This is a genomic window from Listeria cornellensis FSL F6-0969 (assembly GCF_000525855.1).
GTDB classification, from domain to species: Bacteria; Bacillota; Bacilli; order Lactobacillales; family Listeriaceae; genus Listeria_A; species Listeria_A cornellensis.
The window spans coordinates 1-57,671 of record NZ_AODE01000028.1; the positions used below are offsets into that span (position 1 = coordinate 1).

Sequence of the window (57,671 nt, forward strand, 5' to 3'; positions counted from 1 at the left end):
CACGTGTTACTCACCCGTCCGCCACTAACGTCAGAAAGAGCAAGCTCTTTCGTCGGTTCGTTCGACTTGCATGTATTAGGCACGCCGCCAGCGTTCGTCCTGAGCCAGGATCAAACTCTCTTTAAAATAAAGATGAATCTGAATACTTATTCAACACCGTGAATAAGATCCTTGCGTCAAAATGACTTCGCTAGCAAATCACTTTACTAGTATTACTTTTGGAAATAGCTTTCTATTTCCGCCCTGCGATTCTTACCTAGAAACATCACTGTCTCTATTGGTTTTATCTTTGTTTCTGTTCAGTTTTCAAAGGTCATTTTCGCGTTGCTATCACTTATGTTGTTTTGTTTTTTGCGACTTTTAAATCATACCATTCAAGCACTTATCTGTCAACAACTTTGTATAAATTATTTTGCGTTATTTTTCTTTGTTAAAGCGTTGGTTAGTAGCGCCGAGAACTAATATATCAATTAATCAGGATAATGTCAACCAAGTTATGCATAATAATTTGATTTTTTTTTCATACTGTATTCTAATTCCACAAAAATGTATGCGCTAAACATTGCTATGTAGCCATTTGTTAATTCAGATTTTTTTTGCATAAATATAATAGTTTTTATGCAAAAAAGAAAAAAGAAAACCATCAAATCGGGTGAAGTGATGGCTTTCTGGATGTATTATATATTTTTGGCTTGACATTCTGGGCATGTTCCGTAGACTTCTAATCGATGTTTGTTCACTTCATACCCTGTGACACTGGCTGCAAAATGTTCTACTTCGTCTAAACCAGGATAATGAAAATCTACTATCTTACCGCATTCATTGCAGATTGCGTGATAATGTTCGGATGTAGAAAAATCAAAACGGCTGGATGAATCGCCATATGGTAATTCTTTAATTAGTCCTGCTTCTCGGAATACGCGTAGATTATTGTAAACTGTAGCTACACTCATATTGGGGAAGTTCCCTTCAAGCGCTCTGTAAATCTCGTCAGCGGTAGGATGGGTATCGGCATTAATTAAGAATTCAAGTATAGCATGACGTTGAGGAGTTATTCTGACTCCAGTTTTTTTTCAAGACATCTATTGCTTCTCGTATATGAGAATGAGAATTAGACACCGTCATGCACTCCTTCCTTGCTTAATTTAATAGATTGTACATATACTCTATTCTACCTAACTTCGGCTGGTTCTGTCAACATTGGGATTCGTGATTGTTTCTTTAGTACCCTCTATTCAAATTAATAGTGTTTAATAATGGTTCTTCTTTTTGAAATCTTGCAACATTTTCGAGCCAGATATCGAAGCTTCTATATAGATACTTTGGTGAGTGAGCGGATACGTGTGGTGTGATGGTGACGTTTGGAAATTTCCAGAGCGCGTGATTTTTTGGTAATGGCTCGATTGGGCTAACATCTAAGTAGAGATGTTCGATTGTTTGATTTGTTGCTACGTCTAGTAGTGTTTCTTCTGATACTGCAGAACCACGACCTATATTGATAAATACGGCGCTGTTTTTCATGGCTTCAAAGTGAGCTTTTTTGTAGAGTGATTTGGTTGCGCTCGTTTCTGGCAGAATAGATACGATGAAGTCACCTTCTGGGAGGATCGTTTGTATTTCTTCTATAGAGACTGTTTTATCGAATGGTGAAACAGTTTTTCCAGATGTGTTAACACCGATTGTCTTCATTTGGAAGGCTTTGGCGAATTGGGCGATTTGAGTTCCAATGGCTCCTGTTCCAGCGATGATGATAGTTTTTTCTGCTAGCTCGTCGATTTTTGGGTCGCGTTCCCAGCTGTTTTTCGTTTGTTTCATTGCAAAATTGGCTAGTCGTTTCACATGGGATAACATATACGCCATCGTGAATTCTGCCATCGGAATTGCATGGATTCCTCGGACATTAGTGACTAAGATGGATTTTTCTTGGAGTTTGGTGTGAGGAAGTTCTTCCATTCCTGCGGAGAAAATCATGAGCCAGCGTAGCGCTTTTGCATCTTCAATGATAGGTTCTGTGATATCTGATCCATAGGACACGATGCAGTCTACCGTATCTATTGCTTGGTAAGATGCCAAATTTTCTATGTATTCATATGTGTGGTCTAGAAATTGTTCTTGTTGCTTTGCTTTTAGGTCATCTGGAATTGGCATGGTAAACAGTATTTTCAACGGAATCACTTCACTTTCTGCGTGTTATATACTTTTATTCTAGACTCTTTTTGTCTCGGTTACAATGAACTTGCCTCTATTCATTGCAGTCTGGCGCTATTTCAACTAAAATGGGAAGGGAAGAAACATTAATGAAGGAGATGTATCAAAAATGAACCATTCTGAGTCGGAAAAGTTACATACGGAGGCACTCAAGCATATTGTTGGTGGGGTTAATAGTCCATCGCGTTCCTATAAAGGTGTTGGTGGCGGGACTCCCGTGACGATGGAACGTGCGAATGGCGCTTATTTCTGGGATGTCGATGGTAATAAGTATATCGATTATTTGGCGGCTTATGGACCGATTATTACTGGACATGCGCACCCTCATATTACAAAAGCGATTACACATGCGGCTGAAACTGGTGTTTTATATGGAACTGCGACGCGACATGAGGTTACTTTCGCAAAAATGTTGAAGGAAGCTATCCCCTCTTTGGAAAAAGTACGGTTTACGAATTCTGGGACGGAAGCGGTTATGACAACGATTCGTGTGGCACGTGCGTATACTGGTCGTGATAAGATTATCAAATTTGCTGGCTCCTATCATGGACATTTTGATTTGGTACTTGTGGAAGCCGGTTCTGGCCCTTCTACGCTTGGCACACCGGATTCTGCTGGTGTAACGAAGTCCACAGCAGAAGAAGTGATTACGGTTCCTTTCAACGATATTGCTAGTTTCAAAGAGGCGATTCGTATTTGGGGTGATCAAGTTGCTGCGGTTTTAGTGGAACCGATTATTGGAAACTTCGGGATTGTGGGGCCTGTAGATGGCTTTTTGGAGACGGTGAATGAGCTGGCGCATGATGCCGGGGCGCTCGTTATTTACGATGAGGTTATTACCGCATTCCGATTTATGTATGGTGGCGCGCAAAATCTATTAGGTGTGACGCCAGATTTGACAGCGCTCGGAAAAATTATCGGTGGTGGTTTGCCAATTGGTGCGTACGGTGGACGTGTTGATATCATGGAAAAAGTCGCTCCGCTAGGCCCGGCATATCAAGCTGGTACGATGGCTGGAAATCCTGCTTCGATTCAGTCTGGGATTGCTTGTCTGGAAGTTTTGCAGGAAGCTGGGATTTATAATCGGTTTGAAAAATTTGGTGTTCGCCTGAAAAACGGGATTTTAAATGCTGCAGCTAGACACGGGATTACGGTCACGATTAATCAGATTAAAGGGGCTTTGACGGTTTACTTTACGGATCAGGAAATCGTGACTTATGAAGATGCGCAGGGGACGAATGGTGAACAGTTTGGCCAATTTTTCAAGTTGATGGTTGAGGAAGGCATTATGTTGGCTCCTTCTAAATATGAGGCTTGGTTCATTACAACGGCACATACGCAAGCTGATATTGAAGATACGCTTGCAGCTGTGGATCGTGTTTTTGCAAAAATGGCGCTTTGATTGGTTTGTAAAGCAAGATTAACGGTTATAATAGGAGAAATAGAGTACAGAAAGGAATAACCAGCGATGAAATTCGGAGCTAGGATTATAAAAACAGGAATTGCAATCAGTTTGGCGCTTTTTATTGCCGAGCTTTGTCACTCCCCTACTCCTTCTTTAGCAGGGATTTCGGCAATTTTTGCAGTGCAACCATCAATTTATCGGTCTTATTTAGAAATTCTACAACGGGCGCAAGGGAATGTGATTGGTGCGGCCATCGCGATTGGCTTTGGGCTTTATATCGGGAATGATTTCATATTGATTGGGATTGCGTCGATTCTTTGTGTGGCGCTGTTGATTCAATTCAAACTTGAAAAAACAATCGGTCTGGCGCTTGTGACGCTCGTCATTGTGATGGATTCGCCTACTAGTGACTTTTTAATGATTGCACTTACGCGATTTGGTACGATTATGCTTGGCCTTGTCGCAGCGTTTATCGTAAACTTGATTTTCTTGCCGCCAAAATATGAGGTGACTTTATTCCAGTTTATTTATAGTACGAACGATGAGATTATGCGCTGGATTAAGTTGAATTTACGTCATGCAGCAGATTTTCCGCTCCTCAAAAAAGACATGAAGTGGATGCAAAAACAGATTACGCAAATGAGTAGTTATTATGAATTGTATCGCGAAGAACGAACCTTTTTGCGGCGAACGAATATTTCTAAGTCGCGAAAAATTGCGGTGTACAGGCAAATGATTCTTTGTTCACAAAAGGGGTACGAGTTGCTGCGAATTTTGCATCGGTATGAAAATGACTTTTTGCAGTTACCTCCCGATAAGCAGGAATTGATTCGGATGCAAATTGATTATTTGACGGATACGCATGAGCAGTTGTTACTCACGTATATCGACAAGGTTTCGGTGGATTTGAACTATGCAGAAAAGCATTTTTCGCAGGATCCGGCAGACTTAATGCGGCTATTTTTGAATGAAATGAAGGAGATTGATAAGGAGGACGACGATGAGGGTATCGATCAATATCACTTGATGCGGATTATCGCTTGCGTCTTTGCTTATCAGGAAACGGTTGATTATTTGGAGAAATTGATTCATAGTTTCAAACTGCGGCACGACGCGGAAAATAAGATTGATATTGATGTGCATGAATAGCAGGAAAAACCGAGTTGGCGTTTATAGCTGGCTCGGTTCTTTTGTATGCTTGGTTATTGTGCGGTTATTGATGATTGTATTCTTGTTTATGTCCCCCCAATCGCACATAGCTCGGACTAGCGGGATGAGCGATTCTCCCAAATCGGTTAAGCTATACTCTACTTTTGGCGGGATTTGATGGTATATTTCGCGGTGAACGATGCCGTCTTCTTCTAATTCGCGCAGTTGCAATGTCAGCATTCGTTGGGTTATTTCTGGTATAAGACGGCGGAATTCATTGAAGCGAATCGTTTTATCCATTAAGCGGAATAGGATTTGTAATTTCCATTTGCCGCCGATAACGGAAGATGTGACATCCGCGCCACATGAGAAATCAATTTTACGTTTTTGCATCGTTCCCCTCCTCATGATAGTATACAAAATGTACCTACCTAACAAAAATGTGCATACTATCTTTTTTTATTGTACTTGATATACTGGGAAAGTCAAACAAATTAGGAGGAATTTTTCATATGTCAAAAAAAACAAGAAATTTTAAATGCTTTCCATTATCGCTTTGCTTGTAAGGAATTTGATACGACGAAAAAAATGAGTGATGAGGATTTTCAATTTATTTTAGAAACGGCGCGGTTATCGCCTTCATCTTTTGGTTTCGAGCCTTGGAAATTGCTTATTATTGAGAATGCGGAGTTACGTAAAGCATTGATGCCGCTTTCTTGGGGTGCGCAAACCCAGTTACCAACCGCAGATAAATTTATTATTGTGTTGGCGCGTACGAAGGAGGCTTTAACGCCGGAATCTGATTATATTCAGAACCATTTGCGGAATGTTGCTCAAATGCCGGATGAGGTAGTTGCTGTTTACACGAATCATTTTAGAAATTTCTTGGCGCATGATTTTGACTTGCTTGCGGATGATCGTCTTGTTTTTGAATGGGCTAGCCGGCAAGCGTATTTGGCGATGGCAAACATGATGACAAGTGCCGCTGCGATTGGTATTGATTCTTGTCCGATTGAAGGTTTTGATAGAAGTGCGGTGGAAAAACTATTGATTGAGAAGCGTTTGGTGGACCCTAATGAGTTTGGCGTTTCTGCGATGCTTGCATTTGGGTATCGTGCGGCTACGCCGAGCCGTGAAAAAACGCGTCAATCACTAGACGCACATGTTGAAATGGTATATTAAACGACAAAAAACGCAAGACAAGCTTCCGATGATGGGAGCTTGTTTTGCGTTTTTTTTACTCTAAATTTAGCGATATTCTTTGTACTTTTCATACCAAATGTCGATGTAATCTTTTGAAAACGGACCTTTTTTGTCCAGAATCCAGTGCGAAAGGACATCTACATTGTGCCTTAGTATACGGTCGATAGAGTCAGGATATTTCATTTGTCGTCTATGTTGCTCGTATTCGCCTTCATCTAGCAAGTGGAAGCGACCATCTGGAAATACCTTGATATCCAAATCGTAATCGATATACTTAACCGCTTCCTCGTCTGATGCAAAAGGCGTACCTAGGTTACAATAATGATAAATCCCGTCTTCTCGAATCATTGAAATCACATTAAACCAGTATTCACTGTGAAAATAGCAAATGGCAGGCTCGCGAGTTACCCACTTTCGGCCATCTGATTCTACCACTAAGGTATGATCATTCCCACCGATAATAACGTTTTCCGTTGATTTCAAAACAACCGTTTTTTTCCAAGTACGATGAAGTGAGCCGTCGTGTTTGTAGCTTTTGATTTGAATTATTTCTTTCTCTTTAGGTAAGTACATCCAATATCCTACTTTCTCCATGTACTATCGATCCAACATCCTTTTCCATTATACCACGCAATCCGTTGCAAAAAAACTGAAAAGACACGAAAAGCGGAAAGAGCCCGTTTAGCCTCGACAGAAATTGTTAGGGGGCGTAGTGAAAATCCTCTTTTGATTTTTACGGAGGCCACGAAATTTCCGAGAGGCTGGCTCTTGAAGCTGGATCGCGAAATGATGATACGTCAACACCAAAAGCACCCACGCTCCTATGATTGCCGGACTCGAATAACCACATAACTCAATAGAATTGCCAAACAACTACATTTGATTTCCCTTCCTTAAGCATACAAGCCAAAACATCGCACACCTCTGATTTATGAATTCCCTGATATTCTCGTTAAACCAACAACGTCCTTCCCCCATCAACAATAATCGTCTGTCCACGAATCATATCTGCTTGATCACTAACTAAAAACGAAACTACTTTCACCAAGTCATCCGCCTCTACCATACGCCCTGCTGGAGTTTTGGCAATGGCGTCCGCTAGCAATTCTTCTCTATTTGGAAAATGATCTAGCGCTTCTGTTTCGATTAACCCACCGGACACAGCATTAACCGAAATTCCAAGTGGCGCTAATTCCACAGCCAAATAGCGTGTCAGTGATTCAACAGCCGCTTTCGAGACACCAACCGTTGTATAATTTTCTAAATAGCGAATCGCGCCCACTGAGCTCAGACTCACAATTTTTCCACCACCTGTTTTTTGCATGCGTTTCGCGGCTTCTTGACTCGCAAAAAGGAGCGCCTTCGCGTTGATATCCATCGTCCAATCCCAATGTGACTCGTTCAACTCCATAATTGGTCGTAAAACGCCGCTCGCTGCATTGTTTACGAGTACATCTAGTCGCCCAAATGCGTCATCTATTTCTTCAAACATACCTTTTAGTTTCGCGATATCTCCAACGTTAGCGCGTACAAGAATCGCTTTTTGGCCTAGTGCCTCGACTTCTTTTGCTACTTCTTCGGCCTTACTACGACTTCTGGCAAAATTAATCGCGATATCATATCCTTGTTTTGCAAGCTCAAGCGCGATTTCCCTCCCGATTCCACGACTGCTTCCTGTTACTAGTGCTACTTTATTCATTGTACTGTTTCCCCCTTTAGAAATGCTTGCCACATTTTTTGATATGGAACTGGAAAAGCTAGATGCTCCATTTCGGCTTTTGTGACCGTTTTTAATTTTAAATCTGAGGTTTGTGTGGTGATCGCTTGCGCTACGAACACATTCACTTCCCAGACTAGATGTGAGAATATATGTTTTACATGTGTGATTGGCTCAGCCTCGACTTCAAGCTCGATGCCATATTGTTGCAAAAAGGCTAGTTTCATTGTTTCGTGGTTTTCCGTCAATTCCACGGTTGGAAATTGCCACAAGTTAGCGAGCAAGCCTGTTTCTGGGCGCTGTTCAATGATGAATTGGTCTTCTCCTACCTGAACGATGACGCTTGATAGGAATACCTTCTTCACTTTCGTTTTCTTAATTTTGACTGGATAGGCTTCTTCTTTCCCAACCTTATGCGCTTCACAAAACTCTTGCAATGGACAAATGAGGCACATCGGTTTTTTTTGGTGTACAAACAAGCGCGCCAATTTCCATTAGAGCTTGGTTAAACTCGCCTGGTTTTTCTGGATCAATGAGCGGATAAAGTGCGGCTTCGAATTTCTTCCGTGTTTTTTGCTTCATAATGTCATCATCAATTTCCAAAATGCGCGATATGACTCGCATAACATTACCATCAACGGCTGGTTCTGGTTTTTCGTAAGCAATGCTGAGCACGGCGCCGGCTGTATATGGACCGACACCTTTTAGCGCGAGAATTCCGTCTAAATCACTTGGCACAACGCCATCCATCTCGGTCACTACTGTCTTCATCGCAGCCTGTAGATTACGGACGCGCGAATAATAACCAAGACCTTCCCATGCTTTCAAAATACGTTCCTCAGGTGCATCCGCAAAATCTTTCATCGTTGGGAACCAGGTCATGAATCGCTCAAAATATGGCATAACTGTGTCTACTTTTGTCTGCTGCAACATAATTTCAGAGACCCAAATCCGGTAAGGATCTGTATTTTCACGCCACGGCAAAACCCTCTTGTTCGCTTCATACCAGTCAATTAAGGCCGACCTGAAAGCAATTACCTTTTCTTTTTTTCCATTCCATCTTGTATTTACTCCTCATTTTTTGTGTATATTCTCATGGTTTTCTAATGCGTGTTTTCGGGTATTCTGTAGTATAATATAAGTATGAAAAAACTTCTGATACTTGATTTTAAGCAACGTTATCATTATACAGAATCAAGATGCGATTGGACAGCCAATTGCCTTCACGGAAGTTTTAATAAGATGCAAGCATTGATTTTAGGATTGCTCTTAGAAGAGGAGGAAGTCTCTTGGACACTGGCACACATGTTGTTATGGGAATTGCACTCGGCGCTGTAGCTACGGCGATCGACCCTGCTATTGTAGGGAGTTCCGCTGCCATTGGTATCATGACAGCCACTATTATTGGATCACAAATACCGGACATTGATACTGTTCTTAAACTAAAAAATAATGCGGATTATATTCGTAACCATCGTGGAATCACGCATTCGCTTCCAGGTCTCGCAATCTGGCCGCTCTTGCTTTCTGCTATTCTTGCTTTTATTTTTCCGGCTGCACCGTTCTGGCATCTCTTGCTATGGACCTTCGTCGCGGTAGGGCTGCATATATTTGTCGACATTTTCAACGCGTATGGAACACAGGCATTGAGGCCATTTAAAGATACCTGGGTCGCCTTCGGGTTTATCAATACCTTTGATATCTTTATTTTCAGCTCTCACGTTGTAGCTATCGTTCTTTGGCTACTTGGAGCTCCTGCTTTACCAACGTTCTTTACGTTATACGCGATTTTGGCGCTTTATTATGTAGCAAGGTTCGTCACGCAGAAAGTCATTACCCACGCGGTCAAAAATATGATTCCAGACTCAGAGGAAATTATTGTTGCTTCTACGATTCGTTTCTTCCAGTGGCGTGTTGCGGTAACAACGAAAGATCACTACTATGTCGGACGAGCTTTTAAGCGTACCATTTCGATTTATGAGAAATTTGATCGCTTACCAGTTCCCGATAACGATATTATCCACGCAGCGATGAAAGATAAGAACTTGACGGCATTTGTATCCTTCTCTAAAGTTTATAATTGGCGTATCGAAGAAAAAATGGATGGCACATATGTTACTTATACGGATTTAAGATATCGTAGTAACGGACACTATCCATTCGTTGCGGTAGTCAAACTTGATGATGATTTACAAATTATATCGTCTTACACTGGCTGGATTTTCAGCGACGAAAAACTTCACAAGAAACTACATCCTGCAACAGACTAAGTTTTGAAAAAAGGCCTTCTCGCATGGAAATCGAGAAGGCCTTTTACTTACCGTTCTTTGCGTTCTACCAAATGTAGTGATGCGCCATGTTGTTTTATTTGTTTGGATACGTAATCATACGTGTATTCATTGCCGCGGTATGGATAGCCTGCCTTCGCATAGCTTGCTTCAAAATCGGTCCATAGCATCTCCACCCACCACAAAGCTTCGTCTTCGGTAAAGTTTGGATTTATTGCTAGTAGTTCTTGCTTTAGTTTCTCAAAATATGTTTGCATTAATCTTGCTCCTCTTCAAAATCTAATTCGTGTTCACGCATATAATCCTGAATGGTATCATAGGAAAACCCCTTTTGTAATAGGGATGTGATTGTTTTTTTGTCGGCATTTGGCTGGGCCTAAGCGCCGATTTCGTTGTAGTAGCTTGTTTAATTGCTCGCCTAATACGTCTTGTTCTTGCTCTTCTGAAAAGTCTTCGAGTGCAATAGCGCTTGCTTCTTTGGCCAAATCGGTTGTGTAGCCTTTCTGGATGAGCTCGGTGATTAATTTTTGTTGTAATTGGCGTTTTGCTGATTTACGGCTACGATTGACGATTTTGGCTGCTAGTTTGACGGCGTTTTCTAATTGAGTGTCGTCTTTAAAATCAACTAGTGCTTCTTCAATGTACTCACGGGTAACGCCTTTAGTCACAAGTTCGCGCTCGATTTGACGAGGTCCTTTTGAGGTTGTGTTTACTTGGGTGCGAACATACAGGTGCGCGAACTCCAAGTCATTGATGTATTTCATTTCTGCGAGACGTTTGATAACAAGACTGATTTCATCGGGTTCCATCTCGGCTTTTGTTAAGTGTGTACGGATTTCCTTTTCGGAGCGCACACGATGGGCTAAATATTGGATTGCTTTGTTCAAGCCGCGGCGAATTGCATCCTCTTCTTGAATTTCAGATAGTTCTTCGTCCGTTAGCTCTCGGTCCTTAAAAAGTTGGTACTTTGTAAGCACGACCTCATCGACACTGAATAAATATTTTCCGGCAACAAAGATGTTATACCGCTCTTTATTTTTTTTGTTGTTGCGAAATAGATGTAATTTTCATCGTTATCGCCTCCTCTTCTCTACTCTATCATACGCAAAAAATCGTTTTAAAGCTATCTTAAAGGGAAAAGTAATAGAAAAGCAGTGTATTGACAAACGCTGACACGTTAGGAGTGATTGACATATGAATATTTTAATGACTGGCGGTACTGGTTTTATTGGGCATCATCTCGTTCCTGCGCTTGTGAATAAGGGACATGTTGTTTATATTTTGACACGCCGGAATAACGAGGTAGATTCAGAAAATGTACATTATATAAAGTGGTTGGATGGCGCTCTGCCGGATTTGGCAGGTGTATCTATTGATATATGTATTAATCTGGCTGGCGCGGGTATTGCGGATAAGCGTTGGACGCCGGATCGGAAACAGTTGGTTTTAGACAGTCGTGTGGATGCGACGACGGAACTTGTGCGGATTATCCATGATTTGCAGCCAAAGCCTCGCTTGTTGATGAATGCGAGTGCGATTGGTGTATATCCTACATCACAAACGACTTTCTTTCTGGATACGGAGGAACATGTGGCCGCTGATAATTTTCTTGCGGAGACGGTTATTTCTTGGGAAAAAGCTGCTCGGGCATCAGGAATTCCGACGGTGTTTACGAGGTTTGGTTTGATTCTGGGTAAGGATGGCGGATCATTGCCGCTACTTACGAAACAGTTCGCTTTTTTAATCGGTGGACCGCTTGGTGAAGGAAATCAGTGGTATTCGTGGATTCATATTGATGATGTGGTCGCGGCGATTTTGTTTATTATGGATTCTGAGAAATTCGAAGGTGCGGTGAATGTGACGGCACCGCATCCCGTTCAGCAGAAAAAATTTGCAGAATTGCTCGGTCAAACGATGAAACGACCAGCAAAAGTTGCAACGCCTGCCTCAATGATTCGCTTTGCAATGGGTGAACGGGCGCTGCTTATTTTGGAAGGACAACGTGTGTATCCACAAAAACTTCTCAATCAAAATTTCACGTTTCGATTCCCTCAGATTGAGGAGGCATTGGCGGATTTAGTGCAAGAATAGAAAAACAGGCGTTAAGAGATTTTTTGCTGTCTCCTAACGCCTGTTTTTATTTGGATTCTTCTATGATTACTGTCGGTTCTATCTCTTCTGGGATGTCTTCTACGATTTGCGCTTTAGATAGGGGTCTCTTTTTGCTTACGAGCACCATTAGCTGCAACATCGTGAAAGCGATTGAGCTTCGTTTTCGGAACGCAACAAATTTTTGAACCCAAGTCGTTACGTATTTTGATTTGTAATTGCGTAATCCTTGGAAGCCGTAAAAGCCTTGACTATAGCGGTAAACGAGACCTGCCAATCGTTCTCCTAAAAAGGCGAACTGCGAGGAACCTACGTTGGAAAGTGGCGCCATTCCTGCATTGAAAATTTGATAGCCTTCTTCTTGCCCTTTTAGGAATAGATTGATGAATAGGAAATCCATGATACCGCTCGGGGCCTCTTGACCGTAGCGCATTAAATCGATGGACGTCATTTCGTCGTTATAGCATGGCATGATGGAAGCAAAGGCAATGATTTCACCATCGGCATCTCGCGCGATTGCGATTGGCGCTTGTTCCAAATAATACACATCAAAGTAGCCGAGTGAGAATCCTTTTTCGGATCTGTCTCCTAGCCAATCATCCGAAATTTCGCGGAGTCGCTGAATTGTTTTTTCATCAAAACTTGGCTCAATAATTTCAAAGGTATAACCTTCCCGCTCAAATTTGTTCATCAAGGCACGCTCGCCTTTGCGTTTCTTACCAGTTAGCGTGAATTCGGGTAAGGATACGAAACCTTCTTCACCGATTTTCATGAAATCAAAGCCATGATCGTGAAGGAATGCCAACATGTCGACATCAACTTCATAGAAAACTGGGCGGTAACCAAAGCGGTCGGCATATAGCATCAGTTCTTCCAGTGCTTCTTCAAGATTATCTCTATCCCCGACTGGCTCTCCCATGATGACCATTTTATCGGCTCTGAGTTGGAATGGAAACACGACTTTATCATCTTTGGACCAGAAAAGCAATTTGTCGCGCATGAACATAGTGTGTGTTACTTCGTTGCCTTTGTATTTGGCCAAATGAGCTCGCAAACGTCTCGCATCGAATGGTTCTCCAATGGTAACACTCGTTGTCGAGAAGTAGTAGAAAATAACAATAAGGCTGATAATAGCGATGCCCACACCAATGAATCCTGTAATCCAAACATGTTCGGATGGAATCAGTAGATAATCGGGGATTTTGCGGTGATGTGGTACTTTTGGTGAGTTGTAAACACCGATTAGGACGTAGCCGATTAAACAGACTAAAAATAAGGAACTATCGAAAATGATTTTACTCCATGTATAGACAAGTTTTTCTCGGTAAAATTCATGACGTGCCAAGTAGACGCAAACCAATACAATTCCAAGAAAAATTGCTGCTTTGATGGAAAATCCTTGAGCTAATGTATTGAAAATCGCGCAACCTAGCACAACGATAGTCGTTACGTAGGCTTTGGTGACTTTACTTTCAATACCTCGAGCCAATCCTAATAACAGGAACCCAAAAGCTATGATCGTGATTTGGGATACGAAGAAAAGGCTGAATGGTGCTAGTTTGTAAAGCAACGGTAAATGGTAGATAGCGTTTGGGATAGCCGCAGAAATGATCAACATGAGTCCAGCGAAATACACGAATAAAACGAGGAAGCGGTACGCTAGTTTTTGTAGGAATAGGGTTGGTAGACCTTCTAAATAGTCGTTGAACTTCTTCCCGGCTTTTTGGACGAAGAATAGGAGTCCCGCTGCGAAAGGAATAATATAGTAGAAAATACGATAAAACAGCAACCATGCAACACTGAGGTCCGTCGGTACGCCAAGCTTTTCAAGTCCGAGAATCATCACGACGTCAAACGTACCAACGCCTCCGGGTACCATCGATGCAATCCCGATAACAGATGCAATAACGAAAAGCGGGAATACTTTAGCAACGTCGACCGGTTCGTTCATGAGTACGCCGATAATGATGAAGCAACCGAATGCAAACGCCCACTCTAATAGTGACGCCAAAATAAGTAGCAATTCACGTTTTAGCGGTAAATCTTCAAATAATGTTTTGCTTTTCCATTTTGTGAAGAAGAATAGGATTGGGAAATATAATCCGCCGCCGACAAGCCAAGGCCAGTAGCTACGGAAATGATCGGCGAATCCTGGAATAAATAGCATTACTAGGCCAATGAGGCAATATAAAGACAAGCCGGATACGAGAAATAAGGCAATTTTTGAAATAGCTAAAAGGATTTGCTTGTGATCGGCATTTTTGCCGTAAAAATTGGCGCGTAGAGAGGCTCCTAGCACGCCACCGAATCCTCCAATATTCGTAAATGTGTTCGTAATCCAGCCAGATGTAATAATGTGACTCGTCGGAAACTTGCCTGGCAGGAGTTTCACGATGACAAAATCATAGATGAGCATTGGTGTTACAGCAATAAGTCCCACTGCAATCATAATCAAGATATTTTCTGGGCTCTGTGATGTTAAGTTATCTTTTAAAGCGCCAAAATCGGTGGTTGTTCCAATACTAATCACTTCGTATACGACAAACGCGAGTACAAAGACGATAAATATAATCTTAGCCTTCAGACTGTTTTCCTGGAACCATGCTATAAGTTTTGCTAACCTTTCCTTCATCATACCAATTCCCTTCACTTTTCCCATTTCAATGTTATTTTTTTTCGCTTTCTCACGCTTGGTATACATAGCGCCGCAAGAACCCCTAGCAAGCCGCTCAGTGTATTTAGAATAATGTCGTCTATATCTGTCGAACGATTTTCTGGCAATGTTATGCCACTAAAACCTGTGATGATCGTGGTTTGAAGGAATTGAACGAGCTCGATTCCTGTAGAAATAAACAAGGCGAGTAAGAGTGTCATCCCGATTCTTTTGGTAATTTGAAAATAGAGTAGAAAAAATGTCAATGGTGCAAGTAACAAGACATTTCCGAGTAGCTGAATGATCGTTGGCATCGTTGGCATCGTCGGTAACGTTTGGTGTACTGTATTTTCAATCGTCGTAAATGGCACAAGGTTTACCAATTCATGTTGGATATGAAATCCTCCTGTGTACGTGCTTTTTAGAATATCTCCTGCCGAAATATATGTAACGAGATGATGCAAAATAAACAGATAGAGAATGAACGTTGCTAGCCAAATCACATCCACTGTATTTCTTAATTTCGCCTTCCAAATAATGAAAATCGAGCAAGCCCCAAGGATTGTACCGTTGACAATGACATTAATCATCTCTGCTTTGCTACCGAAATCGATTGCTAAAAATATACCGTAAGCCATATATAAAATCGGAATCATCAGAACGAGAAACCGAATTTTGTCATTTTTCATAGATCTGCCACGCTTTCTTATGGTCTAATTGTCTTCCTTAGTTTAACAAATAACGCTAATAATGAAAAGACTTGTCACCCTTACATTATTGCAAGGTGATTCAAAAATGGAGAACGAGGATTGATGTACGTCTCCCCATTCTCTATTCTTGTTCCTTATATTCTCAGTTCGTAAACAAATTGCTCGCCGCGCGGTCCTAAGACAACGCGTTGTGTTTCGGTAAAACCGCTTTTTAAATATAATTTTTGTGCTGGGATATTTCGTTTGTTAACCGCTAAAACAACACTGGCAATTCCTTTAAAATTAGCGCGTACATAGTCTTTTAATATAGCTAAGGACTTTGTTCCATACCCTCGGCCTTGGAATGTCGAATCAATCGAATAGCCACGCAAAAGTAGTGCATTCGGTTCTGCGGTGTACGTCGTTAGGTCGTTGCCACTGTCTAGAACGAAAAAGCCCGCAATGATTCCATTATCGGAAATCAGGGTGCAGTGATAACTACTCGTCTTGGCAGCTTGCTCCAAAATCTCAAGTGGATGCGCCGAGAATTCATCATTCGTGAGTGTATAATTCTTGAGGGCTTCTATTTGCGTTGTTTCATTTTGGAATAGTTGTAGTTGGATTGTCAAAGGAAGCCCTCCTCGCTTAATTTTTTAAGGTTAAAACAGTGATACTTTCCACATGCGCGGTGTGTGGGAACATGTCTAGCGGTTGGATGTATTTCACATTGTATTTTTTAGATAGAACCTGAATATCGCGTGCAAGTGTAGATGGATTACATGATACGTAGACAATTTGTTTCGCATTTGTCCGCAGAATGGATTGAAGTAACAGATCTTCGCAGCCAACACGTGGCGGATCGACCACAATGGCATCTGGTTTGAAGCCTGCTTTGATCCATTTCGGGAATACTTCTTCTGCTTTTCCGGTTTCAAAGCTGACATTTGTTATTCCTGCGCGCGCGGCATTTGCTTTCGCATCCTCGATGGATTCTGCAATAGTATCCATACCCCGTACTTCTGCTGCCCGTTTCGCCAAGGAAAGTCCAATGGTTCCAACACCACAGTAGGCATCGACAATTTTTTTCGTTACCTGTCAGGCGAATGGCACGCGCTACTTCGCGGTAAAGCTTCTCGGTTTGCGATGGGTTCAACTGGAAAAAGGCACGCGCAGAAAGATCGAATTCGATTTCGCCTAGCTTCTCGGTGATTTTTTCTTTCCCTGCAAGGAAGAGCGTTTCTTCGCCGAAAATCAAGGACGTTTTTGCCTGATTGACGTTTTGCATAATGGAAACGACTTCTGGGAACGCTGCTTGGGTGCGCTCAATTAACTCGCGTTTTCGTGGTAATTTCTTACTGTTCGTGACAAGGACAAGTTGAATCTCACCGGTTTTAATCCCTGTGCGAACGACAATTGTTCGAACGATGCCGCTATTTCGTTGTTCTTCATAGATTGGAATCTCGAGCTCTTCCAGTAAATCGCGTACAAAATTAGTGACTTTCACAGTGTCTGGGTGCTGCACGATGCAGTTTTCGATTGGCACTAACTCGTGGCTTTCGGCACCAAATAGGCCGGCTTCAACCACATCATCGATTTCCCGCACTTGGAATTGGCTTTTATTGCGGTAGCCCCAAGGATTTCCCATACCAATCGTGTCGCGAATCTTGATTTGTTCTAAGTGGAAACGTGTATGTTTTTCGATGGATTGTACAATAAGGTCTTTTTTCATTTGCAGTTGTTCTGGGTATGACAAATGTTGTAATTGACAGCCGCCGCATGCATCGTAGACTGGGCATGGTGGTGTCACGCGGTGTGGTGATTTTTTACGAATTTTGCGGATTTTTGCTTCCGTGTAGCGTGGATTGACTTTGGTAGCCTCGACCACGACTTCTTCTCCTGTTAGGGCGCCGGTCACGAACACGACAGATCTTTTGAAATAGCCGATGCCTTCGCCGTTAATACCAATCCGTTTAATCGTTAGTGGGAATTGTTGACCTTCTGTTACTGGATTTTCGCTCAAAATAATTCTCTCCTTATGGCCCGGTTAATTAATCTCCCCGACCAGCTTTTTCTGCTTTACTATGCTAAGTGTGGCATTGATTTCGCCACCAATCATCAAAATAGTTCCTGTTAAATAAAACCATAACATCAAAATTATAATCACGCCGATACTGCCATAAGTCGCAGAATAATTGGCGAAGTTGTTCACGTAATAGGCGAAACCAATCGAAGCTGCTGCCCAACCAACCGTGGAAAAAACGGCGCCTGGCAAAATACTAAATAGGCTACTTCTCCGGTTCGGTGCGATCCAAAAAATAAAGGAAAACACGATAAAAATAACAGCTAGCGTCACGAGCCAGCGAAAATTATTCCAAATATCGAGCGTATCTTGGGACACATTCAGATGATTAAAAATAAATAACCCAATTTGCTGTCCGAAAACGACGAGAAGTAGCGTCACGACCACAACCGCCAGCATGCCCATTGTAAAAACCATCGACAACAAGCGCTTAATAAAATAATTGCGGCGATCCTGCACGCCATACGCTTTATTCAATGCTTTCGTCGTCGCATTCATGCCATTAGAAGCCGACCATAACGTCCCGATAATCCCGACAGAAAGCGCACCTCCCGAATTATTGTTCAGAAGCTGATCCAGATTATTATTAATAAAATCATAAATTTCTTCTGGAACAAACTGCTTAATCGTTGTGAATAACTGGTCTTGATCAATGTTGAAATACGGAAGCAACGAGGCGACAATTAGTAAAATCGGAAAAATAGAAAAGAGCATATAATACGCTAATTGCGAGGCGCTTCCGGATACATCATTTTTAGTAAATCTAGTCCCAACGGCCATGCCAAAACGAACAAGGCGGATATCTTGTATTTTTTTTTAACATCGGTATCCCCTTTCTTCTTAAAATAGACGCTAATGGTGGCATCACTCCAAACTATATGCTACAATTTTTGAAAGTTGAAAAGGAGTGTCTCACATGAACTTAGAAAACCCATCGCAAGAAAACGTTACGTATATGTTAAATGAAATTACTGTAAAACTAAAGATGGTCAATGCTTCCGTCTTCGAAAACCTGACATTGGAAGCCATCCATTACGATACCCTGCTTGATATTTATACGCTTATCCATCGCAAAAATAATATCAGTATGCGTGAAATGCAACTTTTTGCAGAGGAACTAAGTACTATTCGGAAATAATTTCGCTAACGTAATCCACTAAGTCGCGCATATCAAATATTTTGGAAGGTGCACCAGCAAGCGTCGTCGGCTGGTGTGCTGTTTTTTGTTCGTAATCGCGCCCAATCGCAATAAATTCCTCGCTATTGGACGTTATTTCATCATAGCTTTGCCAAACTTTCTCGCCGCCCACCATAATCGGTGACTTTTCTTGCTGAATTCGAAAAGCTTTTGCGCGGTGCTCGGCAAGGTGTAGTGACGTATTTTTATTGTGATCGACGCCGAACAGGACAATTTTTGCGTGCAATTCGTATAGTCGTGCTAGTGGTGACTGTTCGCCGAAGCCGAAATTTAGCGCATGCTTCTCTGTAATGAAGGCAGCGTCACTTCCCCATGCACAAAAAGAATATTTCGGATGGGAACTTCGCTTCACGTCAGCCATTTTGCGGAATGTTTCTGGAATCACGCCCATGAAAAAAGTAGGTGTTTCTTCTGGATTATACGCAGGCATCTCCTCATAAATCGTCGGCCACCATTCTTTCGGTACCGCTGGGTTACGCCATTTGGATGGGTCTGATATATTCGTACTTTGCGATGCCATCACTAGATTTCCAGATTCTGTTACCGCCTTTTGAAAAGCTTTAATAATCGCAACGCCACCCCCGCATACCCAGCCAGCTTGACCGAGCGCGGAGTGTAGAATTACTGTATCTCCTTTTGCAATACCTAGATTATGTAGTTCCTCGCAAATTGATGCAACCGTATGTGGCGTCCTCGTTTTACGAATCGCTTTTTTCTCTCCCATACCCATTCTCCCTTTGTTCTCGAAAAAATTTAGGTGTGTCGCGTTCTTGGCAACACACCTACGTATTATTTAGTCGTTTTCCCCTTGATACGTCAAAATTTCTGGACCATCTTTTGTAATCGCAATCGTGTGCTCGTACTGCGCAGAAAGTGAACCGTCAGCTGTGCGCGCCGTCCAACCGTTGTCATCCATCTTCGCTTTCCAACCGCCTGTGTTGACCATTGGTTCGATCGTGATAACCATGCCTTCTTTCAAACGTGGGCCTTTGCCTGCTGCGCCGAAATGTGGCACTTCTGGTTTTTCGTGTAATGTTGGGCCAACGCCGTGACCGATAAATTCGCGCACAACAGCTAGTTTTTCTGCTTCTACGTATGTTTGAATCGCGTGGCCGATATCGCCAATACGGTTGCCAACTTGTGCTTGTTCGATACCAAGGTACATCGATTTACGTGTCACTTCCATCAAACGCTCAGCTTCCGGTGATACTTGTCCAACGCCATATGTCCAAGCAGAATCAGCAAGCGCACCGTGGAAATTAACAACCATGTCCACCGTGATAATATCGCCTTCGTTTAGAATTTTCTTCCGCGGAAAACCGTGACAAATTTCGTCATTGATACTTGCGCACGTTGCAAATTCATAACCTTCAAAGCCTTTTTGCTCTGGTGTCGCACCTTGTTTGCGCAGGAATTCTTCTGTGAATACTTCGATATCCCAGCTCGTAATTCCAGGCTTTATTAGTTTCTTAATTTCTTTATGTGTCGCGACAAGGATTTCCCCCGCACGTTTCATTTCGTCAATTTCGCGTCTTGATTTTAATGTAATCATTTTTTCCATCCCTTCTCTTTCCGACCATCGAAACGTTGATTTTGTCCCAGCCAGAAATTCTCACTTCTACCATTATAGCTTTATTCGCCTCATTTTGAAAGTATGAATATGACGTTTTTGCTAAATTTAACGGAATTTCTTGCAGTTTTTCTGAAATTCTTTATAATGGAAGTATTGGTGATTGATGAAACAAGCATATTCGGCGTTTGCAAGTGTGCTTTTTTTAGCGTATTAACTTAGAACTCATAGAAAGAAATGGTGATGTAAATAATGGCAAAAGTTATGATTGTATATGCCAGCATGACTGGTAATACAGAAGAAATTGCAGATATCCTTGGCGAAGAACTAGAGAAATACGATATTGAGGTCGAGATTGAGGAATGTATCTCTGTCGAACCTGAGAAACTATTAGAATATGATGGCGCGCTAATCGGTGGCTATACATATGATGATGGCGAACTTCCAGACGAATTCGTGGATTTCTACGAAGATATGTCTGACGTGGACTTTTCTGGTAAAGTTTGTGCTTCTTTCGGATCTGGTGACACATTCTACGATGAGTTTTGTTTGACGGTTGATCTTGTTGAGAAACGGTTGAAACAACAAGGCGCGACAGTCCCTGTAGAAGGATTGAAAGTAGATTTAGATCCTGACGAAGATGATGTTGTGCGTGCAGAAGCTTATGCGAAAACATTTGCTGATGCCTTACTTGGGAATTAATTTTTGAAATTGAATAAATGGAATCACCCAAAATGTCTAGCTATCGCATTGATAGTTAGGCATTTTTTTAATAGCTAAAATAATTTAAAAAACGATTTTTCGATTTCAGTAATAGATGTCGCCTTCCATTCTCTCGCAATCATTACAAGCTTTTTATTATCCTATTTAAAAAATGATTTTTACTCTGTTTTCATCTTTGAAAATGAAACAGTTACTCGTATAAACGTATTTTAACCTACCGATGTAGAGTAGACGCTCTGATAAGTATATGTTACTGTTAATTGACCTACAATTTTAAGGAGTGTTACGATGACTTTCAATGAATTTTCTGTATATATGTCTGAAAACTTGACGACAAAAAATAGCTTTTATCAAAAAGCACTCGAATTCCAAAATGAGAAAAATAAGAAGCGCCCGCCAGCAAAGCGTTGGAAAGACACGAAACTCGATCGCGCAGTGAATGCGATGTGGCAAGATATTATGAAAACAATGTATGACAAAATCAAACCGTCGATTAAACGCGATGCCCCTGATTTACGCCAAGCTTGGTTGGATTATTTTGTGAAGTATAATATTTTAGAGTCAATGGATGAGGCTTTGTCGGAGATTGAATTTGACTAACGAAAAGCTGAGGAAGCCCCTCGAAGCTGGATCTAAGAGACGCCTATAAATACGCTTCGAGTAACAAAATATGGCTCGCTAAGGCAGACCGTTGTGGCTGTTTTTATTGTCTTGAGATTTTTGCGCCTTCTGAAATTACGAACTGGCTGGAAATTGAGGATACGGCGCTTTGTCCGTACTGTATGATTGATGCGGTATTACCTGAATCGAATATGCTGCCACTCAGCCGGGAATTTTTGAGTGAGATGCATCAACAATGGTTTGAATAAGCCATTGCAAACAGTTGCTTTACGCGTTTTTTTTAAGATACAATGCTTTTATTGAATAGAAGAGGGGTGCTACATATGACAACATTTAATGAGAAATTAGAAAAGTATGCAGAATTAATCGTCAAGGTCGGAGTGAACGTTCAACCTGACCAGAAAGTAGTGATTACAAGTTCCGTTGAGAGCGCACCACTAAGCCGGTTGATTACGAAGAAAGCCTATGAAGTTGGAGCTAGCGACGTTATTATCAACTGGGCAGATGAAGAAATCACGTTACTTCGCTACCAAAATTCACCGATTGAAATTTTTGAAAAAGCTGCACTTCATCGTGCCGCGGAACGCATTGAATTAGCTCGCGAAAATGCTGTTTTTATCTCGATTGTTTCGGAAAATCCAGATTTACTTAAAGGTGTGGATGGTAAAAAAATCGCGGCTAATCAAAAGGCAATGGGTCAAGCACTCGAGGAATTCCGCCAAATGATTCAATCTAACGCAATCAGCTGGACGGTTGTTGGTGCCGCTTCTGAGGGCTGGGCAGCGAAGGTATTCCCTGATTTACCACACGCAGATCAAGTTCCTGCACTTTGGGAAACTATCTTTGAAACAACGCGTATTAACACAGCCGATCCTGTCCAAACGTGGAAAAATCATGATGAGACGCTGAACAATAAAGCGACTTACTTGAACGAGCAACAATATACGGCGCTTCACTATACCGCACCGGGAACTGATTTAACGATTGGTCTTCCTAAAAATCATGTATGGGTTGGCGCCGGAAGCTATAATAAACAAGGCAAAGAATTCATGGCGAATATGCCTACAGAAGAAGTTTTTTCGTGCGCTGAAAAAAATAGCGTGAATGGCTATGTATCTAGTACAAAACCATTAAGCTATGCTGGTAACATCATTGATAAGTTCAAAATCACATTCAAGGATGGTCGCATTGTCGATGTTGCAGCAGAACAAGGAGAAGATATTCTGAAGGATTTAGTGGCAACCGATGAAGGATCACATTATCTTGGCGAAGTTGCCTTGGTACCAGATCCGTCCCCTATTTCCCAATCAGGAATCCTATTCTACAATACGCTATTTGACGAAAATGCCTCGAATCACTTGGCAATCGGAAGTGCCTATGCTTTTAATATCAAAGGTGGCGAGGATATGAGCCGCGAAGAACTAGAAAAAGCTGGTGTCAACTCAAGTATGACCCACGTGGATTTCATGATTGGTTCGGAGAAGATGAACATTGATGGCATTACGGCAAGCGGCGATAAAGTACCTGTTTTCCGTAACGGTGACTGGGCATTTTAATAATACAATGATTGTTTACTAATTCATAACAAAGCCCATGGAAGAACTGTTTCATGGGCTTTTCTTGTAAAGAAGGTGTTTTTTCTATGAAATTTAAGACTTGGGATATCAATCTTAAAGTGCGACTATTCGGGGAGGCTTTGCTCGATATTTCCTTTTGGGCGGTGTTTCCCTTTTTAACGATTTATTTTTCGGACTCCATTGGTAGGCAAACAACGAGTCTGTTGCTTATTTTATCGCAGGCTTTATCTGTGATCACTGCCCTACTCGGCGGTTACTTCGCCGATACTTATGGGCGTAAACGAATGATGAGTATTTCGGTCATCGGTGAAGGTGCCGGTTTCCTTATTTTTGCGATTGCAGCGACAACTATTTTTCATTCGCCTTATGTGGCATTTTTTTGGATTTATGGTTGCGAGTATTTTTATGTCATTCTACCAACCAGCGAGTCAAGCGATGATTGCGGATGTTGTGAAACCCGAGCACCGGAGTCATGTGTACTCCATTTTTTACATGATGATTAATATTGCGGTCGTTATTGGCCCGATTATCGGGGCGCTTGTGTTTAATAATTATACATCGCAAACCCTACTCGCGATTGTTTTGGCTGACCTACTTCTATTGATTTTACTAACAAAATTCGGACATGAAACAGCACCAATGGCTCTCGATAAGGAACTACGCAAGGCTCAACGTGAGAAAAAAAATTGGCACGGTTTTAATAGAGCAATTACGCAACTACAAACTGATTTTTAAAGATAAAGTTTTTTTTCTTATATATTGTTGCTGGCGTCATTATTTCGCAATCCTTCATGCAACTGGACTTACTATTCCCGCTCTATATTACAGAGGTTATTGGGGATTCATCGATTTTCTCGATACAGCTTACCGGAGAACAATTATTCGGCTTCATCGTCTCCATCAATGGCTTCTGTGTAGCTTTATTGACAGTTTTCTTCACTCGACTCATGAGCCAATATCGCGAAAAGCTAGTTTTCATGAATTCGTCCTTCTTGTACGGGATTGCCATCCTTCTGTTCGGAATCACAACCGGTCCATGGGGTGCTATTTTAGCGATTATATTATTTAGTTTTGCAGAATTAATGACGGTCGGAATCCAACAGAATTTCGTTGCAAAAATTGCTCCGGATGATAAACGAGCCATGTACTTCTCGGCAGCTGGACTTCGCTATACGTTTGGGAAAGTGATAGCGCCACTAGCGATTACCCTATCTACACTCGTTGGCTATTTCGCAACGTTTGCAACCATTGCAGTGCTTGCAGTAATCAGTGGATTTATATACTTCTACATGTATAGTCTCTATGAAAAACAAGACCGCGCTAAATAGCGTTACAAAAAGCTACACTTAAAACGCATAATTCAGACTTTAGAAAAACAGCTTTTCATGATATTTCTCCAAAATTCAGCATGTCGATAAATGCTTAGTTTCTACGCAAAAGCTCGTACCAGTGGGGAGCCTACTAGGGTAGAAGAACATTGAAACGGAACTTTTAACGACGAAATTGAGCGTTTGTTGATACGCTGAGCTATGCTTAAAACGCATAGCTTTTTTAGTATTATTTTATGCTTTTATGTTTACTTTCCTCACTTTAAGGCAATTATGTCATTAAGAAGTCAATATGTTTTAACAAATTTCAAAGGAAAGTAAGGTGTGTGCTTATGTTTAGTCATTCTTCAATTGGAATCGATTTAGGGACAGCAAATATTGTTGTTTACAATGAACTGCGTGGAATTATATTTCGTGAACCTGCTGTCGTCGTTTTAGATGCCGAGACAAAAGCAGTCTATGCTATCGGGAACTTGGCAAAACAAATGTACGGAAAAACACCTACCACTTTAACAGCTATTAAACCGTTAAAAGATGGTGTTATTGCTGATTTTGATAATGCAGTGAAGCTATTGCAAGCCGTTCTGGATCGTGTCACTCGCATAGCTAACATCCCCATTCGTAAAACAGCAGCTAGCATCAACGTACCAGCTGGCGCAACGCTTGTGGAGCGGAATATTATTCGTGATGCTGTACTCGCAACTGGAATCAAAGTAGTTACCATTGTGGAGGCTCCTGTTGCTGCTGCCATTGGTGCTGGACTTCCCATCAATGAACCTGTATCTAATATGATTGTAGACATTGGTGCTGGTACAACGGAAATATCCATTGTTTCCTATCGAGGTGTCCTCGCTAATATGTCCATTCGTTCTGCTGGTGATTCTTTAGATGCCGAAATCATTCAATATTTCCGGGAAAAACACCATCTTTTAATTGGTGAATTAACTGCCGAAAAAATGAAAAAGAAACTCGGTTACGCGCCTGGTCCTCATATTCTGAAGACCATGGAAGTTCGTGGTCGTAGCTTACTAACCGGGCTCCCAGCAACTACAAAAATATCCTCTCCTGACATCCAACCACTAATTACAGAATTTTTAGCCAAAATTATAAAAATGATTCATGTGATGGTGGAGCAGTCCCCTGCTGAACTTAGCGGTGATATCATGGATCAAGGTATTATTTTAACCGGTGGCGGTTCCTTACTAAATGGCTTTAAAGAATGGCTAACGAAGCAAGTTGATTTTCCAGTTATACTCGATCCAAGTCCATTAGAATCCGTGGCTATCGGAACTGAGCGGATTCATTTTTATAGTCAACGCACGGTATCCGGGGATTTGGAGCTGAACACACCGCGCCTTAATCTCCCATTTTTCTCTTGAGTTAAATACTGGATTTGTATTAAGTTCTTTACATGCGGTTTACGTTTTCCATGCGAAAGCCTATTCCTGCGCGATTCCTATATTACCTTTTTATATCATTATCTTTATAAGCCCCAACAACGGCAAAACTGCTTTATACTAGAGACTATGCCGATAAAAGCATGAAAAAGGAAATATGGAGGGTAAAAAAATGTTTGGTAATACAACGATCGGTATCGACCTTGGTACCGCAAACATCTTAGTGTATAGTAAATCTGAAGGACTTATCTTGAATGAACCTTCTGTAGTTGCCATGGATGTAAACACCAAGTCCGTGCTTGCGATTGGCCAAGAAGCAAAAGAAATGATTGGAAAAACACCTACTAATATTATTGCAGTTCGCCCATTAAAAGATGGCGTTATTGCTGATTATGACGTCACAGCTGACCTTTTGCGCGAGATCATGCGTCGGGTCACAGGAGTTGTTGGTAATTCGGTGAAAAGGCCGAACGTTGTTGTTTGTGCACCAACTGGAGCAACTTCTGTGGAACGCCGCGCGATTATTGATGCGGTGAAATCGATGGGAGCGAAAGAAGTCTCGCTTATCGAAGAACCTGTTGCAGCGGCAATCGGAGCTGATTTGCCGGTTGATGAACCTATCGCGAATGTCATTGTAGATATCGGCGGTGGAACAAGTGAAATCGCCATCATCTCTTACGGAGGCATTGTAACGAGTACGTCTGTTAGAACCGGCGGCGATCATATGGATGATGAGATTATCCAACATATTCGCAAAAACTACAATCTTCTAGTCGGGGAAGCTACAGCCGAACGGATTAAAATGGAACTTGGTTATGCGCCAATTCCTCATACTGAAATAACGATGGATGTGCGCGGACGTGACCTGTTAACGGGTTTACCGATGACACTCACCATTACGTCTACCGAGATTCAAAAAGCATTGGAAGAAACGCTAAGCCGTATACTCGAAGCGATTCGCGTGACATTAGAGCAATGTCCAGCCGAACTAAGCGGTGATATTGTCGATCGTGGCATCGTTTTAACCGGTGGTGGCTCACAATTACATGGCTTCCAAGAATGGCTCGTCAATCAAATCGATGTTCCTGTACATATGGCACCGAGTCCTTTAGAGTCCGTAGCTATCGGAACCGGTATGTCACTTGAGTACATTGATAAAGTATCTAAAAAAATTAATTAACTGCAGAAAAACCAGGAAAAAACAAGTCGGCTTCGACTCTTTTTTTCCTGGTTTTTTTTAGTCTATTTTAATAGTATTGGCAAGAACGTGATGACGTCAAAAGCAATGTGCACAATCCATGTTACCCAGATAGAATTGCTTTTCTTAAATAAATAATTTAAAACGAGTCTGCTCGGAATAATTGTGACTAAGCATTGCAGTGCGTTATAGTCATAGGCTGGTAAATGCCACAATGCGAATAAGATCGAGCATAGCATCGTCGCTTGCCAGAATTTCCAATTTAATTTTTTCCAGGCTGCGTAGAGAATTCCGATGGAGAGTAGCTCTTCACCGAGAAGCATGAATGGGACGTTTTTAAAGACATAATCCCATGTCAGAACACTGTTTATATCATTCGCGGTCGTTCCACCAGCGATTGCCGCCCAGAGACTCCCTGCTATCGTTCCAACAATGACCAGAAATGGGATTCCGATCAACAACCATTTGATGCTAAAATGCTTGAACCAGTCTAGAAATTCCTCTTTCAGCATGATATACAGCAGAATAAACATAATAATTACATTGAAAAATGCGCCAATGTTCTCTAGATATGGTGTATCCGTGAGTACAAATGGTAATAATTGATACGCTATCCCCACTAATATCGCGCTTATTATGACAAAATAACCTTTTTTCTTATCTACCAATGAATGTTCCATCTACTTGCTCCTTTTCGATAAATTGAAATGTTGCAAGCTCCTAGAAGCATATCTGTTTGAAAACTATTTCCTCTTTTATTACCCTCTTTTTCATGATGTAAATCTTAAATCCTATGGAAGATGACGTAGTTAAGTATAAACAATAGATTGATTTCTAACATGTGAATTATATTACAATCTAAACATATAAACTTACATTTTGGTAACCCTATAAAACGCAAAAATGGTTGACATGAGGTTTTGTATCTAACCCCATGCCAACCACTTTCTCCATTTTCACTTTAGATCCATTGTATATAACTCGTTTCCTTTATCATCTTGAATGGAGACAGATGAAATCGTATCTATTTTCATTTCTGTTTTCTTTGTCAGTTGAATCAGGGCATTTTTGTCATTGTATCCCGTGTGGAGTGGCTGTTTATACTCTTTACCCTCTGTTGATTTCAAAACCACCGTCGTGCCTTTCTTAATAATTGTTTCCAGTTCAGCAACGACTCCGATATACTGATTTTTGTCGCCTTGTAGCTGGAGTAGCGATACGTCATTATCTCGTTGCGGATTGTCATTCTTGGCGGTCTCCTTCACTACAAGCTTATTATTTGGGTAGGTGAATTCAACTAAATGATACGCCCCATCCTTATCGCGCAAAATAGCTGTATAAATTTGTTTCTTCTGTGTCGCGCTACTTACTACTTTCCAGTCCTTATCCGCGATGTATTTATTAACTGCTGGGAAAAAGGCGTTTCTTTTCGCGCGTTCTGATGGTGCTTGGGCCTTTATTTTACTTGGATTTAAGTCGTTATTGTAAATGCTTTTATTAGCGTCATTACGCAGCTCGATGCGTTTTAGTCCGCTCACCGTCTTTGGATCAAGTGAGGGAATCGCCACAATAGCAACCGTCTTCCCGTCTTCTACCGTACTTTTATTCGTTAGCGAAACGCCAATTGCTTCGTCTACTTCTTTATTACTATCAAGCAAAACTAGTTCTGTTGCCTCTTTCGCGAGACTTGCGTCATTGATTTCGACCATTGCGATTAAACCATCCAAACCGTTCATGAGGCTTAGTTTCACTTTTGAATCTTTTGTTTTAAGCGCGGAGTCCAGTTGTATATTCGAAATATCTTTTTCATTCGCATCTTTGTAGTACTCAAGCACACCTGTCATATCATTGTTATCCTTCACATACGCTAGCTGGTAGTCTTTTAAATCTGTTTTCACATTCTGGATAACGGTCAATGAATTATCGTTTAGAACCTCGTCTATGCCTTCCTTACCACATGCTGCTAATCCGACTAGAAGTAATAATCCTATCAATACTGGTATCAATTTCTTCAATCTGTTCCTTCCTCTCTCTTGATTTTTGCAAACAGATTGCTCCCCACCTCTGTTTTATGTTAAAATGATAGAGTTGGTAAAATCAATCGTGTCCTGATAGCTCAGTAGGATAGAGCGACAGCCTCCTAAGCTGTAGGCCGTGGGTTCGATTCCCTCTCAGGACATTTTTAGTTGAAATACGAAACTGCTTTCATTCCACATATACCAAACGTTAACTATTTTACTATGTACAACAAAGGTTCAACTTTTATGTACCATTTCATTATAGCGTTTTTTATGTCAAAAATAAAGTGTTAATCATCTTTTTTTACATTTATGTTACAAAATAATTTCTTTAGCATTACGTTAAATGGTTTTTTGATACGAAAAGGATCCGGTTTTATAGCCAGATCCTTTTTATGATGCCTTATTAGTGAATTAATTTACTTTTCTTGGCTTTTGCAGAGAGTCCTGGGATGATTTTGTCTAGTGGTTTTTTGAGTAGAATACCCAGTAGGATGAATAGGATGCCGAATATCGCGAGCATAATGATGTCGTGTGTGGCGTTTGGCCAGTATATGCCGCCGACGCTTTCTCGTATTAGCCCAACCGCGTATGTGAACGGTAGGAATGGATAGATGGCTTGGAAAAATGGTGGTGATACTTGAATCGGGAAGTTTCCGCCTGCTCCTGATATTTGTAGGACGAGTAGGATGATTGCGATTCCTTTTCCGACGTTGTTGAACAGCGAGACAAGTGTGTAGACGATAATTATGAAGATGACGCTGATAAACATGCTGAATAGGACGTGATAGACTGGGCTTGCGACGGATACGCCGAGCAAGAAAATGTTGCCTAGCGTGACGATTAAAGCCTGCGCGAGACCTATTGATAGGAACGTGAGCAACCTGCCAAAATAGACGTGATGGTGATTAAAAATGCCTCGCGGTACTTCAACATCCACGCGTAATAGTGAGATGAGAAGTAAGGCGCCAACCCATAGACACAGCGCTGTATAGAATGGCGAACTGGCTGATCCGTAATTTGGAATCGGATAGTCTTTTGTCTCCTTCAGCTGGATTGGATGCGCGATGAAGTCACTATCTTTTTTGACGTCATTTCTTAAAAATGCGATGATTTGTTGCATGTCATAATTTTGATCGAATTCGTTGATGCGTGATGCCGCCTTGTTGATGGCTTCCTCGAATTCTGGTAGTTCTGTTCTGGATAAATCTGCGGCTACTTTGACAGCTTTTTCAAATTCAGGGAACTTTTCCTCGATCAGTTTTGCGGCGTTGTTAATTTCAGACTCTAGCGTTGGTAAATCGTTGCGCACGAAGTCGCCGGCCTTGTGGATTTTAGCTTTTACATCTGGATATTCTGACTTGTAAAAAGTTGCGGCTGTGTTGATACCACTGATTACTGTGTCGAGTTTCGTATCGATAAACGCCGTCGCATCGCTTAATGTTTGCTGTAACTCTGGCAAACGTTGTTGGAATTCTTTCAAGTAGGTTTGGCTTGTTACGAGTGTTTGGTTGGCGTTTTTTAGAATCGACGCAACGTCTGGTAGTTTCTTTTTGGCAACGTCTAGTAATGCGCTACTTTTAGCGAGGTCTGCGCTGACTTCTTTTAGTGCCGCGTTGATGGTTGGCACAATCTTGGCATCGTACACGCCGATAATCGTGGCTAAATCATCGCTCACTTTTTTTGCCTCTGCGTTTAGTTGATTGAGTAAGGCTTGGCTAGGTTCTTCGCCTGCTTCGATGATTTTTTTGACTTCAGTCAGTGTTTGCTGTTGCGTCACCAAGTCTTGTTGCATGGCTTTTAGGTCGCTGATGAAGCCTGTTAGCGGTTTATTTGGCAAGGTTTCATTTAAAGACGTCAGCAACTCGATTTGTTTCGTTAGCATCGTATTCGCACTCGTTAATTGCGTGTCGATTTGATCGATGACTGGGATGACTTTGGCCGGGTCGATGCTACCGTTTTTAAGTGCCTCCGTTAGTTCGTAGACGTTATTCGTGATTTGTTGGAGCAAAATCAGATTCTGTTTAATCGCAGGAGCCACCGTTTGAAAGGACTGGTCTACTTGTTTCGTAAAATCCGTGACTTTATCGGCATATTTGGAGCCATCATCCGCAATTTTTTTGATAGTCGGCAAGGCTTTTTCTGCGTCTGAGATGATGCCAAGTGCTTTGGTGGATTCGGATAGCGCATCGTTGACCGTTTTTTGAATCGTTCCAAAATTGGCGTTGACTGCCTTTACGTCCGTTGCAATTTGCTTGATTTCTGGGATTTTCTGCTGTAATACGAGGATGTCTTTACCCAATTTGTCGAGCTGCGGTAACTGCGATTCGATGCGTAATAGGTCCTGTGCGGCTGCGTTGATTTGTGGCATATTCTTATTCAGCTCTGCCACTTGATTCGCTTTTGCTTTTAAATCAGGTAACTTTCCTTCTAAAATAACGGCTTGCTTGCCCATCTCGATAATCTGCGGCATACTTTGCTTCACTTGGAAAACTTTATCCTTGATATGGCGCAAGGTTGGTAACTCATTTTCCAAATCAATCCCGGCTTGGTTAAGCTCTGAGAGAACAGAACTGCTGACTTTATCAATGAATTCTGAACTGATTTGGTCCACAATGGTCGACGCGCCTTTATCCGTTATCTTCGGGGCAATCGCGTTTATTTTCTCATTCACCGTATAATTGATCGTTGGCTTCTTTGGATCGCCGCCGACAACCGAAACGATATCTTTCGAAAAATCAGCAGGGATAAAGATAGCCGCGTAGTAATCCCCTTTTTTCACGCCCTCTTGAGCCTTATCTTCTGTCGTGAACGTCCAACCTAGCGAATCATTTTTCTCCAGCTGGTCTTTGAGTTGCTTGCCGACATTGATTTTTTGTGGGCTTTTTCCTGGTACGGTAATTTCTGCGCCCTCGTCTTCGATAACGACGGCTACTTTAATTCCTGATGTGTTAGAATATGGGTCCCAAAGCGCTTCGATATTAAACCACGCGTATAGAGATGGCAAAATGACGAGCGCAAGCACCAATGTCAGAGCAATCGGAGCTTTAAAAAGCCGACGCCAATCGAGTATAAAAATACCCCAGATTTTCTTCATTCTTCACACCCCTCTTATATTTCCTCACGTCCGATTATACAGGGGAGATATGAAGACTGCAATAAAAAATACAAGCCAGAGCACTTTTACAGTACTTAGCTTGTATTTTTCTAGCTTATTTATGTTCTTTTAAACGGAAATGTTGCCATGATTGAATTGTTTTTAGTAAGTAGCGTTCTTCTGGAATTACTCGGCCAACAATGTTTGTGTTACCGGAGTTCTCCATTTCGCGAAGAGCCACTTGCATTTCGCCTTTATAGCGTTCATATCCGTTGTTATCAATGGTTACGTCGCCAAGTTCGATGGTATCTGTATCATGTGCTGGAAAATCGTGTTGTTTGAAGTTAACACGCGTCATTGTTGAGCGTAGCACGTATTCCGAAGCATCGCCACGATTGAAATGTTTTTGCGTTGTTACGATTTCTTTTTCGACAGCTGTTGCGCCATCAAGGAATGTGACCGCAAGTTCTAGCTCGTTGCGATTTAATTCGCCGAGTGCTTTTAACTCTTCTTCTGACGCGTACATGTTTCCAATAATCACGTCATCAATTAAACCAGTGTTCCATAGATCTTTTGCTTGGACGGTAATCGGCATGCCACGGTGTTCTTCCAATGTTGGAAGTCCGCCATCTACGACAAACCATGGGCCAAATTTACCTGCATTGGAAGATACGAACGCTGCTGTGCGCAAGTTATATTTTTTGAATTGGGCGCTTGTGCGAAGGAAATGCTCACGAGAAAGCGCTGTATAACGACGTGGGTAAAAATTATGACAACCGATAATATTCGCCGTATTCGCTTGATAAGACAAGATATTATCGACATATTTCGTTCCGTTCGAGATATTTAGCTCGATTTGTAAATCATTATCATCAAAAGACATCGCCGCTTCTTCCGCACCAGAAAAACCTAAATCTAAACGCAGACCGGATAATCCTAATTCTTTAAAACGCCCTAAGTCCTGGTATGTCAGGTTTAGTGAAGCAAAAACGCCAGGATCAACATCAGCAATAACTTCATAGCCTAATTTGTTCGCCGTTTGGCAAATCGTTTCTAATTTCGTAAACTCCGCTTCGTCATTTGCTGAAATTAAACACGTGAAAATACGGCTAAAACCATATTTTGCGGCCGTCTCGATGTAATGTAACGAGTCCTCTAGTGGGGCATGTTGCGGGAATACTGAAATACCTAATTTTCTCATAATAAGTAAACTTCCTCTCTTCAAATATTTAAAATGGGGATGAGGAAAACTCCTCACCCCCATTTTTATAATTATTTAACGCGATATAATTCTACAATTTCGATCGCTAAATCTTTGAAAGTAATAGCGTTCATCAAGTGATCTTGCGCGTGAACTAGAAGTAAAGACACTTCTGTTTTCTCGCCGCGAGCTTCGCCTTGAATTAATTTTGTTTGAGAATGATGGGCTTCAAGCAATGATTGTTCTGCTTTTTGGATTTGTTCATCCGCTAAAGCAAAGTCACCTTTTTTAGCTGCATCAATTGCTAGCATGGCATCGCTCTTTGCGTTACCACCAAACATGATTAGATTCATAATTGTCAATTCTAGTTCTTCCATTAAACTCCACATCCTTGCGTAATATTTTTCGTGACCTCCACAAAAGTCAAAGAGGACTTTTTTTCTGTGCCCTCTAACAATTTCTGTCGGAGCTAACGGGCGTGATCAGCTCTTCGTTTTGTCCGGCTTCCTCACACCAGCTCCTCGGAAATTTCGTGGCCTCCGCAAAAGCCAAAGGACGGCTTTTTCTGCGCCCTCTAACAATTTCTGTCGGAGCTAACGGGTGTGGTCAGCACTTCGTTTTAAAAATTATCTTTTGTTTCTTCGCCGGCTGCTGCTGCTTTTTCACGACGGATTTCTTGAATTTCTGCTACTTTAATGAATGGTGCGTAGATGATTACGGCTACGGCTATATTGACCGCGGCTAGAACCCCACCTGTCCAACTTTGTGTTGCAAGTACTCCACCAATAATCGGCGGTGTAGTCCAAGGTGTTACGATTGTTGCTGCTGGTACCATTCCCCATGATGTCGCAAAGTAAGCGATTGTAACAAGCACTAGTGGAGCCAAGATGTAAGGTACGAATAGGATTGGATTTAACACAATCGGTAGACCAAACATTAATGGTTCGTTGATGTTGAATAGTCCAGGAGCTGAAGCTAGTCCTGATACAGTAACGTATTGCTTATTGCGGCGACCAAATAGGAATACCGAAATAATGATAGCAATCGTTGCACCAGTACCACCTAAGTTGACGAAAGAGTCAAAGAAAGGTTTGTTAACGATATAAGGAGCTTCTTTACCAAGGTTAAGTGCGATAACGTTTTTAGCGATCGCGTCAACGTTGATTGTTTGCATGAATGGCTCGATAATGTTCGCACCGTGAAGTCCGAAGAACCATAGGAATGAAGAAATAAAGGCAAGTAGTAACGCTGCTGGTAATGTATTCGCAAGACCCATGAACGGTTCTTGAATTAGTTTGTAGAATTCGCCAACGATATCTTTTACGCCTAATCCGAAAAGAATCGTTGTAAACATCGCGAAAATACTTACTGTGATCATCGCTGGGAAAAGTGCTGCGAATGATCTAGATACTGCCGGCGGAACACCGTCTGGCATTTTGATAATAAGTTTTTGATTTCCACTTAAACGAGTGAATAATTCCGTTGAAAGTAAAGCTACAATAAGTGCTAAAAATAGACCTGATGAACTAAGTCCTGTCAAACCACCAATGGCAAAGAAAGAAGAAACAGATACAACACCGCTTGATAAAGCATCTTTATCATACGATTTCGCTAAATTGTACGCTACGGTAAAAGCAGTTAAAAGTGCTAGAATCGCGAAAGTACCGTTCCAAATATTTCCCCCAAAAGATTTCCAAAGTGCTTCCCCAAACAAGTTATTCATGAAGTCTTGGTATGCTTGAAGTGGCAAGTTGTTGATTAATGTCCCTAATGACCCCAAGATCATTAATGGCATTGTTGAAATGAAACCATCACGGATAGCAACTAGATGACGCTGCCCACCGACTTTGGCTGCATAAGGAATAAAGTACTTTTCCATAAATGCGATAAAACCATTCATTTGTATTTCCCCCAATAATTTTATTTTGGACGAGACGTTTGCCTCCTCCTATATTTAAGCAGTCACAATGTACCGCTTATTCCCCAAGTAAAGTTAGTGCTTGATCTAAAACTTTTTCGCCGTTCATCATCCCGTAATCGATACTGTTGATGACTGCGACGGGTTTTCCGAGTGGTTCTAGTTTTTTCTTAAATTTGCTTTCTAGGAACCTGACTTGCGGTCCTAATAGTAAGACGTCGATTTTGTTAATATTATCTGGCGCCTCGGCTTCTGATACTGCAAAAATTTTGGCTTCGAGGTTCTTATCCTCTGCCGCCTTCTCCATCTTTGTGACTAGCAAACTGGTTGACATACCCGCGGAACAAACTAACATGATTGTTTTCACTTCGATTCATCCTCCCTAAAACGCTATTTCTTAACCCTCACTCTTATAAATGCAAGTTCCGTGCCAACTTTAAAAATGGAAGCAAAACGCAATAAAAAGCCAATTTCATGCTTACACATGAACAAAAAACAAGTGTGTAAATTATGTACACACTTGCTCTCGTTGCGTCAGAGTTCTTTTGTAATGACTTTATTCGCCGTCATCATTTGCGTTAGGTACGCGATTTCTGACTGTGGCACGATGATATTATATTCCAAATTGACGTTTTCCATCATTTGTTGCGTGATTTGCATTTCTATCATATGTTGCTTCGTGAAGGCATCAATGTTCGGGAATTCGCGATCTACGCCGCCCAGTTTCATTCGTTCAACAAGGAAGGCCAGATGCAAAATGATGCCGATGTCGACGCCCGGTTCCAGCACTAGGTTCATCTGGACTTGTAATTCCGAAATGATTTTGCGCAGGAAGTAGACGAGTTGTTCTGGTGATTCGACTTCTTTTAAATTGCCTTCTAGTGAGGAAATCAGCTGATCGTATGGTACTTCGTCGTTGATAATCCGCTTCACGATGTCCAGACCGCCTTCGGAAAATACCTCTAGTGCGCTGAAAAACGGAATTTCGCGGTATTGGAATTCAACCGAACCCATGATGGCTAAAATATTGTATTCTTCCATTAATTGATCAATTCGCTCACGAAACGCTTCTTTATGCAAAAATTGCAGGACAATGATTTCCACTTTCGCTTCATCAATAACGGGTGCCACGCGGGATCTCAGTTGTTCTGCTACGCCTTCTCCTGTGAAACACGTGAAGATGACCGCGTTTTTTCGTTGGTTTGGTTCGTAAAATTTGTGCCTTGTATTTATTTTCAAAGAGTTGCTGGCAGCTTTGATAGATGTCTTCCAATCCACGTCCTAGTGAGGCTTTACGGATAGCTTCCAGTACAACCGGCGTACTTGCCATGCTGACTGTTTTCGTGCGGATGCCGAGTTCTTCGGTCAACATGTTGCCAAATGACGTCAGCGAGCCCATATCTGATAAAATAAGCACACCTTTTGTCGGATTTAGCTGCTGGACCTTAGCTTTTACTTTCTCGTACATCGCTTTCACTTCTACCGATAGCGGCATATCCATCGCTGTACCAGATTCGATGTTAAGAAGTTCTTGAACCGTTTCCACCATACTTGTTGCAGTGGAGCGGCCGTGCATCATGACAATGACTTCGACCAGCGCTTCCTGTGTAAAAATCGATTCCACGACTTCCTCGGTTAAAAACATCGTCAAAAATCCGATTTCATCAAAAGGAATTTCGATGCTCAGCGCTTGTTCTAATAAGCCCGAAATATCAATCGCCGCTTGGAATTCTTTCGAGTACTTTTTGCGGACATTATTCAAATCCGGATGAACAATATGCTTTTGTTCGCGGATCCGTTCAATCGTGCTTTGTAAATGAAGCGCAAACGCAAAACGCATTTTTTCGTTGTATTTACGTTCCAAGCGCTGTTCCGCCAAGGCATATACTTGATCCGTGAGCTGCCAGATTTCCGGACTAATAATCTCCTTCGCCGATTGTTGCGTTGGGAGTTGCCCCATATATTCGTGGAAATACTGATCGACATCCATGTAAAGCGCTTCCTCAAGCTCCGACTGGTCCTTTCCTTCTTTCATTAACTGATCGGCCTTCGTCTGAATCGCTTGGTACACGTCATCCACATCTTCAATCGCGATATCATTCGCTTCACTCGTATCATAAAACTTGAAAATCGTCTTATTGACATCGATCAACCGGTTCATTTTCTCCGGCTCATCTTTCAAATGTAGTAAACCTTTTTGGACATAAATCGGCAAATCGTCCTGCTCAATTAAAATATAGTTCGTTGCTTTTGTTTTGTAATGTAAAAACGCCTTCGCACATGCAAGCTTCAAATCACGTTGTAGCTGACCTACATTGGCGCTCGCGTGATACAGCAAAAATGCCATTAACGCTTGGCGATGAACACGAATCGTCTGGTGTAAGCGCGTTGCTTCTTGTGACAAGAAAAATTCAATCAACTGGTAGCGTTCTTCCAACTGCCGTTCTGCGAGTGGTGGCAGCGTAATCGTCATCGGAATCCGTCTCGTAAAAGTTTCCAACAAGAAATTATCCGGTGATTCCGTCGTCGCACCAATAATCTGCACTTCCGCCGTATGCACAGCCTGGCTCTCACCAAGTGGCCGATACTCGCCTTTATCAATGAACGTGAATAACATTTCCTGACCTTCTGGAGGCAATCGATGAATTTCATCTAAAAATAAAATCCCGCCATCCGCTTTTGCAAGTAAACCTTCGCGTGTTTGTTCTGCCCCAGTATATGCCCCTTTGATCACACCAAAAATATGACCAAAAAGCAGTTGTGGATTTTGCGCATAGTCCGCACAGTTGAACGAGACGAATGGCGCATTTTTGCTAACCATATCAGCCTCGCGAGCGAACTTATACATGCACTCCGCAAATAAGGACTTCCCTGTACCTGTTTTCCCAAGAATTAATGTATGTAAACCATTTGGCGGATAAAGAATCGCCGCTTTCGCTTGTTGAATGCTCACTTTCAAACTTTGCGCAGAACCAATCAGTCGATCAAAAGCCGTCTGCGTACTGCCAATTCCCGGCTTGGCTTCCTCTTTTGTGAAGGCTCGGTAAAGAACCGGCTTTCCAGGAAGTTTCTCAATCTGCTCGTCTTTAAACAGTTCGTTCAAGTAACGACTTGCATTCGCGCGGTCCATTTGTAATTTCTCAGCAACATCATTTGCCGTCAATTTACCGTTTACACTATTCAGCAGCTTAAATACTTCGTCTCTTCTACTAAGCATGTCCCCGACTCCTTACTAAAAGCTCTATTCTTCTATTGTAACATCTAATTGCCTACACGGTCACTATAAAAGTGCAATTGTTGGTACAGTAACGTTTTAAGTCTTTTGTTATTTTTAACATAGGACTACATTAGAAAACTATTAGGGCGGACTAGGGGCAAAAGATGGATCATATAAATAGAACACCAATCATGCACTGATTGGTGTTCTTCCTTATGAGAGGATCTTTTTAAATTAGAATTTTTATTCTTCTGTAGCGTCATATATAGATTTAAGATCTTCTTTTCCTTCTGGTTCAATTTGATCATCAACAGCATCTTGATACTCTTGGTATTCTTCTGTCGTTGATACTGCTTTTTCGGTACTCACTTTTGATGCATTCTCATCAAATCGAATATTAGAATTAGCGCCGGAAATTAACAACGACCCATCATCTTGCGTATAAGCCGTAAAAATGTATGTTTCGCCTTGTACTGGCAGTTCATCATCTTCAAATACATCGTACGCCGAACCATCTTCTCGTATACCGCCAAGCTTATCAATATCAATAACATTGTCAGTAACTAACTCGTTCTTAATATTAGAAATGACCTGAATCTTATACTGTGTATAGGCGTCTCCAATATATTCTATAGTGTCACTGTCCACTTCAACAGGAACCTTGTTTCTGTACACCGTTCCAGTCTCCTCCAAGACTTTCCCAACAAAAACATAATCTGCGCTACCAACCACTTCCTTCGGGTTGTCAATATCTAATGTATATGTAGAACGCATATCATAAACCGGAATTTTGTCTTTCTTTGCTTCGTCTTTCTGCGCAGCTTTATCATTATTGCCATTGATTGTTAAAAAGAAAACTCCTATCGCGATGATAAGCGTTATTGACATTATTTTTACTATAGCTGATTTCTTCATTTTCTCTACCCCACCTTAGTATTTTTTATATGCTGCGTTGTATGAAGCTTTATCATTTGCAGATAGTGTGATCCTAGTAGTGTCATATGCGTACATAATGTCTGAACTCGTATTATGGGCTAGCCTAAGAGCATGGCCTAGCTCATGCGAAGCCACCATTTTTTTACCATTAGTAGATAACTTGTCCATATTTTTTTTTATTAAAAACTAGTCTACCGTTGGAATACGTGGTTGCATTAGTACTATTATTTACTGATACATCGCTACAGTATACATCTTCAATAACGGATGCTGAATCCGGTCTAATAACCCCTTTTTTATGAGCATTCCATAATCCTGCACCAAATTTCACTTGAGACATATATTTCGAATTCCCATCATAATCCATATGTTTACCGGAATCCACTAAATCCCAAGTACTAACTTTAGCCGCTGCCTTTACCTCTACTGTAGGTAATAGAACATAAGAGCCTAAGATAGCACATGTTAATATAATTGGTAATCGCTTGTTACGTTTCATTGAAAGTCTCTCCTTTACTTTTTAGAAGTTATTTTTTTAATTATCAGAACAATCACGCATAAGATAACAAAGATTATTAGAAAGCTACATAGCAATTGTGTCCATTGAATTGTGATACCCGTATTTCCATTAAACACAGCGTCAACAAATCCTTGTTTATTATCTTCACCATTACTTACTGTTAGCCATTTTAAAGGCCCACCAAAAAGATATAAATAGCTTGGCCCCTTAGAACCGTCAGCTACTCCATACACCATCGGAAAAACAATAAGTGTTAACGGCGTTAATAAACATGTTAGAAACAATGTATTAACTATACTTTGAATTTTTCTCATATTATCCTCCTTTAGTTCTATTTTCCATACATCTCCTTAATGCTACCATATTAATCAAAATAACACCACACTTTTTTAGTAAACGTCTTCATTTTTTTTATGTAACAAAAGCCCAAGAAACATTGATATCTTATTATTATTATTTATATCTGTAACAAAGGTAATTCGGCAAACTAAAAAATCAATAGGTCGGAAAATTTCTAAATTGACTTGGCCGAACTCGGTCATTTGTTTCATGGTTTGTGTTGTGCGCGATTTACGAGATTGTGCAGAAATGGTATGATGATATTGTCAATGATTTACATAAGAGGGAGTGAAGTAGCAACGATGAAAAAGAACAAATTTTTAATTGGAATGACGCTTATTGCTTCAATCATTATTATTTCTATGATATTTTGGGAGCCTACGGATGATGATACGACAGAGGCAAGCAAGCTCAACGTACCTAAGGTTGAAAATCCGTTTTTCTTAAAAGGAAACGCTTATATTTCCCTGCATCAAGGCGAGACCTTTTCGCTAAGTTTGCCGTTTTTATTTGGCGATTCGAGTATCGGTAAGATTTCTGCAGTTACTTTTGATACGGGTGAAGTGGAAGCTGAGGTAGGCGAAGTAAACGAAACGAGGAATCAGTATGGAAAGGCTGGACTTGGTTATTTGAACTTGGATATTAAAATCAATAAAGCTGGGATTTTCAAGGCGCAGAAAATGACGCTTATTTCAGGGGAATCATCGGTAACTGTTGCTATCGGCAAGCTAATATTCGATGTAGACAATGACGCACCGCCCGCAAACCTCGAATTTTCCGGTGCTGCCGCCCAAACGGCGATGAATGAATATACATTGGCTGTGCAGAATAACGATAAATCAGCGGATGTAACCATTAAAAGCGTTACAGCAGAACTTGCCGCGATGCATCTTCATACACTTACTACATCCGTTCCAGCAGGCAAATCTGTCTCCCGCACGTTAACGTTGAGTGGCGATCCAGAGCGCTACGCTTGGTATGTTTTGAAACCAAAAGTTGTTTATGTTATCGCAGGCCATGAAAAAATGACGTCAGGATATCCGACAATCCTGCAACCAGGCGAATGGTCTCAAGAAAATGTTGATAGTATATTTGAAAATAAGGCCGATTCAGAGTATAAATAGAACCTGTAGAATGAGGCATGTCACGTTGATGTGCCTCATTCTACAGGTTTTTTATTTACGTTTTGCTTTCGTTTCAAAATCATCCGTTAAGACGCCTTCGTAATAGCGAACTTTAATCGGATCTTTGTTTAATTCCTTCAAATATTGGCGCAGCGTCCGGGCTTCGCGTTCGTTTGCAAATGAGAGAACCGTACCTGCTTTGCCCATCCGCCCTGTTCGACCAGAACGATGTGTATATTGTTTCGCATCCATCGCCACATCACAATGGATCACGAACGGTAAATCGGGGATGTCCAAGCCACGCGCAGCAACGTCAGTTACAACCAAATACGTCAATTCTGCTTTTTTGAAGGCTGCTAAGTATTTTTTTGCGCTTTTCTTTGTCGACTTCTCCGTGAATTCCCGCTGCGGCAACTCCGTCATACTGCAATTTCTCCAAAATGATATCCATCCGAACTTTATCTTTCACGAAAACGAGCGCATGCATGCCTTCCACATTCGATATCCGACGCAGTAAAATCGCCTTGTCACGCGGCTGCTCAACATCCATATACAGATGGTTCACGTTGGCGTTGCTTTCCTCGGCTTTCGCTTCGATTATAAGCGGCTCGATTTCGCTGTTGCGATAAAACATCATCGGATCGTCCAATTTCGTCGCGGATGCCATCACTAATTGACGGTCACGCATCGCGCTATTCACGATTTCAAGCACCGTCGGAACATTTTCACGAATCAAAAGTTGATCACATTCGTCCAGCGTAATCATTTTAACTTCATGCATCTTGATTTTCTTCTGTTTAATCAGCTCCAAAACCCGACCTGGCGAGCCAACGATGACTTGCGGTTTCTTTTTAAGATTATCGATTTGGCGTTTGATGTTGGCGCTGCCGATGATGCCTACGACTTTCAGACCAGCTGGTAACCATGAACGGACAACATCCGCGATCTGCATCACTAATTCGTGTGATGGCGCTAAAATAAGCCATTGCGTATGCGGTTTTACTTCCAATTTTTCGATGGCAGATAGCGAATAGGCCACTGTTTTCCCCGTTCCTGTTGGCGAAACTGCGATGACATCTTTGCCCTCTTTAATCGGCGTGTATAATTGCTGCTGGATTTCGGTCATTTCCTCATAATTGTGGGCTTTCCACTGCTCAGCCCAGATTTCAGGTACTTCTTTTATTGTCATAATAAACTCCTTTTTCCCTCTAAAATTCGATAGTACCATCATACCACGTTTCCCTGAAATCAACAAAACCAGACAATTCGCATCATCTGGTTTCAAAAATACTATTTCTCGACTTTGTACCAAATACCATTTTGATGGCGCAAGTCGTTGGAGATTTGTAGTACTGCTTTGCTTAAGTCTTCAAGGTCTTCATACGCCAAGGTATCGTTATCCTTGATGATCCTGGCAAACTCGGTCGCTTCGAATTCCATGTCGTTTGGAATCGTTGACATCGCGAGTTCCTCGATTTCTTTCGTGTGGTTATCGGCGTATTGGATGCTCTGAATGCCCGTCAATGGGTCGATTACAAGCGTGCCTTTTTCGCCGTATATTTCGCTCGGTAGGAAAGATTGCGACATTTTAGCTTGCAAAATCGTCACCGTGAAATCTGGATATTCAAAAATAACTGGGCCACCGCCGTCAACGCCTGTGCGCAGTTTCGTCGCGAAATACGTCGCCTTTTCAGGAACACCGAACAGCGCAACCGCCGTGTACATCGGATAAACGCCCAAATCAACTAACGAACCGCCTGAAAATTGGAGCGAGAAAATGTTCGGTTCTTCGCCAGCAAGCACGTTATCATAACGCGAGGAATAGTTCATGTACGCGAGCGTGGCGCCGTGAAGTCTCCCTACTTTTTGGATACTGTCTTGTAATATTTTGAAGTTCGGTTCTTGAATATGACGCGCCGCTTCGAAAAGATAGACGCCGTTTTCCTTTGCAACTTTATGCGCACCTTCCAGTTCTGCAACTGTTGAAAAAATCGGTTTTTCGACGATGACATGTTTTTTGTGGCGTAAAAATTGTAACGCGTGTTCGTAATGCATCGCGTTTGGCGACGCAATATAGACCGCATCAATAACGTCTGAACTGGCCATCATGTCGATATCGTCAAAATAGTTTTCTACTTTATATTTTTCACCAAAGGCATAGGCTTTTTCCAGTGTGCGAGAATAAACCGCGTTCATTTCCCATTCACCCGAGTTAATCGCGCCCTCCACAAATGCGTCTGTAATCCAATTCGTTCCCATAATACCAAGCTTCATAACAAAACTTCCCTTCTTCATGTGTTCTCCCCTCTAGTATAGCGGAAAATCGGAAAATTTGCGAAGAGATTGGCTAGGCATTTGCAAAATCATGATTCATAAAATCCACCAGTGTAAAATTGCTATTTTCATATTCAAATTTCAGGATACAGCAGTTTTTCAAGCCAGTAATCGGTCCAATCTTGCTGTTTGCTTCCCAATTTCGAGCGAACTGGGCACAAGCGGCACCGTGAGAAACGGCCAAAACGACATCGTGGTCCTCTTGGTTCATGATAGACTCCATCGTTTCGACAAGTCGCGCGCGGAAATCCATTTCTCGTTCGCCACCAAACCCTGCGAAAAAATTGCCATATGGGAGCGGCGGATTCAAGTCCTCACTTTCGCCCTCGAATGTGCCAAAGTTCCATTCTTTCAACCCTTTTAGGCGTGTATATGGCATATCGGTAATCAGTTCTAGCGTGTCGCAAGCTCGTTCGGATGTGGAGCTGTATGCCGCGCCGCATGTGATTCCCTCCTTTTTGAAATAATCTCCCGCAACTTTCGCTTGGTAAATGCCGAGTTCCGTTAGTGGTGCATCGCAGAAACCTTGGATCTTTTTCCGCACGTTGAATAGTGTTTGACCGTGACGCATAAGATAAAGTGTTTTTTTCATTCGTTTTCTCCTTCTGGTATGATTTCATTGAGACAATTTAGCGCGGTCAACGTCCTTGGATAGCCAATAAACGGGAGCAGAATGGTAATCGTGTCAATCATCAATTGCTTGTCATTTCCAATTTGGATATTGTTTGCGATATGCCCTTTCAATTGCTGATCAGCTCCGCCCATCGAAGCGAGCATCGTGAAAATCAATAATTCGCGTTCGTTCTCATCTAAGCCGCCCCGCGTAAAATAGTCGCCAAAGCAGTTGTCCGCTAAAAATACAGCGAAATGTTTCTGGTTTTCAGGCATCGTGGCGCGCATTTTGTCAACCTTGTCCCCCGCTACACGTCTGATGGCCTCCGAACCTTTTTCATATCTGGTTTCAGGGGTCGTCGTGGATTGACCTTCGAGTGGCAAGGGGACACCTCTTTCTATCAGGACATCGTTGGTTACTTGCGAAAAATCGAATACGTTTCCGAGCCCGACGTATGGTACAGCTTGGTAGACGATTTCTTTTGCCTCAATTGGTGTCACGCCGATATGAAGCGCCGCATTTAGCATGATTTTGTACTCACTCACGCATTGCATCGCGATCAGTGCAGCGAGCGTCACTTTCATGCGTTGTTTGATCGTCAGTTTCGTATATTGCAAAACTTCATCAAACGCAAAATTATCGAAAAGTGCGATGAATTCCGGGTCCGTTTCTTTTAATGTTGATGTGTGATTTGGAAATAATTGATCGTGGTTGGCTTGTGCGGTTTTACTAATAGACATTTGCAATTCCTCCCTTATTATTCTATATAGGAAGTCTAAACCCTGAAGTGGACTCCAAGTCAAGTTTGGACAATCAGAAAAATGGCACACTAAAAAAACTACCCTTGTGCGCGTAACTTTGAGGTTACTGCACAATGATAGTTTTGAAATTTTTATGAAATTAATCTTTCTTTTTCGTAAATACATAAATGATGCACGAAATGATTCCGAGAAAGACTAGTACTACTTTATATATCATAATTGTAAACAGATCTGTTCATACTTGTTTTTTCTTTTTTCATATCGATCCCACCTTTATGTCTTGATTGCATTATTTTTTGGGCTTGCTTTGAATGAAGAGCTTCTTTATCCAGATTACACAATACCAAGGGAAAACGCAACAAAAAGATTTTTCTGTGGTTTAGATTGCTGGGTGGAAGCGGATTAGGGGTAAATTGGATGCGTAATGCGTGTTGTGGTTTATGTTTCCTATTGTTTAGATAAAAACTTCTGTTTGCGGTGATTACCTTAAATGAAACAGGCTGATTTACATTACTTAGATAAAAACATCCGATTTACTCAAAGATGCTGGCATTCCGCATCTAAGGATATCTAGCTCACGAATCATTTTTATGGCCAAGAACATGTCTGGAACTTCCAAAGTTTTAGTTAGACTTTCATCAGCGAAATGAGTCTTTTTTGGCAGCTCTCACAACATATTCGCCCTACAACTAGAAGCTACAGCCTCATAATCATCTTTTAGAAACTCCTGCACCTTTTTCCGCTTCTCTCCAAACTCGCTAGCAACCATGACACCCGCGTGAGATTCAAAAGAATATCTTAATTTGTCATTCAAACGTTGCCCTTCATATCCCAATATCTCGAATTTATCCATGCCTTTATGCAACAACTGTTTGCCCTCCTCTGCTATGCTTTCCGCGTCTCGGTATAACTCTTGGTACAGTTGCGTTCGCTGGAGCTGCTTCTCAAATTCTGTTTTCATCCCCGTTAAATTATCAGCAATTGCTTTGCTACCCTCTGCCAGGGCTTTCTTAATATCTTGGTCTAATTGTTGTATTTCTTTCTGAAAATCAATCATCCCGTTTTCTCCCTTTCTACGCTCAAGAATGCATCATGGACGATAAGTCTATCCTTAAAATACGAGCTAATTCTCCGTCGTTTCTCTCAATGGAATTTCCTGCATCTACAACGCGTCTTCCAAAGTCTTGCCATGCCACTTTTTCATGCTTCAATTGTTCTAAAACATTTTCTAGCATAGCCACATCAAAAACCACTGGCACGCCATTCGACCTACTTTGAGTAACATCACGAAGGGCATCTTCGATTTCATATTCCGTTAGTAAATGTAAATCCCCCGATAATCTACCTATATATTTTCTTTTTAGCTCTCGCATACGGAGTTCTTGCTCACTTCTGAAAAATGTAAGAAACCGCTCTACATCGCTCAAACAATCCGTTCCGATTTGCTGAATAGATGTACCAATCCGACGAATATCGTCCGGTTTATACAGCATTTCGGCGGAACCATTAGCGCCAAAACATCCTTCAAATGTTCCAACTAAATGCCCGCCAATTCCCGCTTTATCTAAAAGAGACGCTGATTGATTGCGTTCCATGAAATATGTAGGATAGAAAAGTAGCGCATTAGGTGGCAGGGAACCAACCACATCGTCCTTATGTCTTAAATCTTTAATAAGATTCCAATAGTCCCCTTTTTTTTGCTTTTGTTTGCTCGGCGTCCGTTAATTTATGATATGCTCGTGCTGCGGCGAAAGTGGTGGCAGGTTTTGTATGCTTTACGGCTTCATATTGTGCTAAAGCACCACCCAAAGAATGTCCTGTGAAACTGTAGTCCCTTACATCATATTTTTTCAGCGTAGCATGAACAAAGCGATCGTAATCATCAAATTGGCCTTTGGTCTTGGACGATAACAACCCTACATCCGCTTTTACATCTTTTAGCTTGGTTGGTTCCGTACCACGACTGACAAAAACCATAGTATCATAGGATTTTGCTTTGCCAGCTTTGAAATTTCTATATTCCTTTAATGGAACAAATGCCACGGCTTGCAAACCACTTTCCTTGCTATTAATAGAGTTTGCAGCAACAAACTGCCCTTCGCCTATACTTATCCGCGTACCTTTATCCAAATATTTATCATCATACACCAACTGGGACAGCTTAAAATAACTCTCATCCGTTAATTTCATTTCTCTTTGCCTCCTTTTTCTGGTAGAATTATGATGAGGTGAATACATATGAAGAAAATTCTAATCATAACTGCACTAGTTCTTTTTATTATTATATCAGGAGGATGCCAAAATATGAAACAAGATGCTAAAAAAAGTCCAAGAAAACGTCAGAAAATCAGACACTTATGCACGCCCCAAAAAACAAAATATTGAGCTCTATCTAAAATACAATTATAGAGATATTGAAAATGTAAAATTGACCGATGTAGAAGAAACACCGATGGGGAAACTTATAAATGGTTACGTCAATGACAACACCAAACTATTTTTTACAGCTACCATATCAGGAGATACATTTGATAACGGTATCGGGTTATCTGGAGAATTAGGGGATTTAGCAAAATACGACAAAGATAAGTCTGTTACTGAAATAAAGGATGAACAAAACACAAAATAAAACTTTCAAAACATGGCCTGGAGCTTGGAAGCCAGAGTGACGACTTATATTCAAAACACCCTAGCTGTTCGCGCAGCTAAGGTGTTTGAATATATCCATGACTGTATTATTTTTACATTATTTAAATATGTCACAAGTACTCCGTTCTTTCCAGCTATTAGAAGCATTTACTTGCAGTTGGTTATATTTAGGAATACCTAATCTAATATTTCGATTATTTTACTGCGAAATGAAAACAAAGCTTCTTCCTCTTCTAGTAGCTCCTGCTCCTTTGCTTCCATTTCTTCTATCTCCGTATCAAATTGTTTTCGGAATTTCTGTAACGTATGGCGATGACTCGCTTGCTCTTCATGAAGGAACCCTTCCATCTGCAGGAGTGATTCTGCCCCGTGAATGGCTGCGTCTATTTTATTCGTGGCTTCTTCGGACATAGGAAAGAAAGTATCTCTGAATTCCTTCTTTTTTTGAAGTTGTAAGGTTAATATTTGCTGTTTTAAGCTATTCTTCTGTATGGATCGATGGACCTCTTCTAACTGATTTTCTTGGCTCACTTGCTTATTTAATTGTATTCTTTCATACTGCCCATTCACAATTTCAATCACTATCCCACCGATTTCGTTAGCTACATCATCAGCCACCTCTTTTAAAGAAAATATGTACTCCAAATCTATCTCCACTATTGGAACATCTGCCGGAATCATAAAAAGTGGCTGATTTGGATCATCCAGCCATTTCATAAAAATTTGATTGTCTACCATTACAATATATTGCCTTGGCACATGTTGTCCCTTTGTACCTTTTCTCATGTCTACTTTCATCCGTGAAAACCCCCTTTACTTATTTGACTACTCCTCGCCACTTCCATAATCCGACGTCCATCCCTCTCCGTTTTCCCGCTACTGTAAATCGTTCAAAGCACGCACTGAACTTCACTTTATCCAACATGGGTTCTTGGCCACTTCCAATCGTCGTTTCATATAGATACGCGTTTTCTTGTTGCTCAATCACGATGGAACGGCCGGAAGGTTGTATCCCCGATGTGATATCAAGAACTTGAAAGTGGGTATTTACATTACTTAGATAAAAACTATGAAAAAGTTCAACATCTGATTCCAGATCATATATTTACATTTCACATTACTTAGATAAAAACTTAACCTATAAGGTGGTATAAATTCACACCCTAGATATTCACATTTCACATTACTTAGATAAAAACCCGTTGTCGTCTATCTCTCGTTTTGTAATGATGCCTATTTACATTTCACATTACTTAGATAAAAACATAGCCCAAATACTTCCGCTTATTCCTCTGTACTTTATTTACATTTCACATTACTTAGATAAAAACTCTTCGACAATATTGTGCAAGATGAAGAGCCTACGCTATTTACATTTCACATTACTTAGATAAAAACAAAGTTAAGACGTTTTAAAATAATATTTAGAGGAGTATTTACATTTCACATTACTTAGATAAAAACGGGGTAGATAAAAATGGAAAACACATTTCAAAAATTATTTACATTTCACATTACTTAGATAAAAACCTCATATAATTCGACTTTTAAAATTCGCACTTCCATATTTACATTTCACATTACTTAGATAAAAACCATTTTCATAACTCGGTACCCATCAAAATCAAGCTCATTTACATTTCACATTACTTAGATAAAAACTGTTGTTTGTGTGACGTCACTGACTACCAAGTTAGTATTTACATTTCACATTACTTAGATAAAAACAAAATGACAATCCGATCTGCGTACTGCTCATCTGTATTTACATTTCACATTACTTAGATAAAAACGTTAACAAAGAAACACGAAATACCCAGCATCACAAATTTACATTTCACATTACTTAGATAAAAACCGAACGCTGCCGTTTTGTCTGGGAAGTTGTTGCAGAATTTACATTTCACATTACTTAGATAAAAACGAGTCCATCGAGACGATGAAAGAGATCATGGACGAGATTTACATTTCACATTACTTAGATAAAAACACCGCCCTTACGGTTGGTGGCAGTGCCATTTCCAATATTTACATTTCACATTACTTAGATAAAAACTTTTTGCATAGAACTTATTGAAGTTTTCCCAGAATTCTATTTACATTTCACATTACTTAGATAAAAACATTCATTGAAAATAAGCGACAGTTTTCCACTTTATCATTTACATTTCACATTACTTAGATAAAAACATACTTTCTTCCTTCTGCTGTGTCTTTTTGGGGACTATTTACATTTCACATTACTTAGATAAAAACCCCGTGCTATTTCAGCCCTACTCCCATCATACCTCAAGAGCCCATTTCTGTCGACCGATAGCAAAATGGACTTTTTCACCGATATAACCTTACATTCACTTCTTGCAAAACCCGCTTAAACCCTTTCATACCAGTCACTAAAGAAAATCTGTCGATGTCCTGTAGTTTTTACGCTACTGGAGGTCGACAGATTTTTGAGCCTTCTTTGTTTATTATGGTAAAAACGTCTCGCCCATGAGGTAGAAATCGACTTCTCGTGCGGCTTCGCGTCCTTCATTAATCGCGGTCACGACTAAGCTTTGGCCGTATCTTGCGTCACCACATGCGAAGATTCCTTCTACGTCGGTACGGTAAAAACCTTTTGCTGCTTCGATCGTGTGGCGTTTTGTTTTGCCTACTTTGAAATCTTGAAAAACGGATGGTGTGGCACCGGCGAATCCAATCGCGATTAGCACCATGTCGGCATCCCATATTTTCTCGGAGCCTGGAACTTCGTGGAGGTTGCGTTCTGCGTCGACATGGTCAACATCGATGGTGCGCAATCCCGTAAGTTCTCCTTTTTCATTTTTGATGAATTCAGTGGAGCTAACTAAGTATTGACGTGGATCATCGCCGTAAACCGCTTGGGCTTCGCTGTGTGCGTAATCCATTTGGAATACTTTTGGAAATTGTGGCCATGGGTTTTGGATAGCACGCAGGTCTGGGAGTTTGTCGCGTAAGCCGAATTGGTAAATGCTTTTCGCGCCTTGTCTTAGAGCTGTGGCTACGCAATCTGCGCCTGTGTCACCGCCTCCGATGACGATGACGTTTTTGCCTTCTGCGGACAGGCTTTGGACGCCTTTGTTATCTAGGTTGTCTTTGATGCTTTGCGTGAGGTAGTCGACTGCGAAATGGATGCCTTTTGCGTCGCGGCCTGGAAGCTTGACGTCGCGGGCATTTCCGGCGCCGGTTGCCAGCACGACGGAATCATATTCTTTTTTTAATTGCGCCATCGTGATGTCTTTTCCGGCTTCGACATTGGTCACGAACTCGACGCCTTCTTCGGCCATCAGGTTGACGCGACGGTTAATCGAGTCTTTTTCAAGTTTCATCGTCGGGATGCCGTACATAAGCAAGCCACCGATCCGGTCGCTTTTTTCAAAAACAGTGACGTTGTGGCCGGCTTTGTTTAGTTGGTCGGCGCACGCGAGTCCTGCTGGGCCAGAGCCAATAATGGCGATGCGTTTCCCGGTTCTTTTTTGCGGTGCTTGGGCTTGGATCCAGCCTTCTTCAAAACCGCGGTCGATAATCGCTTTTTCGATCGATTTGATGCCGACTGCTGGTTCAGAAATCGCGACGGTGCAGGAGCCTTCGCATGGTGCTGGGCAAACACGGCCAGTGAACTCTGGGAAATTATTTGTTTTTAAAAGGAGATCTAAGGCTTCGCGCCATTCTCCGCGGTACACGGCGTCGTTCCACTCGGGAATCAGGTTGTGTAGCGGGCAGCCAGATACGCCGTTTTTGATTTCTTCACCTGTGTGGCAAAATGGTACGCCGCAATCCATGCAACGCGCGGCTTGTATTTGTAAATCGGCGACGGGCATTGGTAAACTGTATTCGTTCCAGTCGCGCGTCCGTGTGAGTGGATCGCGTACTGGGCTTGGAATTCGGTCATATTCGATAAATCCTGTCGGTTTTCCCATTGTCTTTCAGCTCCTTTCCTATTTCGTTACTTCCACTAGTAATCCGTCTTTGTGCTCGTAAAATGCTTGAAGTTCTGCAGCATCGTGGGTTTGGCCTTCGCCTTCTAGTTTTCCGATGCGGGTTAGCATGATTTCAAATTCGTTCGGGATGACGTAGACGAAATTCGTGATTTCGCGTTCCCAGTTTGCAAGTAGTTTGCGGGCAAATTCGCTGTCGGTATAGCGCGCGTGATTTTCCACGAGTTCGCGTAGTTTCCGTTCTTCGCGCGGCGTCGTAATCCCTCGACACGTCACGAGTTCTGGATTCACTTTTGCGTTGAAATCGGCTTGGTCTGGGGCGTAAACGTAAGCCACACCACCGGACATCCCTGCTGCAAAATTCTCGCCGGTTTCGCCGAGGACAACCACGGTTCCGCCAGTCATATATTCGCAACCGTTATCGCCAATTCCTTCGACAACCACGTCCGCGCCACTGTTACGAACGGCAAAACGTGCGCCGGCTTTTCCGTGAATGTAAGCTTCGCCGTCTGTTGCACCGTAGAGCGTTACGTTTCCGACAATCGCGGAATCATGCGCTACAATCGGTGTTTTTGCGTCTGGAGATACGATGAGTTTCGCGCCGGATAGCCCTTTTCCGAAGTAATCATTCGCGTCGCCTTCAATGCGCAGCGTCATCCCTTTTGGAGCGAAGGCACCGAAGCTTTGACCAGCGGCACCCGTGAAGGTTAGGTCGATCGTGTCTTCTGGGAGGCCAGCCGCGCCGTATTTCTTGCTGATATAAGAACCGGTAATCGTGCCCACAGCGCGATCGATATTACGAATCGGGAAGCGTCCAGTGACTTTCTCGCCACGTTCAATAGCAGGTGCCACAACGGCTTTCAACTCGCGCATATCAAGCGTTTGGTAGATTTTGTGATCTTGTTCTTTCGTACAAAATTGGACTTGACTTTGGTAGAATTCGTCCGTATATAACATATTGGAAAAGTCGAGATGTTTCGCTTTCCAATGTGATTCCTTGCGTTCATGGGTCTCCAAATATTCTTTGTGCCCGATAATTTCTTCGAGGCTGCGGAAACCAAGTTCGGCCATCGTTTCGCGCATTTCAGCAACAATAAAGTTGAAAAAATTCACGACATAATCTGCGGAACCACCGAATTTTTTACGAAGTTCTGGGTTCTGCGTCGCAACTCCGACGGGACACGTATCCATATGGCACACGCGCATCATCACGCAACCTAGCGTCACAAGCGGCGCCGTCGCAAATCCGTATTCTTCCGCGCCGAGCATTGCGGCAACTAGCACGTCTTTTCCTGTCATTAGTTTTCCATCCGTTTCCACCACGACTTTATTACGCAAGCCGTTCAGCAGCAACGTTTGATGTGTCTCCGCCAAACCGATTTCCCACGGAACACCCGTATGGCGAATACTACTCCGCGCCGCCGCACCCGTTCCGCCTTCATAACCGCTGACCAAGATCACGTCGGCAAATCCTTTCGCAACACCCGCTGCAATCGTGCCAATTCCCGTTTTCGACACGAGTTTCACGTTAATCCGCGCGTCCTTGTTGGCATTTTTCAAGTCAAAAATAAGTTGGGATAAATCCTCGATGGAATAGATATCGTGATGTGGTGGTGGAGAGATGAGCCCTACGCCCGTCGTTGATCCGCGGGTTTTCGAGATCCATGGATACACTTTCTCGCCTGGCAAATGTCCGCCCTCGCCTGGTTTCGCGCCTTGTGCCATCTTGATTTGCAGCTCGTCCGCGTTCACCAAATAGTGGCTCGTTACGCCGAACCGACCAGATGCGACTTGCTTGATCGCGCTCCGACGCCAATCGCCGTTTGCGTCACGCTCGAACCGGTCTGGATTTTCGCCACCTTCACCGCTGTTGCTTTTCCCGCCAATTCGGTTCATCGCGATCGCGAGCGACTCGTGCGCCTCTTGACTGATGGAACCGTAAGACATCGCGCCTGATTTGAAACGTTTGAAAATTGCTTCGGCAGGCTCAACTTCTTCGATTGGAATCGGCTTGCGACCGAGCGAATTAAATGTCAGCAACCCACGAAGGAAAGCATTATTTTGATTCTGCATTAAATCCGAGTATAAATCGTACGTTTCGCGATTATTTTCACGCGTCGCCTGTTGCAACGAATGGATTGCGAGCGGGTTGAAAACATGATATTCGCCGTTCGAGCGCCATTGATATTCGCCACCCGTATTCAGCGTAAACTCTTGGAAACCGATATCGTGAAACGCCTCGCGATGACGCAACCATGACTCCTGCGCAATGACTTCAAGCGGAATCCCGCCGAGTTGCGACGCCGTTCCTGGGAAGTAATCCGCAATCACATCGTTGCCAATGCCAATCGCTTCAAATATCTGCGCGCCCCGATAACTTTGCACGGTAGAAATCCCAATTTTCGACATGACCTTCAAAATCCCGTCCGTAATCGCCTGAATGTAACGCGACTCCGCCTCATCGACCGTAAAGCCTTTGATACGGCCATCTTTGATCAAATTCGTAAACACATCGATCGCCAAGTATGGGAAAATCGCGTCCGCACCGTAGCCAACCAACATCGCACAATGATGCACGTCGCGAGCCTCCGCCGTTTTCACGATCAAACTCACCTTCATCCGCGTCCCACGTTTCACCAAATGATGATGTAGTCCGCTCGTCACAAGCAACGCCGGAATCCCGATAAACTCATCGTTCGTGCCGTCATCCGTAATCACGAGCAACTCCGCGCCAGCCTCAATTTTCGCATCCGCTTCCGCAAAAAGTCGATCCAGTACTTCCGCCAAATTCTCCTTTTCCTCCGCTTTAAACAACGCATTAATGAAGGCTGTCGGTTTCGCAAATTTCTTCTGTAGCGCAATCGAAGCATACTGTTTCCGGGACAAAATCGGCGTCTCTAAACGGATTCGGTTCGCATTTTGCGCCGTCGGGTTTAAAATATTGCCCTCATTTCCAAGCAACGTCATCGTCGAAATAACCGACTCCTCACGCAAACCATCAATCGGCGGATTCGTCACCTGTGCAAACAACTGCTTGAAATAGTTAAATAACAACTGCGGTCGGAAAGAAAGCACAGCAAGCGGCGCATCGTAACCCATCGCCCCCATCGGATCCTTTTTCTCCGTTACCATCGGAATCAAGATTTTGCTCAGCTCGTCCTGCGTATAACCATACGCCCGCTGCAACTTGAAGCAATCCTTCTTATTCAATGAAATATATTCCAAACGATCCTTATCCGTCAACGTCCCAATCTCCGTCAGCTCCGCATCCAGCCATTCACGATACGGCTTTTCCGTCGTCAACTCCGATTTAATCACATCATCCGAAATAATCTCGCCTTTTTCCAAATCAATCAACAACATTGTACCCGCGCCAACCGTCACTTTGCGGATCACTTCCTCCGGCGCAACTGGCACAACGCCCGTCTCCGAAGAATAAATAATCGTGTGGTCTTTCGTCTCATAATAACGCGCAGGACGCAACCCATTCCGGTCCAAAATGGTCCCAATCACGCGCCCGTTCGTAAACGAAATCGACGTCGGCCCATCCCAAGGCTCCATCAGCGTACTGTGGTACTCATAAAACGCCCGCTTCGGATCCGTCATCGCCTTATTTTTATCCCAAGGCTCCGGAATCAACATCATCGCCGCGTGAGGCAACGTCCGCCCCGTCTGCACCAAGAATTCCAACGCATTATCAAGCGTCGCCGAGTCACTTCCATCCTCATCAATGACCGGCAAAAGTTTCGCCAAATCCGCGCCAAACAAATCCGATTCCGCGCGTTTCTCACGAGCCTTCATCCAATTCAAATTCCCGCGCTGCGTATTAATTTCCCCATTATGAATCAAATAACGATACGGATGCGCCCGTTCCCAACTCGGAAACGTATTCGTACTAAAACGTGAATGCACCAGCGCGTAAGCCGACGTATAAGCAGGATCCGCCAAGTCCAAATAATACTGATTAATCTGTTCCGGCGTCAACATCCCTTTAAAAATAACCGTCCGCGTCGACAAACTCGGCACATAAAACGTTTCCGTAATCCGCGCATCGCCCATCGCAAAATTCTCAACCTGTTTCCGAATTAAGTATAATTTGCGCTCAAAAGCTTCCTCATCCAGCGCCTCATCCTTCGCGATAAAAAGTTGATACACAGCCGGTTCCGTTTTTTGCGCACCCAGCCCAACCTTCGTCACATCCGTTGGCAACTTGCGCCATCCTAAGAACGTTTGACCCTCTTGCTCGATAAAACACTCCGTCGCCGCTTGTAAAATTTGACGTTGTGCTGCGTTTTGCGGGAAATTAAACATCCCAACCGCATAATGATATTTTTCAGGTAATACAATATCGATTTGCGCACAAGCATCGCGGAAGAAATCATCCGAAATTTCCAGAAGAATCCCCGCACCATCGCCCGTATCCCCACCAACTTCGCCGCCACGATGCTTCAGCTGGCAAAGCATATGAATTCCCTGCTCGACAATTTTATGCGAAGAACGCCCTTTAATATTCGCTACAAAACCAATACCACAAGCGTCATGTTCATTTTTTGGATCATACAATCCATGTTTTTCAGGCATATTCGTCTGTTTCATCCTAATTCCTCCTCGTGCCTATTTTTTAAGAGTTCAGATAATTCGATCCCCAACTAACTGACCGTAATTATGTATTTCCATCCCGTTCTATATTCTACCCATTATTTTCTAATTTGTAACGTTTTGGTGTAATATCTATTCTAATCCTTTTCATTTATCGAAACAATATATATAATAGAATAAAACGATCTCATTTCGAGATGAATCGGAGGCAAGCAATGGAGTTACGACAATTGAAGTACTTTATCGAAGTGGCGCGCGTGGAACATATGACCCAAGCATCGGAAAATTTACACGTCGCCCAATCTGCCGTCAGTAGACAGATAACAAAACTCGAGGAAGAGCTCGGAATCAAGCTGTTCGACCGGATTGGCCGCAACATGCAACTGACAGCGGTAGGTCAGGATTTCTTGCGCCAAGCCAAAATCGGCTTACAGGAATTGCAAAAGGCCCAGGCAATCGTGGAAGAATACGCCGACCCGACGATTGGCGAGATTCGGATTGGACTTCCAAACTCGATTGCTACAAAAGTTCTGCCAGCCGTTATTTCTGCGTTTCGGGAGAAGTATCCGCAAATCACGTATCGCTTTATGGAAGGTTCGAATCGGGATTTGAAGCAGATGTTAGTGACTGGAGCGCTTGATGTGACGTTTTTATCGCCGGTGCCAGAGGAAGATGACGAGATTATGCCGCATCGCTTTTTTGATGAGAAGTTGAAGTTGATTGTGCCGAGCGGGCATCGGTTGGCTGGGAAACATTCGGTTGCGCTTGCGGATTTGGCTGACGAGAAATTTATTTTGTACCCGCAAGATTTCGATTTGTATCATTTAGTAGAAGATACAGCGCGGATGAAGGGCATTGAGCTCGAGACGATTTTTCAAAGCCGCGATTTCCACACGATTCAGGGGTTAGTTGGCGCTGGGCTTGGAATTAGCATTTTGCCAGAGATGATTTTGGATGGGGCGATATTTAAGGAAACGCGGAGCATTGCGCTGATGGATCAGGAATTGCGGCGGTCGGTTGGGATTATCACGACAAAAAGACGGAACATGTCGCCGTCCGAGAAACTGTTCCGTGATTTTTTGTTGGGGTATTTTGAAGAAGGAAAATAGCATATTAAGATTTCATTTTGTGCAGCATGATACCGAATGGGGCAGTCTTTTTACATCGTTCTAGCATCTCTGCGGATTTTTATTCGTTTCCCCTTTGTTTATACTCATAGGCCAGTGCCCACTTCTTCAGTAAGTATTGATTATTTTTCGTTTTGTTATTCTGCATT

44 protein-coding genes, 1 tRNA gene, 1 rRNA gene, 8 pseudogenes and 1 CRISPR repeat array are annotated in these 57,671 nt (G+C 42.2%); of the genes and pseudogenes, 16 read left to right on the top strand and 38 right to left on the bottom strand.

The features are described from left to right. From PCORN_RS11865 to PCORN_RS11870, 3 genes and pseudogenes are all read right to left on the bottom strand, one after another. A 16S ribosomal RNA gene (locus PCORN_RS11865) occupies nt 1–126 on the bottom strand; the annotation flags it as partial. 551 nt (nt 127–677) lie between these two features. Beyond that, nucleotides 678–1,125: pseudogene (gene perR, locus PCORN_RS18565) on the bottom strand (peroxide-responsive transcriptional repressor PerR). A gap of 96 nt (nt 1,126–1,221) precedes the next feature. Beyond that, on the bottom strand, nt 1,222–2,166 hold the full coding sequence (locus tag PCORN_RS11870; protein WP_036080953.1) for a D-2-hydroxyacid dehydrogenase: 945 nt from the start codon (nt 2,164–2,166) through the stop codon (nt 1,222–1,224). A 151-nt stretch (nt 2,167–2,317) separates the two neighbouring features. On the opposite strand from PCORN_RS11870, the gene PCORN_RS11875 reads away from it, so the two are divergent. Both PCORN_RS11875 and PCORN_RS11880 read left to right on the top strand, forming a co-directional pair. After that, nucleotides 2,318–3,610, top strand: coding sequence for a glutamate-1-semialdehyde 2,1-aminomutase (locus PCORN_RS11875; protein ID WP_036080835.1), 1,293 nt, complete (start codon nt 2,318–2,320; stop codon nt 3,608–3,610). A 66-nt stretch (nt 3,611–3,676) separates the two neighbouring features. Then, nucleotides 3,677–4,762 (top strand): aromatic acid exporter family protein, encoded by a 1,086-nt coding sequence (locus tag PCORN_RS11880; RefSeq protein ID WP_036080837.1) that lies wholly within the window; start codon nt 3,677–3,679, stop codon nt 4,760–4,762. Nucleotides 4,763–4,783: 21 nt separating this feature from the next. On the opposite strand, the gene PCORN_RS11885 is transcribed toward PCORN_RS11880, so the two are convergent. Continuing rightward, nucleotides 4,784–5,155, bottom strand: a complete 372-nt coding sequence (locus PCORN_RS11885; protein WP_149024343.1) for a winged helix-turn-helix transcriptional regulator — start codon at nt 5,153–5,155, stop codon at nt 4,784–4,786. A gap of 117 nt (nt 5,156–5,272) precedes the next feature. On the opposite strand from PCORN_RS11885, the gene PCORN_RS11890 reads away from it, so the two are divergent. Further along, a complete protein-coding gene (locus PCORN_RS11890; RefSeq protein WP_036080841.1) occupies nt 5,273–5,944 on the top strand; it encodes an NAD(P)H-dependent oxidoreductase in 672 nt (223 codons plus the stop codon). Nucleotides 5,945–6,010: 66 nt separating this feature from the next. Here PCORN_RS11890 and ntdP read toward each other — a convergent pair whose 3' ends face one another. The 3 genes and pseudogenes from ntdP to mutY form a co-directional block, all read right to left on the bottom strand. Then, nucleotides 6,011–6,538 (bottom strand): nucleoside tri-diphosphate phosphatase, encoded by a 528-nt coding sequence (ntdP, locus tag PCORN_RS11895; protein WP_036062731.1) that lies wholly within the window; start codon nt 6,536–6,538, stop codon nt 6,011–6,013. A gap of 379 nt (nt 6,539–6,917) precedes the next feature. Next, complete coding sequence (gene fabL / locus PCORN_RS11900) at nt 6,918–7,664, bottom strand: enoyl-[acyl-carrier-protein] reductase FabL (protein ID WP_036080847.1); 747 nt, start codon at nt 7,662–7,664, stop codon at nt 6,918–6,920. Then, nucleotides 7,661–8,760 (bottom strand): annotated as a pseudogene (gene mutY / locus PCORN_RS11905) (A/G-specific adenine glycosylase). Before mutY ends, fabL begins: the two are co-directional and overlap by 4 nt. A 211-nt stretch (nt 8,761–8,971) precedes the next feature. On the opposite strand from mutY, the gene PCORN_RS11910 reads away from it, so the two are divergent. After that, complete coding sequence (locus tag PCORN_RS11910) at nt 8,972–9,952, top strand: metal-dependent hydrolase (RefSeq protein WP_036080849.1); 981 nt, start codon at nt 8,972–8,974, stop codon at nt 9,950–9,952. A gap of 47 nt (nt 9,953–9,999) precedes the next feature. On the opposite strand, the gene PCORN_RS11915 is transcribed toward PCORN_RS11910, so the two are convergent. Next, complete coding sequence (locus PCORN_RS11915; RefSeq protein ID WP_036080852.1) at nt 10,000–10,227, bottom strand: YfhJ family protein; 228 nt, start codon at nt 10,225–10,227, stop codon at nt 10,000–10,002. Further along, nucleotides 10,227–11,041, bottom strand: a pseudogene (gene recX / locus PCORN_RS11920) (recombination regulator RecX). Before recX ends, PCORN_RS11915 begins: the two are co-directional and overlap by 1 nt. Before the next feature lie 123 nt (nt 11,042–11,164). On the opposite strand from recX, the gene PCORN_RS11925 reads away from it, so the two are divergent. After that, nucleotides 11,165–12,061, top strand: coding sequence for a TIGR01777 family oxidoreductase (locus PCORN_RS11925; RefSeq protein ID WP_036080855.1), 897 nt, complete (start codon nt 11,165–11,167; stop codon nt 12,059–12,061). Nucleotides 12,062–12,107: 46 nt separating this feature from the next. Here the strand turns inward: PCORN_RS11925 and mprF are convergent, their stop codons facing one another. The 5 genes and pseudogenes from mprF to PCORN_RS11950 form a co-directional block, all read right to left on the bottom strand. Beyond that, nucleotides 12,108–14,711, bottom strand: a complete 2,604-nt coding sequence (gene mprF / locus PCORN_RS11930) for a bifunctional lysylphosphatidylglycerol flippase/synthetase MprF (protein ID WP_036080958.1) — start codon at nt 14,709–14,711, stop codon at nt 12,108–12,110. Nucleotides 14,712–14,725: 14 nt separating this feature from the next. Then, nucleotides 14,726–15,421, bottom strand: coding sequence for a VanZ family protein (locus PCORN_RS11935; protein WP_036080858.1), 696 nt, complete (start codon nt 15,419–15,421; stop codon nt 14,726–14,728). 155 nt (nt 15,422–15,576) lie between these two features. After that, the gene (locus tag PCORN_RS11940; protein ID WP_065520136.1) at nt 15,577–16,050 is read right to left on the bottom strand and encodes a GNAT family N-acetyltransferase; all 474 of its coding nucleotides are present in this window, start codon (nt 16,048–16,050) and stop codon (nt 15,577–15,579) included. A gap of 16 nt (nt 16,051–16,066) precedes the next feature. Beyond that, nucleotides 16,067–17,441: pseudogene (gene rlmD / locus PCORN_RS11945) on the bottom strand (23S rRNA (uracil(1939)-C(5))-methyltransferase RlmD). Nucleotides 17,442–17,465: 24 nt separating this feature from the next. Continuing rightward, nucleotides 17,466–18,281, bottom strand: a complete 816-nt coding sequence (locus tag PCORN_RS11950; RefSeq protein WP_051999429.1) for a YihY/virulence factor BrkB family protein — start codon at nt 18,279–18,281, stop codon at nt 17,466–17,468. 136 nt (nt 18,282–18,417) lie between these two features. Between PCORN_RS11950 and PCORN_RS11955 the strand changes: the two genes are divergently transcribed. After that, nucleotides 18,418–18,639, top strand: a complete 222-nt coding sequence (locus PCORN_RS11955) for a DUF1128 domain-containing protein (RefSeq protein ID WP_036080864.1) — start codon at nt 18,418–18,420, stop codon at nt 18,637–18,639. On the opposite strand, the gene PCORN_RS11960 is transcribed toward PCORN_RS11955, so the two are convergent. Continuing rightward, nucleotides 18,626–19,423 (bottom strand): AAC(3) family N-acetyltransferase, encoded by a 798-nt coding sequence (locus tag PCORN_RS11960; protein ID WP_036080866.1) that lies wholly within the window; start codon nt 19,421–19,423, stop codon nt 18,626–18,628. The genes PCORN_RS11955 and PCORN_RS11960 overlap by 14 nt on opposite strands. 69 nt (nt 19,424–19,492) lie before the next feature. Continuing rightward, entirely contained in the window at nt 19,493–20,251 is a 759-nt protein-coding gene (map, locus tag PCORN_RS11965) for a type I methionyl aminopeptidase (RefSeq protein WP_036080963.1), read from the bottom strand. Nucleotides 20,252–20,521: 270 nt separating this feature from the next. Here map and PCORN_RS11970 point away from each other — a divergent pair, with 270 nt between their 5' ends. The 6 genes and pseudogenes from PCORN_RS11970 to mreBH all read left to right on the top strand — a co-directional run bounded on the left by PCORN_RS11970 (nt 20,522) and on the right by mreBH (nt 27,095). After that, entirely contained in the window at nt 20,522–20,971 is a 450-nt protein-coding gene (locus PCORN_RS11970; protein WP_036080869.1) for a flavodoxin, read from the top strand. A gap of 309 nt (nt 20,972–21,280) precedes the next feature. Continuing rightward, nucleotides 21,281–21,592 (top strand): hypothetical protein, encoded by a 312-nt coding sequence (locus PCORN_RS11975; protein WP_036080871.1) that lies wholly within the window; start codon nt 21,281–21,283, stop codon nt 21,590–21,592. A gap of 344 nt (nt 21,593–21,936) precedes the next feature. After that, nucleotides 21,937–23,169, top strand: coding sequence for an aminopeptidase (locus PCORN_RS11980; protein WP_036080874.1), 1,233 nt, complete (start codon nt 21,937–21,939; stop codon nt 23,167–23,169). Between the two features lie 86 nt (nt 23,170–23,255). Beyond that, a pseudogene (locus PCORN_RS11985) lies at nt 23,256–24,518 on the top strand (MDR family MFS transporter). Nucleotides 24,519–24,850: 332 nt separating this feature from the next. Beyond that, a complete protein-coding gene (mreB, locus tag PCORN_RS11990; RefSeq protein ID WP_051999430.1) occupies nt 24,851–25,897 on the top strand; it encodes a rod shape-determining protein in 1,047 nt (348 codons plus the stop codon). A gap of 190 nt (nt 25,898–26,087) precedes the next feature. Beyond that, nucleotides 26,088–27,095 (top strand): rod-share determining protein MreBH, encoded by a 1,008-nt coding sequence (gene mreBH / locus PCORN_RS11995; protein WP_036080877.1) that lies wholly within the window; start codon nt 26,088–26,090, stop codon nt 27,093–27,095. 62 nt (nt 27,096–27,157) lie between these two features. Here the strand turns inward: mreBH and PCORN_RS12000 are convergent, their stop codons facing one another. Both PCORN_RS12000 and PCORN_RS12005 read right to left on the bottom strand, forming a co-directional pair. Further along, nucleotides 27,158–27,793 (bottom strand): CPBP family intramembrane glutamic endopeptidase, encoded by a 636-nt coding sequence (locus tag PCORN_RS12000; RefSeq protein WP_036080880.1) that lies wholly within the window; start codon nt 27,791–27,793, stop codon nt 27,158–27,160. A gap of 276 nt (nt 27,794–28,069) precedes the next feature. Further along, nucleotides 28,070–29,128, bottom strand: coding sequence for a hypothetical protein (locus PCORN_RS12005; protein ID WP_036080883.1), 1,059 nt, complete (start codon nt 29,126–29,128; stop codon nt 28,070–28,072). Between the two features lie 90 nt (nt 29,129–29,218). Between PCORN_RS12005 and PCORN_RS12010 the strand changes: the two genes are divergently transcribed. Continuing rightward, nucleotides 29,219–29,292 (top strand) — tRNA-Arg (locus tag PCORN_RS12010). A gap of 245 nt (nt 29,293–29,537) precedes the next feature. Here the strand turns inward: PCORN_RS12010 and PCORN_RS12015 are convergent. The 9 genes and pseudogenes from PCORN_RS12015 to PCORN_RS12055 all read right to left on the bottom strand — a co-directional run bounded on the left by PCORN_RS12015 (nt 29,538) and on the right by PCORN_RS12055 (nt 40,334). Further along, on the bottom strand, nt 29,538–32,228 hold the full coding sequence (locus PCORN_RS12015) for a YhgE/Pip domain-containing protein (RefSeq protein ID WP_036080886.1): 2,691 nt from the start codon (nt 32,226–32,228) through the stop codon (nt 29,538–29,540). A 115-nt stretch (nt 32,229–32,343) separates the two neighbouring features. Next, nucleotides 32,344–33,429 carry a DUF871 domain-containing protein gene (locus PCORN_RS12020; RefSeq protein ID WP_036080889.1) on the bottom strand — a complete coding sequence of 362 codons (1,086 nt, stop codon included), beginning with the start codon at nt 33,427–33,429 and terminating at the stop codon, nt 32,344–32,346. Nucleotides 33,430–33,500: 71 nt separating this feature from the next. Continuing rightward, a complete protein-coding gene (locus PCORN_RS12025) occupies nt 33,501–33,806 on the bottom strand; it encodes a PTS sugar transporter subunit IIA (RefSeq protein ID WP_036067278.1) in 306 nt (101 codons plus the stop codon). Nucleotides 33,807–34,048: 242 nt separating this feature from the next. Further along, a complete protein-coding gene (locus PCORN_RS12030; RefSeq protein WP_036080893.1) occupies nt 34,049–35,329 on the bottom strand; it encodes a PTS sugar transporter subunit IIC in 1,281 nt (426 codons plus the stop codon). A gap of 76 nt (nt 35,330–35,405) precedes the next feature. Then, a complete protein-coding gene (locus PCORN_RS12035; protein ID WP_149024344.1) occupies nt 35,406–35,714 on the bottom strand; it encodes a PTS sugar transporter subunit IIB in 309 nt (102 codons plus the stop codon). A gap of 167 nt (nt 35,715–35,881) precedes the next feature. After that, nucleotides 35,882–38,564, bottom strand: a pseudogene (locus PCORN_RS12040) (sigma-54-dependent transcriptional regulator). A gap of 243 nt (nt 38,565–38,807) precedes the next feature. Then, nucleotides 38,808–39,479 (bottom strand): hypothetical protein, encoded by a 672-nt coding sequence (locus PCORN_RS12045; protein ID WP_036080896.1) that lies wholly within the window; start codon nt 39,477–39,479, stop codon nt 38,808–38,810. Between the two features lie 15 nt (nt 39,480–39,494). Further along, nucleotides 39,495–39,999: pseudogene (locus tag PCORN_RS12050) on the bottom strand (matrixin family metalloprotease). A gap of 14 nt (nt 40,000–40,013) precedes the next feature. Then, nucleotides 40,014–40,334: a hypothetical protein gene (locus PCORN_RS12055; protein WP_036080899.1), complete on the bottom strand. Its 321-nt coding sequence runs from the start codon at nt 40,332–40,334 to the stop codon at nt 40,014–40,016. 327 nt (nt 40,335–40,661) lie between these two features. On the opposite strand from PCORN_RS12055, the gene PCORN_RS12060 reads away from it, so the two are divergent. Continuing rightward, nucleotides 40,662–41,483 carry a hypothetical protein gene (locus tag PCORN_RS12060; RefSeq protein ID WP_036080900.1) on the top strand — a complete coding sequence of 274 codons (822 nt, stop codon included), beginning with the start codon at nt 40,662–40,664 and terminating at the stop codon, nt 41,481–41,483. 81 nt (nt 41,484–41,564) lie between these two features. On the opposite strand, the pseudogene PCORN_RS12065 reads toward PCORN_RS12060, so the two are convergent. The 7 genes and pseudogenes from PCORN_RS12065 to PCORN_RS17460 all read right to left on the bottom strand — a co-directional run. Continuing rightward, a pseudogene (locus tag PCORN_RS12065) lies at nt 41,565–42,672 on the bottom strand (DEAD/DEAH box helicase); the annotation flags it as partial. Between the two features lie 101 nt (nt 42,673–42,773). Further along, nucleotides 42,774–43,757 (bottom strand): Gfo/Idh/MocA family protein, encoded by a 984-nt coding sequence (locus PCORN_RS12070; RefSeq protein WP_036080973.1) that lies wholly within the window; start codon nt 43,755–43,757, stop codon nt 42,774–42,776. 73 nt (nt 43,758–43,830) lie between these two features. Further along, nucleotides 43,831–44,409, bottom strand: coding sequence for a histidine phosphatase family protein (locus PCORN_RS12075; RefSeq protein ID WP_036080902.1), 579 nt, complete (start codon nt 44,407–44,409; stop codon nt 43,831–43,833). Next, complete coding sequence (locus PCORN_RS12080; protein WP_036080905.1) at nt 44,406–45,170, bottom strand: carboxymuconolactone decarboxylase family protein; 765 nt, start codon at nt 45,168–45,170, stop codon at nt 44,406–44,408. The genes PCORN_RS12075 and PCORN_RS12080 overlap by 4 nt, the downstream gene beginning before the upstream one ends. Nucleotides 45,171–45,858: 688 nt before the next feature. Continuing rightward, the gene (locus PCORN_RS12085) at nt 45,859–46,248 is read right to left on the bottom strand and encodes a hypothetical protein (protein WP_036080907.1); all 390 of its coding nucleotides are present in this window, start codon (nt 46,246–46,248) and stop codon (nt 45,859–45,861) included. Between the two features lie 22 nt (nt 46,249–46,270). After that, on the bottom strand, nt 46,271–46,786 hold the full coding sequence (locus tag PCORN_RS17455) for a hypothetical protein (protein WP_149024345.1): 516 nt from the start codon (nt 46,784–46,786) through the stop codon (nt 46,271–46,273). 73 nt (nt 46,787–46,859) lie between these two features. Beyond that, nucleotides 46,860–47,381 carry a Tle-like phospholipase domain-containing protein gene (locus tag PCORN_RS17460; RefSeq protein ID WP_051999432.1) on the bottom strand — a complete coding sequence of 174 codons (522 nt, stop codon included), beginning with the start codon at nt 47,379–47,381 and terminating at the stop codon, nt 46,860–46,862. Between the two features lie 124 nt (nt 47,382–47,505). Between PCORN_RS17460 and PCORN_RS12095 the strand changes: the two genes are divergently transcribed. Beyond that, nucleotides 47,506–47,820 carry a DUF1433 domain-containing protein gene (locus tag PCORN_RS12095; protein WP_051999433.1) on the top strand — a complete coding sequence of 105 codons (315 nt, stop codon included), beginning with the start codon at nt 47,506–47,508 and terminating at the stop codon, nt 47,818–47,820. 197 nt (nt 47,821–48,017) lie between these two features. Here the strand turns inward: PCORN_RS12095 and PCORN_RS12100 are convergent, their stop codons facing one another. The 4 genes from PCORN_RS12100 to gltB form a co-directional block, all read right to left on the bottom strand. Further along, nucleotides 48,018–48,638 (bottom strand): hypothetical protein, encoded by a 621-nt coding sequence (locus tag PCORN_RS12100; protein WP_036080910.1) that lies wholly within the window; start codon nt 48,636–48,638, stop codon nt 48,018–48,020. A 19-nt stretch (nt 48,639–48,657) separates the two neighbouring features. Next, the gene (locus tag PCORN_RS19840; RefSeq protein WP_206537447.1) at nt 48,658–48,828 is read right to left on the bottom strand and encodes a hypothetical protein; all 171 of its coding nucleotides are present in this window, start codon (nt 48,826–48,828) and stop codon (nt 48,658–48,660) included. A 115-nt stretch (nt 48,829–48,943) separates the two neighbouring features. Next, nucleotides 48,944–50,096: direct repeats of the CRISPR family, unit length 30 nt; unit sequence ATTTACATTTCACATTACTTAGATAAAAAC. Between the two features lie 212 nt (nt 50,097–50,308). Beyond that, nucleotides 50,309–51,778 carry a glutamate synthase subunit beta gene (locus tag PCORN_RS12110; RefSeq protein WP_036080916.1) on the bottom strand — a complete coding sequence of 490 codons (1,470 nt, stop codon included), beginning with the start codon at nt 51,776–51,778 and terminating at the stop codon, nt 50,309–50,311. Nucleotides 51,779–51,796: 18 nt separating this feature from the next. Then, nucleotides 51,797–56,392: a glutamate synthase large subunit gene (gene gltB / locus PCORN_RS12115; protein WP_036080919.1), complete on the bottom strand. Its 4,596-nt coding sequence runs from the start codon at nt 56,390–56,392 to the stop codon at nt 51,797–51,799. 218 nt (nt 56,393–56,610) lie between these two features. On the opposite strand from gltB, the gene PCORN_RS12120 reads away from it, so the two are divergent. Further along, a complete protein-coding gene (locus tag PCORN_RS12120) occupies nt 56,611–57,504 on the top strand; it encodes a LysR family transcriptional regulator (RefSeq protein ID WP_036080922.1) in 894 nt (297 codons plus the stop codon). The last annotated feature ends 167 nt before the right edge of the window (nt 57,505–57,671 follow it).

Coding starts and splice junctions, on each gene's coding strand:
- PCORN_RS11875 (WP_036080835.1), top strand. CDS start 2,318: ATGAACCATTCTGAGTCGGAAAAGTTACATACGGAGGCACTCAAGCAT.
- PCORN_RS11880 (WP_036080837.1), top strand. CDS start 3,677: ATGAAATTCGGAGCTAGGATTATAAAAACAGGAATTGCAATCAGTTTG.
- PCORN_RS11885 (WP_149024343.1), bottom strand. CDS start 5,155: ATGCAAAAACGTAAAATTGATTTCTCATGTGGCGCGGATGTCACATCT.
- ntdP (WP_036062731.1), bottom strand. CDS start 6,538: ATGTACTTACCTAAAGAGAAAGAAATAATTCAAATCAAAAGCTACAAA.
- fabL (WP_036080847.1), bottom strand. CDS start 7,664: ATGAATAAAGTAGCACTAGTAACAGGAAGCAGTCGTGGAATCGGGAGG.
- PCORN_RS11915 (WP_036080852.1), bottom strand. CDS start 10,227: ATGCAAACATATTTTGAGAAACTAAAGCAAGAACTACTAGCAATAAAT.
- PCORN_RS11925 (WP_036080855.1), top strand. CDS start 11,165: ATGAATATTTTAATGACTGGCGGTACTGGTTTTATTGGGCATCATCTC.
- mprF (WP_036080958.1), bottom strand. CDS start 14,711: ATGAAGGAAAGGTTAGCAAAACTTATAGCATGGTTCCAGGAAAACAGT.
- PCORN_RS11935 (WP_036080858.1), bottom strand. CDS start 15,421: ATGAAAAATGACAAAATTCGGTTTCTCGTTCTGATGATTCCGATTTTA.
- PCORN_RS11950 (WP_051999429.1), bottom strand. CDS start 18,281: ATGGCCGTTGGGACTAGATTTACTAAAAATGATGTATCCGGAAGCGCC.
- PCORN_RS11955 (WP_036080864.1), top strand. CDS start 18,418: ATGAACTTAGAAAACCCATCGCAAGAAAACGTTACGTATATGTTAAAT.
- PCORN_RS11960 (WP_036080866.1), bottom strand. CDS start 19,423: ATGGGAGAGAAAAAAGCGATTCGTAAAACGAGGACGCCACATACGGTT.
- map (WP_036080963.1), bottom strand. CDS start 20,251: ATGATTACATTAAAATCAAGACGCGAAATTGACGAAATGAAACGTGCG.
- PCORN_RS11970 (WP_036080869.1), top strand. CDS start 20,522: ATGGCAAAAGTTATGATTGTATATGCCAGCATGACTGGTAATACAGAA.
- PCORN_RS11975 (WP_036080871.1), top strand. CDS start 21,281: ATGACTTTCAATGAATTTTCTGTATATATGTCTGAAAACTTGACGACA.
- PCORN_RS11980 (WP_036080874.1), top strand. CDS start 21,937: ATGACAACATTTAATGAGAAATTAGAAAAGTATGCAGAATTAATCGTC.
- mreB (WP_051999430.1), top strand. CDS start 24,851: ATGTTTAGTCATTCTTCAATTGGAATCGATTTAGGGACAGCAAATATT.
- mreBH (WP_036080877.1), top strand. CDS start 26,088: ATGTTTGGTAATACAACGATCGGTATCGACCTTGGTACCGCAAACATC.
- PCORN_RS12000 (WP_036080880.1), bottom strand. CDS start 27,793: ATGGAACATTCATTGGTAGATAAGAAAAAAGGTTATTTTGTCATAATA.
- PCORN_RS12015 (WP_036080886.1), bottom strand. CDS start 32,228: ATGAAGAAAATCTGGGGTATTTTTATACTCGATTGGCGTCGGCTTTTT.
- PCORN_RS12020 (WP_036080889.1), bottom strand. CDS start 33,429: ATGAGAAAATTAGGTATTTCAGTATTCCCGCAACATGCCCCACTAGAG.
- PCORN_RS12025 (WP_036067278.1), bottom strand. CDS start 33,806: ATGGAAGAACTAGAATTGACAATTATGAATCTAATCATGTTTGGTGGT.
- PCORN_RS12030 (WP_036080893.1), bottom strand. CDS start 35,329: ATGAATGGTTTTATCGCATTTATGGAAAAGTACTTTATTCCTTATGCA.
- PCORN_RS12045 (WP_036080896.1), bottom strand. CDS start 39,479: ATGAAGAAATCAGCTATAGTAAAAATAATGTCAATAACGCTTATCATC.
- PCORN_RS12055 (WP_036080899.1), bottom strand. CDS start 40,334: ATGAGAAAAATTCAAAGTATAGTTAATACATTGTTTCTAACATGTTTA.
- PCORN_RS12060 (WP_036080900.1), top strand. CDS start 40,662: ATGAAAAAGAACAAATTTTTAATTGGAATGACGCTTATTGCTTCAATC.
- PCORN_RS12070 (WP_036080973.1), bottom strand. CDS start 43,757: ATGAAGCTTGGTATTATGGGAACGAATTGGATTACAGACGCATTTGTG.
- PCORN_RS12075 (WP_036080902.1), bottom strand. CDS start 44,409: ATGAAAAAAACACTTTATCTTATGCGTCACGGTCAAACACTATTCAAC.
- PCORN_RS12080 (WP_036080905.1), bottom strand. CDS start 45,170: ATGTCTATTAGTAAAACCGCACAAGCCAACCACGATCAATTATTTCCA.
- PCORN_RS12085 (WP_036080907.1), bottom strand. CDS start 46,248: ATGATTGATTTTCAGAAAGAAATACAACAATTAGACCAAGATATTAAG.
- PCORN_RS17455 (WP_149024345.1), bottom strand. CDS start 46,786: ATGGAACGCAATCAATCAGCGTCTCTTTTAGATAAAGCGGGAATTGGC.
- PCORN_RS17460 (WP_051999432.1), bottom strand. CDS start 47,381: ATGAAATTAACGGATGAGAGTTATTTTAAGCTGTCCCAGTTGGTGTAT.
- PCORN_RS12095 (WP_051999433.1), top strand. CDS start 47,506: ATGCTAAAAAAAGTCCAAGAAAACGTCAGAAAATCAGACACTTATGCA.
- PCORN_RS12100 (WP_036080910.1), bottom strand. CDS start 48,638: ATGAAAGTAGACATGAGAAAAGGTACAAAGGGACAACATGTGCCAAGG.
- PCORN_RS12110 (WP_036080916.1), bottom strand. CDS start 51,778: ATGGGAAAACCGACAGGATTTATCGAATATGACCGAATTCCAAGCCCA.
- gltB (WP_036080919.1), bottom strand. CDS start 56,392: ATGAAACAGACGAATATGCCTGAAAAACATGGATTGTATGATCCAAAA.
- PCORN_RS12120 (WP_036080922.1), top strand. CDS start 56,611: ATGGAGTTACGACAATTGAAGTACTTTATCGAAGTGGCGCGCGTGGAA.